This is a genomic window from Pedobacter superstes (genome assembly GCF_037622515.1).
GTDB classification, from domain to species: Bacteria; Bacteroidota; Bacteroidia; order Sphingobacteriales; family Sphingobacteriaceae; genus Paradesertivirga; species Paradesertivirga superstes.
In genome coordinates, this window is record NZ_JBBJCN010000006.1 from 115,343 (window position 1) to 155,814 (window position 40,472).

Here is a 40,472-nt window from a genome sequence, read left to right on the forward strand (position 1 = left end):
TCAGTTTTTTATCTTCATCCGACCCCAGCTTTACTTTTAAAACCCTTGCTGATTCTGCCTCCATCACCTTTTTTATAATAACCTCCTGGCTGTCTATACCAATTGTTACAGATGTTAAAGGCATTTTATCAGGATCGGAGCCAAAAAGCTTATAGCAGGGTTTATTCTCAAGCTTCCCTTCCAAATCGTGCAATGCAATATCAATAGCAGCTTTAATTGCGGGATTTCCCTGATCGACAGCATCTAAGTAATTGATCACCTCATCATAATTGAAAGGAGGCTTAAACCCATTTAAATCAACTTTGGATAAGAAGCATGAGGCAGAATCCAAGCTTTCACCCAGATATGGCACCATCGATGCTTCACCCAAACCAACGAACCCTTCAAAGCTTATACTAACAAACATAATCGGGGTAAACCTCCGTGAATATCCAGAAATGCTGAAGGGATACTTAAGATTTAGTTCAAAGGGCTTTGAGGCAAGGATCATAAATTTCAAAATAGGGAAAATCTAAAGCACAATTTATAAAGTTAAATGTATTTTATTAAAGGCTTTATTATGAAACGCCATATTCAGATGATCGGTGTTGTATGTTTAGTCTGCTTTTTAGCAGGATGCAGCATTAATAAAAACAGGCCGCCGAGACGGGTAGTTCCCATCGCCCTTATTATCGAATCAAATGAGCCTGACCTTAACATGATAAACTTTAACGTTTATGCTTATAAAGTACTGGACAGGCTGGAAGATTTTAATGACATTGACCTTAAACTTGTCGAGGATACTGATACTGCTAAAATCATTCTCAGCATATCAATAGACCGCTATTTGGTTTTTCCTCCGGAAACGAGAGTAAGCCGCAGAATATTCAGAAGAAATTTACAAACAGGTACCGATGTTAACGGCAGGCCCGTGTATCAAACCATAAGTGCTTCGGCAGATATTGTTCAATCAAGAAGAAGAACTTCTGCCTTGTTTAATACTAATCTCCGGATTAAAGGAAGTCCCGGGAAAAGCGTTAAACGAAGTTTTAGCAATAATTTAAATTTTGATCAGGTGTATGTAACAAATATTCAAGGTGATCCGAGGGCTGTTGATCCCTCAATTTACGGTGCAGCATTTCCTCCTATGGAACCCTTTGCAGAAGATATTTTAATGGCGCTGTCAAATCAGGAAATGCTCGACAGGCTATCCCGGGAAATCCGGTCTTACTACTCGAATAATTATTAAACCCGACTATTTTCCTGTAAAAACCCCCACTCTTTGTACCTTTGCGCCAATGAGTACAGCACTTTTCCGTCCGTTTGACAGATATGATTTTTCTGAGCAAGTTTGTTATTTAACCGGGCAGCCTGCTACCGAACAAACAAGCGTTTTTCCTGAATGGGTATTAAAGCAATTTGATCTGCATGAAAAACCCTTTAAAATGCTTGATGAACATATTGCTACTTACCAGGACATTACTATTCCAGTTTCTTTTGAAGCATTAACTGCCATTCGTTCTCTGGATAACGAAATTCAGGAAGCTTTTAATTCCGGGTATACCGCCGTTAAAGATCTGGAAGAAATAAAACTCTTTCAATGGATTTCTAAACAGGTTTACGGCATCATTCACTGGGAAGTAAGAGCCGGGATGCGCCAGCAAAGAGCTATTGGCGAAGAATTTTCCTTTTCTCAGGCCATTGCCCATAAATTCAGCAATCTTCATATAATGCTTCAGTCATTAGTTCAAACAGTCGAATTTGAAGGTGACTCTCCATGGAGCATACAGGTATTTCCTGTAAAAAATGATGAGGATACGTTTATCTACCGCGATGAAATAAACACACTTGTCTTCTCCTTGCGGATGAATGACTTTGGAATTATCGCAAGTTTGCAGGATAATGGAGAAAGCCTGAATTACCAGAAAGATATTTTAAAGAAAGTTGCGCATAAACAGCTTCATCCTATACAATTTGAAGAGTTATGTGCCCGGTTTTTTTATTCAGCTTACCTGTTTAACCGTCTTCCCGAATACACCATCGTAGCTACCGAAGAAGCAACCTATATAGAGGCTATGCCTCTTAGGATAAGCAGCAGGCCGGTTTATGATATCTGGCAAACAAAAACCTACGGGCAGGTTTTAGAAAACTTCTGGAAGCCCTGGGGATTCCTCCTTCTGGAAATTATTAAAAACCCCGAAATGCCAATGAGTTTTCTGGAAGACAGCAAGGGTGATTTTATACCCGAAGAGAAAATACGCCTAAACTCTTTACTTAAGTAAACCAGGTTGAAATTTCACTTATAAACACCAAAGGCACCTTGGGATAAAAAATTATAGTAATAATGATTCCTGCCAGCGCCCCAAAAAAATGGGCATCATGATTTATCGTTCCGGATTGTTTGGACGCATAGGCACTATACATTAAATACAATACACCGAAAACTACCGCAGGAATGGGAATGGGAATAAAAAAAATGTAAAAACTGGTAAGCGGATCGAAAAGAATATAGCTGAAAACTACCGCCGATACCGCACCTGAAGCACCCAGACTATTGTACCAAAAGTGATCCTTATGTTTTAGAATGGTACTTAAGTCGCTTAAAGCAAGACTGGCGATATACAAAATCGCAAATTGCCATGAGCCAATAATTCTCTCTAATGTAAAGGCAAAAAAGTAATATGAGAGCATATTCATAAACAAATGGCTGTAATCCTTATGTATTAATCCACTTGTAAAAATAGAATACACCCGCTCTCCCCTATGAACACTGTAAGGATGCAGCATAAATTTTCCGTACACCTGCTGATTTGAAAAAGCATAGAGACTGGTGACAATGGTTAACAGAAAAATAATGCTTGCAACAGGTGTTTCCAGTAAATAATATTCCATAGCTCTAATCTCAATTTTTGAAAAATAGCATTAATGAAGGGAAATAGACGAAAATATTTGAATTTACTCTGTGCATTGTTTGAAACCCGCACTCAAATTTATTTTTAATTTGTCATTTGATGTGTTTATCAATTGTAAATAATGCTACCTTTTCCTTATCACTAATAATTATATTGCGACGAGGTGCCGAATGAATTAATTCCATTCAGGATGCTTAAAAAGCAAGCGGTCTCAATATGTTATGACAGAGTTAAATATTAGACTAATATGAAACCACATGAGCCTGTCCGAAAAACAAGCGGGCTTAGCGAAGCGTTCTTATGAACACCTCAAAAAATAAATACCCGTGAAAAATAAGCTCATGCAAACTTCATAACCTATAAGAATCAATTATATTCAAATGAAAAATTTAGATAATTATCGTTTTACTGTACTGGAAAGATTTCTGAGATATGTTACCATACACACAACGTCCGATCCTCATTCCCCTACTAATCCTTCCACAGAGCGCCAGAAAGATTTGGGGAAAATTCTGGTTGAGGAATTAAAAGAAATCGGCATTACGGATGCCGAAATTGATGAATACGGATATGTGTATGCAACGATACCATCGACAACAGAGAAAGATGTGCCCGTTATCTGCTTTTGCTCTCATATGGACACCTCTCCTGATTGCAGCGGCGAGAATGTGAAGCCCATAGTTCATACCAATTATCAGGGACAGGATTTAATCCTGCCTGATGACCCTTCACAAATTATTAAAAAAACAGAGCATCCCGACCTTCAGTTTCAGATTGGGAACGATATTATTACGGCAAGCGGAACCACACTTTTGGGCTCGGATAATAAAGCCGGACTTGCAGAAATCGTAGATGCGGCAAACTTCTTTATAACTCACCCGGAAATAAAGCACGGAAAGATCCGCATTCTTTTTACCCCGGATGAAGAAGTTGGCAGGGGAGTAGAAAAAGTCGACATGACAAAATTAGGGGCTCAATTTGCTTATACTGTTGATGGCGAGGCCGCCGGAACCATTGAGAACGAAACTTTTTCGGCAGACGCGGCTATCTTAACGGTCAGAGGGGTAAGCTCTCATCCTGGTTTCGCCAAAGGCAAAATGGAAAGTGCGATTAAAATTGCATCCGAGATTGTAGCCAACCTTCCGAAAGATAGATTAAGTCCGGAAAGCACTTTTAATTACGATGGTTTTATTCATCCTGTAGCCATTAACGGAACCGTAGAGGAGGCAACTATTGAGTTTATATTAAGAGATTTTGATGAGGCCGAGTTAAAAAATTATAAAAGACTGCTGCTTGCCATAGGTGATGAAGTGCTTGAAGGTTATCCTAACTCTGATTTTACCTTAGAAATTAAAGAGCAGTACAGAAACATGAAAACTGTATTGGAAAACTATCCGCAAATTACTGAATATGCTGAAATGGCTGTTCAACGCATAGGCCTTCAGCCAACGCTTCGTAGTATTCGCGGCGGAACCGACGGCTCCCGTTTATCCTTTATGGGTTTACCCTGCCCCAACATATTTGCCGGAGAGCATGCCTTTCATAGTAAGCAGGAGTGGGTTTCGGTTCAGGATATGCAGAAGGCGGTAAAAATGATCGTAAATCTTGCAGTGATCTGGGAGGAGAAATCATGATAAAATGCTTCCGGGCGTTTGTGAGCGAAATTTTAGTCGCCAATTAAACGCCTTTGGTCTAAAATCCCCCCGCTTTGGGCTCATATTCCAATTTAAATGAGGGATGAAAGTATCTTTGTATAATGGCATTAAAGAATCTGAGCATAACTAAATATCTCACTCCTGCTTTCCACATATTATTCTGGGGATTGATTATTATCTCACCTTATTTATTTCGAAATCCAAATACCTGGGAAGGATTTAAACCATGGCATTATAAGCTGATTATTAATAATGCAACGCTCGCATTACTTTTTTACTTCAACGCATTTGTACTATATCCTAAAGTTTATAAATCTAAAGGCTTAGTAATTTACCTGCTTACCGTAATCGCCGTAATCATAGCCTTAATGGCTTTTTCACGGTTCGTTGATAGCCAGCTCTTCGCAGAAATGAGAAATTTCAATAAGGGCCGGCGCGGCGGAGGCCGTGGAGGTGATCGCTGGTTCAGATGGTATATTACGAACATCGTTACCTATGTATTTATCATGGGGATAAGCTTTAGCTACCGGGTAATAAAAGATACTAATCAGCTCGAAAAGATCCGCAAAGAGAATGAAAATGAAATGTTAAAGTCTGAACTGACATTTTTACGCTCGCAGGTTAGTCCGCACTTTATGTTTAATGTTTTAAACACACTGGTATCTCTTGCCAGAAAGAAATCTGATCTGATGGAGCCCTCTCTGATACAGCTCTCCAACTTAATGCGATATATGCTTTATGAAAGTAACGAAGACAGGATACATTTAGAACAGGAGGTAGAGTATTTAAGAAGTTACATCGATTTGCAAATGCTACGTTTTGGAGATGATGTAAAGATCGAACTAAACGTTTCAAAAGATCTTGAAGGATATGACATTGAGCCAATGCTGCTCATCGCCTTTGTCGAGAACGCTTTTAAGCATGGTATCGGGATGATTGAAGAACCCGTAATTAAGATTTTTCTATCAATGGATAAAACCAAACATTGGCTGGAATTCAGGGTTGAAAATAACATATCCCCACAAGAAGGATCAAAGGATAAAAACTCGGGAATAGGTTTGATTAATATGAAAAGACGGCTGGAGCTATTGTATAAAGACCGTTACATTTTAGAAACCCGTAAAATCGGAAATATCTTTGTATCTGATCTAAAAGTTCGTCTCAAATGATTAAATGCCTGGTAGTTGATGATGAGAGATTAGCAATTGAGCTAATGGAAGACAATATCCGTCAGGTTCCATTTTTAGAACTGGTTGGCAGCTGCAAGAATGCAATGGAAGCAATGAAATTTCTCAGCCAGCAAACAGTTGATTTGATTTTTCTTGATATCCAAATGCCCGGCTTATCCGGATTACAGTTTGTAAACAGCCTGGCTAGCCCGCCTTTAATAATTTTTGTGACGGCGTATGAAAAATACGCTGTTGAGGGATTCAATCTGGATGTACTGGATTATCTGATCAAACCCGTATCCTTTGAACGATTTTTCAAGGCCGCCAATAAGGCATTGGATCTTATTAATTTACGAAATCAGGTTTCTGCTCCATCTCAAGCCGCCGCTTCAACCGATTGCTTGTTTGTAAATGCCGACTATTCACTGGTTAAAATAAATATTAGTGAAATCCTTTACATAGAAGGCCTTAAGGATTACATAAAAATTTATTTATCTGATACCGAAAAGCCGGTAATAACTCGCTTAAGCATGAGATATATGGAAGAAAAACTTCCTTCCGAAAGGTTTATGCGTGTCCATAAATCATATATAATATCGCTTGAAAAGTTAATCTCATTTAAGAAAAACAGAGTGCTTCTGCCTTCATTTGAGGTACCCGTCAGCGACAATTACCGGGACGCATTATTAACATATATGGGACAACAACAGTAAACGGCTATATATCATTTCAATCAACTTCAATATAGCAGGTATTAAGCTGCATAATTATTAAACAATCGCTATTCAACACGTATGAAACAATTATTTTTACTGGTACTGCTGTTTATAACTGGCAACAGTATTTTCGCCCAGTCGGGGCGTGAGGTTAGTGGTGTGGTACGTGATTCTGCGGGACTAAGTGTTATAGCCGCGACGATAAAACTAAGTTCTGCTAATGATACATTATTAACACGCACGGATATCGACGGGCTGTTTAGCTTTCGAAGTGTTAAATCATCCCAATTTGTAATAACAATCAGCAGCCTGGGTTATTCCGATGTGATTAAAAGATTTTTATACGCTGAGGGAACAACTCCGCTAAAACTGGAACCCTTTGTATTAAGACCACAAAGCAATCTTTTAAAAGAAGTTGTGATTTCCGGAGCAGCACCAGTTGTCGTTAAACAAGATACTGTAGAGTACCGGGCAAGTGATTTCCCGGTAAGAGAGAATTCTGTGGCCGAGGACGTCATTAAAAAACTACCCGGCGTAGAAGTAGATAAAGACGGCAACGTAACTACTCAGGGCAAGAGCGTTACGAGAGTACGGGTAAATGGAAAAGATTATTTTGATGGCGACTTAAAAACAGCCACTCAGGGATTACCTGCAGATATTATTGAAAAAATTCAAATAGTAGATGACTATGGTGACCAGGCTAACATCACAGGTATACGGGAAGGCGAAGCCGATAAAATTATAAACATTACCATCAGACCCGACCGTATGAAGGGAAGCGTAATCAGCGGAACTGCCGGAGGCGGAGATCAGGAACGCTATATCGTATCTGGCCAGGGACAGTTTATGAACAACGATCGCCAGCTGGACCTGCGATTAAACTCTAACAATACCAACACTTCTCCCTTTAACTTTGGAGGAGGAGGAGGCCGCGGATTTGGCGGTGGTGGCGGAGGTGGCCGTGGTGGTGGCGGTACCGGTGGTGGTGGCGGCGGATTTGGCGGTGGCGGATTTGGTACACCCGGAGGGATAACCAATACGACAGCCGGCGGACTTAATTACAGAGACAATTTGGGTAAGAAGGTCGCTATAAACGGTAGTTACCGGTTTAATGTCAGAAATACGAATGCGATTTCAAACAGTTTCGGAACGTCTTATTTTAGCGCAGATTCTGTAAAGTTTAACACTTCTGCTGATTCTGAAAGCGGTAACAATAATCATAGTGCCAATTTCAATTTGGAATATGCAATAGATAGCTTAAACTACTTTCGGATAACCCCCTATTTTAGTATCGGCTCAACCGATTCTGATGGATCAACTAATCTTAGGCAGGAATATTCTACCGGGTCCCTGGAAGATCAGTTCACTGATCAGTTTAGCAATTCCAATAGTCCTTCGTTTGGCGGTAATCTTATTTATAATCACCGGTTCAGAAAATTAGGCAGGAACTTCTCTCTCGGATTAAACCTTAATGATTCTGATAACGACAACGATCAGGATGTGATTGATCGTTTTACTTATTATAACCCTAATGTTGATTCCACATCTCACAGACTTATAGAAACAAGCAATAAACGATTTAACTCTAATGCTAACGCAACTTACAGTGAGCCTCTTGGCAAGCATGGCCGTTTGGATTTCGGTTATAATTATTCAATATCCGATTATAAAAACAGTCGTATCACCAATGTCTATGACGGAGAAATCCCTGTCATAAACAATGCATTAAGCAATATATACGATTACTCATTTACGACCAACCGATTTAGCTTAAACTATAGATTTGAAAGACCAAAACTTTATAATTTTACTGTTGGCTTAACAGCTCAGCCGACATTACTAAAAGGATACTCCTTAACCAATAATGTGGCTTCTAAAAGGGAAGGCTTTAACTTTTTTCCTACAGCACGATTTGATTATAGTTTCGGCCGATCCAGATCTTTAACTATCAACTATAATGGAAGAAGTAACGAACCAAGTTTTAATCAAATTCAACCTGTGCGTGATGTTTCAAATCCATTAAGACCTATTGTAGGTAACCCAGGGCTAAACTCGGCCTTCACTCAGTCAATTAACATCAGGTACAACACAACAGATCCCTCTTCAGGCTTATTTTTCAATACCGGCATTTTCGGAAATCTGACGAATAATCAAATAACAAGGGATATTGTAAGATATGAGGAAGATATATTGGTAGAAGGACAGGCTACTAAAAGGACCATTCAGGAAACAAGGTATTTAAATACTGATGGCTATTACTCAACAAATGCCTTTTACTCATTAGGAAAACCTTTTGCAGAAAGGAAATACCGTTTATCGTTAAATGGAAATGTCAGGTATACCAATGACGTTACATTTACCGACAGCCAAAAAAATATTGGCAGAGACTGGACTCTGTCTCAAAGCCTTCGCTTACAAATAAATCCCAATCAGAATGTTGAAATATATCCAGCCATTGGTTACCGGAGAACATTTTTAAACTACACATTATCAGATAATGCTGATACTAAAGCCAGCACATGGAATTACGATCTGAACGGCCGTTTGTTCTTCCTTAAAACTTTCATTGTAGGTTTTGATATAAGTAAAAATATTAATAAAGGATATCGCTCTATACAGGCAAATCCACTTATCATTAATGCTTATCTTGAAAAACAGTTTTTTAACAAACGCGGAACATTCAGAATACAAGGGTTCGATTTGAAAAATGAAGGCACCGTTCTTGGAATATCCCAGAATGCTAATACAATAACCAGTAGCCAGACCAACCGCCTAACCAGGTATTTTATGGCGACCCTGAGCTTTAGAATTCAAAAGTTCCCGGGAGGAATGCAGCCAAACTTTGATAGTGAAAGAGGAGAAAACAGGGGCAACCGCGAGGGACAACAGCCCCGGGGAGATAGGGGAAACTTTTAAAATTAAGCAGCTTCATCGCTGCTTTTTTTAGCTTATGAAAAAACGTTTAGTCACCTTAGTATTGTTATTGCTTTCGGTTTTTACTTTTGCCCAAACCCGGGAGATAAAGGGGCTTGTGCAAGACTCTTCGGCTTTAAGCGTGATTTCTGCAACTGTAAAGCTCACCAGCAGTAAGGATACCCTGATATCAATCACTGATATCGAAGGAAAATTTTCTTTTCGAAGCGTAAAATCACCTGAATTTTCTCTTACCATAACGAACCTGGGCTTCATGCCCTATACCAAAGTATATTCATTTAGTGCAGCGACCCCTGCAATCAACCTGCCTGTGATCATTATGGCAGCCAACCCAAACCAGCTGAGTGAAGTGGTAATATCGGGCGTTGCTCCGGTTACCGTTAAAGAAGATACATTACAATTCAATGCTGCAGCTTACCCGGTAAGCGAAGGCTCTGCTGTTGAAGAGGTGCTGAAGAAGTTGCCTGGCATTGTTGTGGATAAAGATGGCAATGTAGAAGCCGAAGGAAAGAAGGTCGCCCGTATCAGGATCAACGGCAAGGATTTTTTTGGAGGCGATGTACAGACGGCCACTCAAAACTTACCTGCAGACATTATTAAAAACATCCAGATAATTGATGATTATGGGGATGAGGCAAACCTTACGGGAGTGAAAACGGGAGATCCTGAAAAAATCATTAATATTACCATACTACCGGGCAAAAACAAAGGATCATATGGTAATGCGGGTCTTGCCGGAGGCAATATAGAGCGATACTCCGGTAATTTTAATTTAACAAATTTTTTAGAGGAACGCAGGTTTGCAGTACAGGCACTGGCGAATAATCTAAATCGAAACGGTTTTAATTTTGACGGGGGTGGCCGAGGCGGAGGCGCAAGGGGCGCGAATTTTGGAGGTGGATTAACTAACGGAAACGGCTTTACTAATTCTCTTTCAGCAGGAATTGACTATCAAAATATTTACGGTAAAAAAATAAACTATGGTGGAAGTTACAGCTATGCCGGGACTAGCAACAATGCATTAAGCAATTCTTTTACCCAAAGCTTCAACAGCAACGATACAACATTAAACAAACGCGATAATAACAGTACCTCAAAAAATCTCAACCAGCGATTTACCGGAAATTTTGAGTATCGGGTAAACAAAGGTAATTACATCAAAATAAGCCCTTACTTTTCATACAACAATTCTGAAAATACCAGTGCCGGAGTATCCCGCTTAAGCCGTTCCAAATACTATACCTTTAACAACAATACTTCCGCGAACAACTCTCTTGCGCCCAACTACGGTACTGATTTGATTTACAGCTACAAATTCAAAAAGAGAGGACGAAATCTCACCTTAAATACCTCTTTAAATTTTTCCGGCAGAGAGCAGAACCGCGATTCGTATAATATCTACGACCGTATCGACTCTAATAAAACACCTGTTAGCATAACAAATACTATCCAGGATCAGTTTAATGGCTCGGACAACCAAAATATGCGCACGAATATTAAGGCGGCCTATAATGAGCCTATAGGAAAAACCTCGTTTCTGGAGTTCAGCTACGCATGGAATAAGTCCGATTCCCGTAGTGTCAGAGATGTAGTCGATACAAACCCTGTTACAGGAGAAGAAGTTTACAATTCCCTGCAAAGCAATGATTTTAAATATCAGTTCACTACTAATAGAATTGGACTGAGCTTTCGTGGAAGAAAGCCAAAATATAATTACACGGTTGGTGTTGTCGCTCAACCTTCTTTATTAACAGGACAAAACATAGGGAAGAATGTACATACTACTAAAGAAAACTTTAACATAATACCTACTGTTCGTTTTGCCTATAACTTCTCCAAAACACATTCTCTGACCTTAAATTATAATGGATCCAGCTTTGAACCTGGTTTTCAGCAATTACAACCACTGCGCGACAGTTCTAACTTAAATAATATAATAGTTGGAAACCCTGAATTGAACGCTGAAGTTACTCACCGGCTTAGTTTTAATTACCGGAAGTCTGACTCAAACACCCAGGCGGGAAAACTCTTTGTAGCTAATATTTCCTTTGACCAGGTATACGATAAAATTGTTAGCAGCTTGTACAATGCTAAAACAGGAACGGCCAGAACCACAACTTACCAAAACACAGATGGTTTTTTTGGAGTGAACGGCAATATATCCTATACCCATCCATTTGCCAGGCGCAAATACACTGTTACCGTTGCCAGTGTAGGTAATTACAACAACAGCGCCTCCTTTACAGATGATTTCAGAAATGAGGGAAACAATTGGACCATAATGCCCAGAGCAAGCTTCAGGATGGATATAAAAGACATTGTGGACGTTAATCTGGCTGCAGATTACCGGCTTAGAAAGTCGAAAATTGTGTTTGAAAACCGGACCAACCAGTCTGAAAGCAAGACTTTAAACTTATCTATGGGCGGAAGAAATTTCTTCTTTAAAAAATATACTCTGGGCTACGACTTCACCAAACAGCTTAATTATGGTTATCAGTCAATAAGCAACAATCCCAATTTGCTAAATGTGTACTTTGAACGCAGGTTATTAAAGCAAAACATGGGTACATTACGCTTGCAGGGCTATGATCTATTTAACCAGAATGTCGGGATTTCACGTGTAGTAAATGCCAATAATATAACCGATAGTCAAAGTAACAGATTAGCAAGATACTTTCTGGTTTCATTTAATCTGCAGGTAAGAAAATTTACTAAAGGAAGTAAAATGCCTCCTTCTGAATAAAACCTCGAATCTCCAATTCAGTCTTTATTCTACCTGGCCACTAACAGTTTGGGGAACCGGGAAAAACTGTATTCCTTCTCCCGTCTTAAAAATCGAATTAATCGTCACAGGCAATCGGCCGGATGCCTGCATCTGATTACTTAACACCTTTGCAGCTGCTACCTGCATTTCATCACTGTTTTGATAATTGATTAATAAAGACTTGCTCTTCTCTATTCCCGGCAGTCCCCTTAAAGTATAAGGGTTTGCGAACAAACATGTAACGGTATTTAACTTAGCTAAATCAGCGATAAAGGTTTTCAATTCGTCGTTATAATCCAATGAACTTTGAGGCCGCTTTCTGTAATCGTGAACAGCTACTATGATTTGGTCGAAGCTACGCAGATCCCTGGTAACATTTTTAATATCGGCAGCTGAGGCGATTTTGGATAATATAAAGCTTGTAGAATTATTGAACTTTTTTTGCATTTCCTTTTGGAAAAGACTTACCTCCGATACCCCCAGACTAATTATAGCAGTTTTCCGGCTTGTATTAAGATCCTTTATTAAACTGTCGCTTTTCAAAACCGTAACGGCCGCATCGGACAAGCGCTGATTAAAAGCATTCGCTTCTCCCCCATTTAAGTCTTCGAACACATTCGTTGTTGAAATCTGCGCCGGCTTGTTTAATCCTGCCCAATATTTAGCAGCAAGTATTTTCTTAACGCTGACATTAATTTGGTCCATGCTTAATCGTTTTTCGCGGACAGCTTTTCGCACGAGCTTTATGGCCCTTGGGGTGTTTTCGGATAGTTCAATCACGTCGTTGCCTGCAATTACTGCCCGTACATCAGCTTCACCTTCAGGAAAAAATTTAAGCACACCTTTCATTTCCATGGCATCAGAAAACACTAAGCCTCTAAAACCCAATTGTTGTTTTAGTAAGCCCGTAACTATCGGCTCAGACAGGGTAGATGGCAAATGAGGGGTGTTATCCAGAGACGGTATACTCATGTGGGCAACCATAACGCCGGAAGCTCCCTGCCGGATAAGTTCTTTAAACGGAAATAATTCAAGTGAATCAAGCCGCTCTTTTGTGAAGTTTAATACAGGTAAATCATTATGCGAATCTACGTTGGTATCACCATGTCCTGGAAAATGTTTTATACTTACTAAAATTCCGGCATCCTGAAGTCCGCGCATATATGCCGCGCTTTTCAATGCAACATTGAATTTATTATCGCCAAACGAACGATAGTTAATAACAGGATTATTCGGGTTATTATTCACATCCACCACGGGTGCAAAATTAATATGCATTCCCAGACGTTTAAAATCTCCCGCAATCAATTGACCCATTCTGTATATCAGGTTTGTATCCTGAATAGCTCCTAAGGTCATTTGATAAGGATAGGATATTGTGCTATCCAACCTCATTCCAAGCCCCCATTCAGCATCCATGGCAATTAGTAAAGGAACCTTCGAAAAGCTCTGGTAAGCATTTGTAAGAGCTGCCTGCCGGCCGGGACCTCCCTGAAAAAAGACTAAGCCCCCTACTTTATTTTTTTTTATAATTTCCGCAACAGACTGCTCGTACGCTTTTCCCTTATCGGTATGAGCGCGTAAAAAAAACATCTGTGCTATTTTTCCTCTGCGATTGAGCTTCTTAAAAACAGAATCAACCCAAAGCTCCTGTTCAGAATTACTTTCTGTAAAACTTTTTCTTACCTGTGCAGTGGATGCAAAAGTTGTAATGAGGGAAATTATCAGAAGAAATTTTAAACGCATAATGTGTGTTAAGAAAGAATTGTATTTAATTCAATACAGATAAAGGTAAGCACTATAAATCAAACAAATTTTATTCAAAGGTGTTTTGTGCTACAAGCCTTTTCAATTAGTAAGGCACACAATTTATAATACAAACATTAAAAACACACAATTATGAAACGAATACTTATTTTATCGTATGTGCTGATTACTGCCCTCACGGCAAATGCACAATCACTAGGAGCAAGAGTTGGAGTAAACTTTTCTAACATCATTAAAACAGGAGATAGTGATTTTGAAACCGACTTTAAGCCAGGCTTACATGCGGGAATAACTTTAGACATTCCCTTGGTAGACCGTTTATCATTTGCTCCCGAATTAATGTTTTCCCAAAAAGGATACAAAACTAATGGATCGAGTCTTTTAGGTGGAGACAACGAATACTCGGTAACAACAAATTTTATTGAGGTTCCGATTCTTCTTAAAATTAATGCGGCGAGCGGTTTTAATATCCATTTAGGTCCGCAGGTGTCTTTTTTAACCTCTACTACTGAGAGCTTTAAAACCGGATCAGATGAGTATAAAACAAAGATTAAAGAAGAGAATGACAATCTGAAGAAAAACATTCTTGGAGGAGTAATCGGAGCTGGCTTTAATGTCGGAGCAAGGACCAGCCTTGTAGCCCGTTATGCACTTGATTTTCAAAAAAACAATGAAGATGGAAGTTCAGAAACTCCTCTTTATAAAAACCAGGTAATCCAATTAGGATTAGGATTTAAATTCTAAGGTTGATCTCTAATAAAAAAGCCGTTTCATAAAAATGGAACGGCTTTTTGTTTTGGTTAAATATGAACTGCCTTTGGCGGGTATTTTTGTTATTTATCCTCTGTTACATCTTGGCAACATCTCTTGTATTTTTCACCAATCCGATTCCAGTAAAGAAAAATATTACTCCCAATACAGCAAATACTATAAGTTCACGTGCGGATTCTGAATTTTGAGCAAATCCTACTGCTGCATATATCAATCCAACTATACCTAGTATGGTTAGAATAGTCCCGAAGGTTCTTTTTAAATTCATAGTTTATGTATTTAAATGGTATAGTGCAAAGCTCCTGCCAATCGTTCAATAACCAGATTTTAATACACATTTTCTCAAAAAATTACCAGATTTTCACACGCTCATTTTCCTTTCTATACATTTTATCTCCCGGCTTAATATCAAAAGCTTTATAAAACTCTGGCATATTTGACAATGGTCCGTTCACCCGATACATCTCAGGAGAATGTGCATCTGTAGTAATACGCATCCGTAAACGCTCGTCACGATCCTTAATACGCCATACCTGGGCAAAAGAGAGAAAAAATCTCTGGTCTGGTGTCAGACCATCAATAGCGTCATTGCCCTTTCCCTGCTCAGTTAATCTGAATGCTTCATAAGCGATGGCCAATCCGCCAATATCTGCTATATTCTCACCAAGTGTTAATTGTCCGTTCACTGGAAGATTGTCCAATACTTTATAGCTATTGTACTGTTTTACCACCACATCAGTCCTTTTTTTGAACTTTTCCGCATCTTCCTTGGTCCACCAGTCTTTAAGGTTCCCATCTTTATCGTATTGCCGTCCCTGATCGTCAAAACCATGAGTCATTTCATGGCCTATTACAGCACCGATTGCTCCATAATTAATGGCATCGTCTGCCTTATAATCAAAAAAAGGAAATTGCAGTATTCCTGCCGGAAATACGATCTCATTAAAAGCGGGATTATAATACGCATTTACGGTTGGGGGGCTCATAAACCACTCTAACTTATCCACAGGCTTACCCAGCTTGTCGGCCATTTCTTTGTAGTCATGGCGTTCAATACTTTTCAGGTTCTCGTAGAAAGTATTCCGGCCAATCTCGACGTCATCGTATTTTTTCCATTTATCCGGATAGCCGATTTTCTTAACAAATGTGTTTAACTTCTCCAGGGCACGCTGTTTGGTTTCAGCGCTCATCCAGTCGAGATTTTCAATCCTGGATTTATAGACCTTTTGAAGATTATTAACGAGAGCCATCATGCGCTCCTTTGCGTCGGAAGGGAAATACCGTTCCACATAAAGCTGACCTAATAGTTCACCCAGCCCTGCGTCGGTTTTGTTAACCATTTGCTTCCACCGTTCCTGCTGTTGTTTCTGGCCATTTAATACTTTACCATAAAAATTGAAACGGGCATCCCTGAAATCTTTACTTAGAACAGAGGCCGAAGAATTTAAAGCCTCAAATTTTATTTTGTTCTTCCAAATTTCTAATGGCTGAGTTTTTAAAAGACTGGACAAAGACTTGTAATATTCAGGCTGCCCCACCAGGATAGTATCGGTCTCAAGTTCAAGCTTGCCAAGTAAATTTTTCAAATCAAGGTCCGGAACTTGCTTTTGAAATTCTGCTACGGCGAACTTATTGTAATTCTTTACAGGATCGCGTAATTCTACAGGTGTTGAGTGAGATTTTGCAATTTCAGTTTCTAGTTTCAAAATAGTTACTGCCGTTCTACGCGACGATACAGAGTCTGAGCCCACCAGCCTAAAAAGTTTGGAGATATAGTCGACATATTCTTTGCGGATATTTTGAGTAGCCGCATCTGAATTAAAATAGTAATCCCGGTTAGGCAAACCCAGGCCGGTTTGCTGGAAATTGACCGCATTCTTAGAGCTAATTCTATCGTCAGGACCGATATAAAACGATAACAAAAATTTATCGCCATTTTTAAAATTGTCAGCCGCAAATCCTAAAAGTTCTTTATACGTTTTTATATTCTCTATTTTATTAAGCAAAGGCTTAACCGGCTCATATCCCCGTTTATCTATGGCCAGGGTATCCATACCTGATATATAAAAATCGCCGACTTTTTTCTCTGCAGAGCTTCCATGATTCTCTCTGGCAGAAATCTCTTCTAAAATTCTACGCAGGTTTTTAATATTATCATCGTAGAGCGTATAAAAGGATCCCCAGCCAGTTTCCGAAGCGGGGATTTCAGTTTTTTTAAGCCAGGCGCCATTAGCATAAAGGAAAAAGTTTTCTCCGGGGCTAACGGCAGTATCCATACCTGATTTATCAAAGAAGACACTTCGCTCCGGAACATCGGAAGTTGAAACATTCTTTTGGCTGCATGCCGCAATAAATATTACAGGCACAGCCAGGAAAAAGAAACTTTTCATTTTATTCATAGGTCATTTTTATACTAAAATTAAACGCAGATTATATGACTTCTTCGCAGAAACATATTTTAAACCTAAGATCACGAATAACCCCGGGTCATTTTTGCAACTCTTTCCTCTAAAGATTCTGTTGTGAGTTTCTCACGCAAACGATCCACCATAATCGGAAAGGCAAAAGGCGTAGGCTTCCGGCATTCGGTAATAATAACTTTTAAATTTCGAATTCGTTTTAACGCTTCTCTTAAACGAAATTCCTCCAATTGAAATTGCAATGCCTCATTATATGCCTGCCTGACTAATACATTATCCGGTTCGTATTCATTAAATACATCAAACAATAAAGAAGTTGATGCCTGGAGATGCCGGTTCTTCATTGTTCTTCCCGGAAAACCAGTAAATACCAGACCAGCGATATGCGCAATATCTCTAAATCTCCGTCTGGCCATTTCATTGGCGTTTAAACTATGCTGAATATCTTCTAACAAGTTATCAGACGTAAATAAATCATTTTTTATGGCTTGCTCCAGGGGGATTTCTTCGTCACTAAGTAATTCAAACCCATAATCATTCATTGCTATTGAAAAGCTGGCGTTTCGAATCCTGGCTATCCGATAGGCAAATAATGAGGCCATTCCTTCGTGCACCAATCTTCCCTCAAAAGGATAAAAAAATAAATGATAGCCGTCTTTAGAATCAAACTTTTCGATTAAAAACTCATCTTTCATGGGCAGATGAGATAAGTCGGCCTGCATATCAAACAAAGGCCTCAGCGTTTTAATCTCGATGTCCTCTTCTACATGATGCGCCACCTCATCCAGCTTTTTGCGAAACATGGCCGACAATTGTGAGGAAAGGGGAATCCGCCCTCCCATCCAGCTTGGTATACGTCCATTTTTTTTTGGAGATTTTTTAACAAAAGCCGTCATATCTTTTACCTTCACCAATTCCAGACTTCGCCCGGCAAACCAAAAGCTGTCGCCGATTTTTAACCGGGCTATAAAGTCTTCTTCTATGGAGCCCAGATAACCGCCTGTAAGAAATTTAATCCGCATGCTAACATCCCCTACAATGGTTCCCATTGTCAAACGATGTCGAAGAGCAACCCTTCGGCTGTTTACTTTGTACAAACCATCTTCGATTTCTACTTTTAAATATTCGTCATACGCAGAAAGGGTTTTCCCTCCTTTTGTGATGAAATCAAGAATTTGTGTAAAATCTTTTCCACTCAAATCCGCAAAAGCATAGGTAGTTTTTATTTCTTTAAATACCTCTTCCGGCCGGAAACCATTGGATACTGCAAGTGTCACAAGGTATTGTGTGAGAACATCCATGGCCAGTAAAATCGGATCGCGTGACTCAAAAACCTCTTCAACGATAGCCTGCTTGATCGCTGCTCCTTCCAAAAGCTCCAGGGAATGTGTTGGAACAAACCATGCTCTGGATATTGCGCCCGGATGATGCCCGCTTCGGCCTGCACGCTGCATAAAACGAGCTACTCCTTTAGGGCTTCCGATCTGAATAACCGTATCAACAGGCCTGAAATCTACTCCCAAATCTAAGCTGGACGTGCACACAACTACTTTAAGCATTTCCGCATGCAGAGCATTTTCAACCCAATTACGTAGCTCATTATCCAGAGAACCATGGTGCATTGCCATAATACCAGCGTATTCAGGATATCTGTCGAGAATTGCCTGGTACCATATTTCCGTTTGCGAACGGGTATTGGTAAATATCAGGGTAGTTTTACTTTGCGCCACAATTTCCATTACCTGCGGAAGTAACTTGATACCTAAATGGCCGGCCCATGAAAATTCCTCAATATTTTCGGGAATAATAGATTGGATAACTATCTTTTTATCAAGCTTTGCACGGATCAGTTTTACCTTTTCTTTTCTTACATCATTCCCCAGCAAAACCTGTGCAGCCTGATCAAGATTGCCAATTGTTGCACTGATGCCCCAGATTTTCAGACTTCCGTTTCCGGGATTTAACTTCGCCGCCTGACGGCTTAAAAACTTAAGTTTTGATAATCCTAACTCTAATTGTACCCCGCGTTTTGTTCCAAGCAATTCGTGCCATTCATCTGCAACTACTACCCGCAAATTTTCAAAAACCTTCGGATAATCTTTCTGTGCCAGCATGATGTGCAAGCTCTCGGGAGTTGTGAGTAAGATCTCCGGCAGCCGTTTTTTTATTGCCGCCTTTTCTTTTGCAGAAGTATCTCCGGTTCTGGCCGCAACTGTCCATGGCAGGTTTAAATCATCTACCACGGTTTGCATAGCTTTTCGGATATCATTAGTAAGCGCCCGCAAAGGGGTTATCCAAAGCATCAGCAATCCGTTATTCTTTCTTTTTTGATAATCTTCCGGATGATTATTAATGTATTCCGCCACAAACGGCAGAAACATGGCGAAGGTTTTGCCGCTTCCGGTGGGTGCGTTCAGTAAGCCGGAATAGCCCGACAGAAAAGCACTTTCCATTTCTTTCTGAAACGTAAATTGATGCCATTCCTTTTTCTCAAACCATTCGGAAATTACAGTTTCACCTTTCATTAATCAGAGTCGCTTAACATTGCTTTAAGAGTTTCAATAGTATCTGCCTCTTCAATCTTTTTATCCTGTCGCCAGCGTAAAATTCTCGGAAATCGTAAAGCGATACCAGATTTATGACGGTTTGAACGGCTTATTCCTTCAAACCCTATTTCAAAAACCAACTTGGGTGTTACTGTTCTAACGGGACCAAATTTTTCGAGGGTATTTCTTTTTACAAACGCGTCTACCTGTTTAATTTCCTTATCGGTTAAGCCGGAATATGCTTTTGCAAACGCAACGAGCTTATCACCGTCCCAAACCGCAAAGGTGTAATCTGTATACAAATCCGCCCTTCGGCCATGCCCTTTTTGAGCGTATATCATTACCGCATCTACAGAAAGCGGATCAATCTTCCATTTCCACCAGTCGCCACGCTTACGGCCTGTCTGATAAATAGAATCAATCCTTTTTAACATGAAGCCTTCGGCGTGATTTTCCCGGGCTTGTAAACGAAGTTCGTATAAATCCTGCCAACTACTGAATTCGACAACAGGGGAAATACGAAATGTCTCTTTATAGGGATTTAACTCATGCAATTTTTCTAACATAGACCGGCGGTGCTTAAAAGGCATGGAGCGAATGTCATCGCCATCGAATTCCAGACAATCATAAGCGATAAATGCCATCGGACTTTCGGCCAGAATCTTTTTGGATAAATTCTTCCTTCCGATTCGTGTTTGAAGCACATTAAAGGGAAGCGGCTTATTCTCTGAAAGGCAGATTGCTTCACCGTCAAGAACAGTTCCGTCGGGCAGCTCAGAAATAAACGCATGCAACTCCGGAAATTTTTCGGTTGCAAGCTCCTCTCCCCTGGTCCAGATAAAGATTTTCCCTTGTCTGAAGATAACCTGCGCTCTGATGCCATCCCATTTCCATTCTGCCTGCCAGTCGTCGGTACTACCCAAATCCTGTTCAATTTCCTCAGCGGATTTCGCTTTGTCGGAAGTTTCCTGAATGGCATAAGCCAAACAAAAAGGATAAGGCCGGGAAGCATCATCAGATGCATCTTCTTCTTGTATTAAATTATGAAAGCTGAAAGTTTCAGGATCCCAGTTTCCCATAATACGATGTGTTAAGACATTTGGCGTTAAGCCAGAGATTTCTGATAATGCTTTTACAATTAAACTTTGAGACACCCCTATTCTGAAACTTCCTGTAAGAATTTTATTAAACACAAAACGCTCCTGCTGATTCATAGATAACCACGAATTCACGAGCCATCCTTTACGTTCATCTTCTGTTAAAATCCCAAGTCCGTTTATTTCCCTTATCCATTCTGACAGCGATTTATCGTGATTGCCTGTTCTTTCGGGAAGCAACAAAGCAATAGTTTCTCCCAGGTCGCCAACCACCTGGTAACTTTCCTCAAAAAGCCACTGAGGAATATTGGCAATTTCAATTGCCCAGTTTTTAACTAATGTCGAATTTATTTGGCGCTTTGGTTTTCTTCCTGTAAAGAGTGCGAGTGTATGGATTTTATCTTCATCAGAAACGCTAATAAAATAATCCTTCAGAACCTCAACCTTTGCATTGGTCTTATTGGTTTCGTCGAGAGATGCAAATAACTGAGCGAAGTCTTTCATAAATCTTCCCCTCCCTCTTTATTTGAGGCCTCAATAACCTCTCCTTCTTCATTTACAACATCTACGGGCAACACATCTTCATCGGTGGCTTCATCTCCGCCATAATTTGTATGAGCCTCATGAGCATTATATCCACGTTCAGAAAGATAACGTGCAAAGGATGCCGTATAACCATGCGTAAGCCGGACACATTCACATTCAGTAGCGTCTATAGCTCTGATTAAGCCCTCCCAATCGGCATGATCGGATAGAACAAAACCCCTGTCGGCTGCCATGCGCCTTTTAGCTCCCCGAAGGGCCATCCAGCCTGAGCAATAACCAAATCCATAGGGTTGAAAACGCCGCAGCCATGGCGAGCCAAGAGCTGAAGGCGGACAAATAATAATACCTTTTTTAATATCTTCTTTGTTTATTTCAGGAGTAATCCGGCTTGCAAAAGGAAGTTCAATACCATTCCGTTCCAATGCGTCATGTGTGTTTGCTATTGCTCCGTGAAGAAAAATTTTTCCTATCGATAAATCTAAATGCTGAATTATTCTTTGAGCTTTACCTAAAGAGTATCCGGCAATAACTGTCGCTTTCCCTTCTTCAGCATTTTGTTTCCACCAATTATTTATATCCTGATGCACCAGGGGCGGATCTTTCCACTTATAAACAGGCATTCCGAAGGTACATTCAGAGATAAATGTATGACACTTAACTGGTTCAAAAGGGGTAGAAATTCCATCGTTTTCGAGTTTATAATCTCCCGACACAACCCACACTTCTCCTTTATACTCCACACGGATTTGAGCAGAACCGATAATATGCCCTGCCGGATGAAAAGAAATGAGGACCCCGTTTTTCAAAATCCGTTCACCATAAGCCACTGTTTGAATCTGGATTCCGGCTCCCAGCCGGTACTTTAAGACCTCGCGTGACAGATCGTGAGCCAGATAGCGTTTATTCCCCCATCGGGCATGATCGGAATGAGCATGAGTAATTACGGCATCATCAACGGGTTTCCAGGGATCGATGTAGAAATTCCCGGCTTCGCAATAAATTCCGCTATCATTAAACTGAAGCAAAGGTGTAGCCATGGTTTATAAACCATTAAAAGAAGGCTATAGTTTTAAAATGAAACCTGCATGAGCCTGCCCGAAAAGCAGGCGGGCTTTGTGCTCACAAACCGAAATAACCTTAGCGAAGCGTTCTCTTGAACACAGCTCATAAATATAACTAATGAAAAAGCCCGGCTTTGGGCCAGGCTTTTAAATATCATAAATAAAGCTTAGTACTTTAAGCTATACTTTCCGGTTTCTTTTAGCTGTATAAAATCGGCCATAACCTTCAGGCTTTCGTCCTGAATAAAATCGTTATCCTGTTTAGGAGGAACCTCTCCCTTTTTCAAAGGCGGAAGTCCTTGTAGTGCGCGACGCTGATTTGTACGAGCCAGGCTTACCGACTCCTGCTGATCTCTTTCATTTTTAAGCTGCATTTCATTAAGGGTTACCGAATTTTCATCTTCACGCTTCTTAAATTGTTGAATATCTTCTATTAAGTATTTATACTCAGTTGAAGTTTTCATACGCTGTTCGTGCTGTTTTACTAGCTGAGACTTCACCGGATTCAAATTTGCAACAGCACTGAATGTAGCCTGCTTTATCATATCAAAAGGTAAAGCAGAAGGCTCGGAGCTTTCACCATACTTTTCAGCAGGAAAAATCATAGGAAACTGAATATCAGGAATAACTCCTTTATGTTGTGTACTACTTCCGTTAATGCGATAAAATTTCGCCATTGTTAAATTTATCTGCCCATATTTAGGAGCTCCGGTATTTGATGAAGTTCCTCCCGCAGAACCTGCACCTGTCGAGTTTGATGCTGACCCGTTTTTTGTTTTGAGGATAATTTCATCAACCGTACTAATAAATCTCGACATATCTATGGCAGATTGGACTGTCCCTTTACCATATGTCTGAGTACCCATAATAACTCCGCGTCCATAATCCTGAATTGCTGCTGCAAAAATTTCTGAGGCCGAAGCACTGAAACGATCGATCATCACACCTACCGGACCAGTCCATGCGATTGAAGGATCATCATCCTGATTCACTTCAGTTTTGCGCATATCTTTAACCTGAACCACCGGGCCGGTTTTAATAAATAATCCTGTTAACTCAATAGCTTCTATTAATGAACCTCCACCGTTACTGCGCAGATCAATTACAATACCATCAACATTCTGTTGTTTAAGAGTATCTAAAATCAGCCTCACATCGCGGGTAGTACTTTTATAGTTTGGATCACCCGACTGATATGCTTTAAAATCAAGGTAAAATCCAGGAACATCAATTACACCTATTTTATAGGTCTTTCCTTCCGAAACAACTGTTTTGATTGTCTTTTTTGCAGACTGCTCTTCAAGGATAACTCTATCGCGAACTATTGCAATAATCTTAGGTTCAGAGGAAAGCTCTTGCCCGGCAGGAATAATTTTTAAGCGTACGGTAGTTCCTTTTGGACCTTTTATTTTTTGTACAGTATTATCAAGTCTCCACCCGATTATATCTACAAACTCGTCTTTGCCCTGGGCCACAGCAACAATTCTATCTCCAGCGTTTAATGTTTTAGCTTTAAATGCTGGTCCTCCCGGAACAACAGATGCCACTTTAACCACTTCATTCTCTAATTGCAAAGTTGCGCCAATTCCCGTAAAACTACGTGCCATTTCCTCATTGAACTCCTGAGCTTTGGTAGGCACCAGGTAATTACTGTGTGGATCAACGGATTGTGTGAAAGCATCCATTATTATCTGAAATGCGTCCTGACTGTTTGTTTTGGAGGCCTGGGAAACAAGATTCTCATAACGCTTTTTTAACGTTTCCTGGTTTTTTGAAATATCGCTGCCGGCAAGCTTAAGGTTTAAAAGATCGTACTTAACCCGCATTGTCCATAAATCATTGGCATCACTGGCAGAACTTAACCAGGGAAGTTTTTCACGGTTATACGTATACACCTCATTCGTATTGTAGACAAATGGTTTCCCGATCTGAGCAATCGAAAATTTCATTCTCTCCTGATACCTTTTTTGAAAAGTATTAAAAATTTGAAAGAAAACACTTAAATCTCCTTCTCGTAAATAATCATCCAAATTTGTACGGTGTTTTTCGAATTCCTTTACATCGCTGGCAAGCAAATAATTACGTGAAGGATCAAGACGTTTTAAATAGCTGTCGAAAATCACCCTGGATAATGAGTCATTTACCTTAACTTTTTTATAATTGTAATTCTCCATCACTTTCACCAATTCCTTAGCTACAACTTGCTGCTGAGGCTCAGGTGAAAGATTGTTAGAACCCTCGACATCGGTATTCACACGTAAATTAGCTTTGCAGGCAAAGGTTGCCACAATAAACAAAGCCAAAAATATTTTATTCAGCATCTTTTTGAACGATTTAAAATCCATTGTTACCTAACTCTATCGAATTCTATACCAGAGTTTATATTAAATAAAAAAGAGACAGTTTTGTTACTGCCTCTTCTGTAAACAAGTATATTTCAAAAATAGTATTTATTACCAGTATAAATTATCGGATATGAAATAAAATTGCTTTTTAAAGACAGGTGGAGATTATAAATTATTAGTTTTTATCCACGTTTCTCTAAACAAGCTGTATTGATCTAAAGCCGCTCCTGCTGCAGGATAATTCCCAAGCTGGCTATACGTTTCACCCAAATTGGCATTTATTTCGACAAGCTTAACCAGGTAGTTATTTTTCAAGGCCAAATCCTCTGCGCGCTTAAAATCCAGTAATGCTCCTCCATAATCTCCTAAAGCATTTTTCACCTTCCCTAAACCCGCCAAACTGCTTATCATGGCTTCGTTATTTAATAGCTTTACAGCCATTATCTGTGATTGAATATAGAACCATTTCGCCTCAGAATAGCGTTCCTGATGGAAATATAACTCTGCGAGGCTTTGAAAACATTTCATTCTACCAAACTTATTCCCAGTTCGCTGAAACAATGGAAAAGCTTTCTTTAGAATATAATATTCGCTTTCTTTAAATTTCCCCTGCTTAAACTTCATTGACGAAATATCAAGGTATGTTTGGGCGGCCGTCGCAGTTTTCTTAAGATTCAAATTAGCGCTAACAAAATACTCAGCAAATTTTATAGCAAGGTCATACTGACCATTCATCCTGTAAAGGGCTGCCAGATTTTCTGTAATTTTTGAAATGCCCGCATTATCTTTTAATATTTCTTTCAGTTTTAAAGCCTCATTAAAATAATAAACAGCCTTATCAGAATTTCCATACCTGCCGTAATAAACGCCATAGGTACTATATATAAGTGCCTGACTTTTTATATCTCCAATTCTGATATATCCGGCAAGTGCTTCTTCAAGAGTGCCGATTAAACGGGCATCCGGATTAACGGCAGTTTCGGTTTGAAGTAACAGTGCATTTAGAAGTATAATATTCTGACGATTAACAAAATCAGCTTGTTCGGTATTCTTCTTTTTTAATCTATCGGAAATTAAACCCTTTATTAATACCGCAGAATCAACAGGAGGAGGCAAAAGTAATACGGGAGGACCGATGAACGATTTCTGTTTGACAGACACTGTATCCGCAGAAAAAACAGAGCTTGAAACTAATGCCAGGAAAACTATACTTAAAAATTTTTTTATCATAAGGTACATTTTGCAGACCAGCCGCAAAGATAGGACTTACAACGTGTTAGATGGTATTCTTATTTTAACTTCCTTAAAATTAAGAATATAAGCAGAATAAGAACAAGTCCGGCGGCAAGGATTTTCACCATCCAAAAATCCTTTTTTACAGGAGACGCGGGAATTTTCTTTTCTATTACCAGCTTTGGTAATTCTATTGGCTTTGCTGTTCTTGCAGATTCCGCCCTGGCGAAAAAATAATTCGCAAGTGAATCTCTAAGCTCTGATGAATAGTCGTTTACACTTTCCGAACGGCTTTGACTGCCTGTTTTTTTATAGAAAACAGAAAACGCTTCCTCAACATTTGCCATCAAAAACAAATTTTTCAATTCTGAGGCTAAAGATTTTGCTTCCTTTAAATCGCGTTTGGCAAGATCGAAGTCGCCAATATCAATCTTCACTTTGCCTAAATTAACTAAGGACGAGATTATGGATTCAACATCATTTACGTTCCGTGACTCTGTGTTCGCCTGTATGAAAAACCACTTAGCTTCTGAATATCGCTTTTGATTGTAATAAACTTTACCTAAAACGTCAAAGCATTTTATGCGGCCCGCACGCGATCCTGCCCTACTGAGATATGGCAAAGCATTTTTCAGTATCAGCTTTTCGGCTTTTTTGTACTGCTTTTTGCGCCTGTAAATTTCAGCGAACTTAACATACGACAAGCCAAGGCCTGCTTTATCATTTAGTTTTTCGTATTGTTTAATTGCGGTCAAAACATTTTCTGTCGCATTGCCAAGGTTGTTTTGCGACAGTGAGATCTCTGTGAGCTGAAGTGAAACCTTTGCAGAAGATTTAAAGTTTTTAACATCTGCCAAAAGTTTTTTAGCACTGTTATAATGGTTGACTGCATCATTCCACGCTGCATTCTGCTCAAAAAATTTTGCCATCAGAATTAAAACATGGGCCCTCGAAACCTTATTTCCGGTCTTATCATATATTTTCTCTGCGGTAAGTAGTTCTGAAAATGCCTGCCTGATATTCCCGGCTTTCAATAAAGCAGCCGCACTGTCAACTCTTAAATCAGCACCCCGGTTAGCCGCCAGATTTGGCGTGCTTGATTGCTGTGCTTTATTTAAGAGCGCTGATGAAGGGGCTTGATTTTTCTCTTCTTTAGCCTCTTGCTGATAATCCCACGGATCTTTCGCCTCTGTGCTGTTGATTGCCGACGCGAGGCTACTAGTATCCCGGGCATAAATCCCACCGAAAAAAGCAAACAGAAAAAGCAGAATCAGAACACGAGCCATCAATAATATAAGCTTACAAATAAAATTAACTCACGCTAATAAGGATAAGCTTTCTGAAAATTTCAGAAAATTGAAGATATGCAAATTAATGAGACTTGAATGGATTGGCCAATTCTGGAAGATGCCAGCTAATATTCGCTAAACTGGCATTCGGGTTAAGATCGAAGAAAATGCTTAAATCCCGTCAGGATTTCGCCGATTATCCTGCACCGTGAAAGAGATTGCAAAATAAAAAGCTGTATCATCCTGAAAAAGTGCCAGAAAGAAAAACAGGGAATTAACTAAATACCACCGGCTCCTTATCAAAATATGCCCAAACCATGTAAGGATGAGAGTCTGTATGATAGATTTCGCCTTTTGAAGAGATACAAATCACACCGGCAAAACCATCAAACGGTTTTAATTCGCCAATTGATTTATCGCAGGCCTCCTTTAAACTGAACCCGTCAATCATTCGTGTAGCGATTTTCGCAGCCAATGCCCCGCTTACGATATCTTCGCCCACGCCGGTACAGGAGACACCCACAAAATCATTGGCATAATTTCCGGCTACGGTAGCTGAATCGCTCACGCGGCCTGGCATTTCAAAACCCTTTCCCCCGGTAGAAGTTGCCGCAGCTAACCGGCCATCTTTATCAATTGCCACACAACCTACGGTTCCGGTACGAACAGCAGCATCGCGTTTTTTTAGATACTGCTGTTTCCTGAAACCCGTTTCAGAATTAAAATAACCAAAGCCATTTACCCTGGCAAACTTCAACGCTTCTGCACCACTTAAAACTTTATCTTCAAAACTCAGCAGTTTTTCAGCTATAAAAATAGGGTTCTTAACATCCTCTATGTTGATAACCCCTGCAAACCTTTTGCTTACACCATCCATTAAGGAGGCGCTTAATCTGATCTTCCCGTCGCTTTGAATTTGAGATCCTAAACCTGCGTTAAATAATTCACAATCCTCCAGTAAAGAAACTCCGTAGGCTACCGTTTCCAACGAAGAATGGCTCGCTAAATAAGCATGAGCTTTTTCAACAACGTCTCCGAGTGCTCTTTGCTTTGCATGCTTCACTTCTTCACTATCCAACGACTCACTAAAAAAACCTCCATGTATTATAACTTTGGCTTCCATCCTAATCCTTGTCTTTCATTTTAAGATAAACTTCCTCTTCAACCTTTATTGCTTTATTAATAATGAGTTCATGCTTATGTAAATCATATTTATCGAAAATAGACATAACATGCACCTTTAAATTATCTATTGAAACTGGCGATCCAATTTCCACATCGTAAATACTGGTCTGGCTGATATACCGACCGTCTACTAAAATGGTTAGCCCTGAACCGATAGCTTCTAAACAAACGCCATCTGTGATTAATAATCCTGCATCTTCACCCAAACCGATACCTAACATTCCGGGGTTTGTAGCAACGGCATAAAACAATCTGCCAATTCTTCCCCGCTGTACAAAATGGGTATCCACAATTACATCATCAATAAATCCGAGCCCTCCCGTAATCTGTATTTCCCCTTTTATTAAAGCCTCACTGCTGCTTCCGCGATAAATCATATTTGATGAAGCCGCTGCGGCTCCCGCCGAGGTTCCCGCTATAATGAAATCCTCTTCGATATATCTGGTTTTAAGGATTCGTAAAAGATTGGTGCCACCAAATATGGCGGTCAGGCGCAGTTGATCACCACCAGAAAACATCACAACATCAGCATTTCTTACTCGCTCAAGTACTTCAGGATCGTTGGCCTGCTCCCGTGTCCGTATATCCAGAACATGAACATTATTTACCTGAAGCTGATTAAACGATTTAATATATTCCGCTCCTACCAGGTCCGGAATTTTTGATGCGGTAGTGATTACCTCAACTACAGACTCTGTTCCTTTTACAGATTCCGTTATAATGCGTCGCAAAATCCCCTTCTCGAAAAATTTTATATAATGGGGGTGGCTTATATTGTCGTTATAACTTAATGAGCTTCCTAAATCAACTGCACCACCGATAATTATGAGTTTTCCTTTTGGCACCATTTTTTTCACCTAGTTCTTTAAATATATCAAATATGTGCCCAATAAGTTTTTATTGTTGATGTAAAACTCTTTGTAATTTCTTATGGTTATCTATTTTATAAAGAGAAGCTCCACATTATTTTATGAAGATCCAAAGCATTCAAGCATTAAGAGGTCCCAATATCTGGTCGATAAGACGTCATAAACTAATACAAATGCGATTAGACCTTGAAGAGATGGAGCATAGGCCAACAAATGAAATTCCGGGCTTTCGCGATCGGCTTCAAAAACTTATCCCAAGCTTATATACGCATCACTGTTCTCCGGGCCACGAAGGTGGCTTTTTTGAGCGGGTAGATAAAGGAACCTGGTTAGGTCATGTGGTTGAACACATCGCCCTTGAAATTCAAACACTCGCGGGAATGGACACCGGCTTTGGAAGAACCCGGGGCACAAAAACGAAAGGCGTATACAATGTAGTATTTGAGTATATTGAGGAAAACGTTGGCAAATTCGCAGCAGAAAAAGCTGTTGCAATAGCTCAGTCGTTAATCAATGGCGATGACTATAATTTAGAAGCAGATATCGATGAACTGCGTAAAATACGTGATTCGGAAAGGCTTGGGCCCAGTACCGGAGCTATTATCGATGAAGCAAGCGCTCGGGGAATTCCATATATCAGGTTAAACTCCCAATCACTGGTACAATTAGGTTACGGGAAAAACCAGGTACGCTTTCGTGCAACTATAACTGATAAAACCAGCAGTATTGCAGTGGATATTGCGGGCAATAAAGAAGATACCAAGAAAATACTGCGCGAACAGGCGATACCAGTGCCTGATGGAGTGTCTATATCACGGGAAGAAGAGTTAAAAAATGCCCTCCGGGACATCGGCTTCCCCCTGGTCTTTAAACCCCTTAATGGAAATCATGGAAACGGGGCATCCATAAATGTTCAAACAGAACAGGATGCTTACGAAGCTTTTCGGTATGCACAAAAATATTCGCGCAAAGTTATTGTCGAACGATTTATTACCGGCTACGATTTCAGAGTTCTTGTAATAGATAATAAAATGGTAGCGGCAGCGAAAAGAGTACCGGCCCATATTACAGGTGATGGAAAAAGTTCAATTCAAACCCTTATTGATCTGGAAAACAGGGATCCGCGCAGAGGTTATGGCCATGAAAATGTACTTACACATATCACTATCGACAGGGATACTCTTGAATTATTTAAAAAGTACAAATACACCTTAGAAAGTATACCCCCAAAAGATGAAATCGTCTACCTGAAATCAACAGCCAATCTCAGCACAGGAGGCACCTCTATTGATGTTACTGACATGGTTCATCCTCATAATATATTTATGTGTGAGCGAATAGCGAAGGTTATAGGTCTTAATATTTGCGGAATAGATATTATGGCCGACAGCCTTTCGGAGCCTCTGGAAGAAACAGGTGGGGTTGTATTAGAAGTAAATGCAGCACCCGGCTTTAGAATGCATCTGGCGCCAAGTGAAGGGCAACCAAGGAATGTGGCTGCGCCAGTACTTGACATGATGTATCCGCCGGGCAAGTCTTCAAAGATTCCCATTATTGCCATAACCGGCACAAATGGAAAAACAACAACGACCCGCCTGATAGCTCATATTATTAAAAACAGCGGATACCACGTAGGATTCACCACCACTGATGGCATTTACATCCAAAACTCCTTAATGATCAAAGGAGATACAACAGGCCCGGTTAGTGCGGAATTTGTTTTGAAAGACCCCACCGTTGAATTTGCCGTGTTGGAAACCGCACGCGGGGGAATTCTTCGTGCCGGCCTGGGCTTCAATGAATGCGACATTGCAGTGATTACCAATATTCAGGAAGATCATTTGGGGATATCCGACATCCATACATTAGACGACCTGGCGCGGGTTAAATCGGTAGTGGTAGAATCGGTAAAAAACGACGGATGGGCAATTTTAAATGCTGATAACAAATATTGCGTAAAGGTGGGCGCAGAAACCAAACATTGCAATGTTGCCTATTTTTGCATGAGTGAATTAAATCCGGTTGTTGAGGAGCATTGCAAAGCCGGTGGTGTTGCCGCCTTTTGCGATAATGGATATTTTACAATCAAAAAAGGGGACTGGAAAATAAGAATCACAAAAACGAACCATATCCCTATCACGTTTAACGGTACCGTAGATTTTATGATCCAGAATGCCCTTGCCGCAACACTTGCAGTATTTTTATGGGGATTTAAAACAGAAGATATCAGAACTGCCCTGGAAACATTCTCGCCCTCTCATGCCCAAACTCCCGGCAGAATGAATCTGTTTGAATTTAAAGACTTCAAAATATTGGTTGATTATGCACATAATCCCGATGGACTAAAAGGCATTCAAGGGTTTTTAAATACCGCAAACGCATCATTTTATACAGGTGTAATTGCTGGTACGGGAGACAGAAGGGATGATGACATTCGGGAAATGGGAAGACAGGCCGCCAAAATGTTTGATGAGATTGTGGTATGTCAGGAAAATTACCTTAGGGGAAGAACCCGGGAAGAAATCGCTTCACTGATAATTGAAGGCGCCCTGGAGATAAACGCAAATATCCCTCACAAAATAATGGAGAACAGCACACAAGCCTGGGAATATGTTACTAATAAAATCAGACCGGGAGAATTGCTGACAATAACAAGCAGTTCCATCCATGATGCATATCAAAAAGTAAAGCATCTTCAGGATCTGAATCTGTATGAAAAGATCTAAAAAAGTTAAGGCAAGTAAAACAAATCGTAATACACTGCGTTATCTATATAAACCAAGTAAAATTGGTTTAATTGTGATAAGGTTTAGGTTGAAGCGTCCCGGCTAGTTTGGGACGCTTTATTTTTATAGCTACTTTCTTTTCCCTTTAACAATCACATTAACAAAGAATCCTGCTGCCAGTAAGCCAAACAGAGCTCCTGCAAATATCCAAACTAACGACCCTGTAACAACCCATGCTGTTGCAACTCCGCATATCACTGCCAAAAGAAAATATATGCCGTAATCCTGATTATCCTTTTCTTGTGCTTCCATTTTTAATTTTTTTCCAAAAGTAGCAATAGTTAAGAATATGTTCTTAAAGAATTCACCGGCAGAGATTAAAAAAAAACCGTCGTATAAATAATTTATACGACGGCATCCCTAAAATTACAATTAAAAACCCGTTATTTTAAAGCTTCAATCTCAGGCAAGGCCTGGATAGATAAGGGAAATTTGTTAATGCTTTAAAACGGCTAACCTTGCCACTAAGGTACAAAAATGTTTAAACATTAAAAAATAACTTTACCTGTAGCTGTTATTAATGAAGCGATTCTTACCGCATCAAAAATACGCTCCTCTGTAGTCCCCAGTTTGATTAAAGAATCTTCATGTGCATTCACGCACATTTCACAACCGTTAACCGCCGATACTGCCAGGCTTAATAATTCAAAAAACTCTTTGCCTGTTACAGGCTTTGCCATAATCTGCATACGTATTCTCGCAGGTATCTGGCCATATTTTTCTTTTTGTGTAAAATGCCTGAATCTGTAAAAAATATTGTTGGAAGATAATAAAGATGCACAAGCGGTGGCCTCTGCAATTTCTTCTGAAGTCGCGCCATTGCTGTCCGCAAAGTTGGTATAAAAGTCTGTAAGGATTTTATTACAGTTATTAACGGCAATAGAAATCCCTATCAACCCAATCTCTTTAGCTGATAAATGTTCAGAACTTAATGTACTGTTAAAATTAACTTTCAGGTCTCTCACATAACGCGATTCGCCTTTTTCAAGCAAGCTTAAACTTACAGTACGGTAATCACCGTCCACATTAAAACTTTCTAAAAACTCCTTTATAACTTCTGTAGTCTCACTCATAATTTAAAAATTAGTATTAAAAAAAATCCCCGTTAAACGGGGATTTCCTTATGACTTTTTATTGTTACGATTGTAATGTTTCCTGACCTTTTTCCCAGTTACAAGGACAAAGCTCGTCAGTTTGTAAGCCGTCAAGTACACGTAACACTTCTTTAACATTACGTCCAACGCTTAGATCGTTTACACAAACCCAACGTACAATTCCAGTCGGATCAACAATAAATGTTGCCCGGTAAGCAATTTTTTCAACAGGTTCTAAAATGCCTAAATCCTCAGCTAATGATTTAGAAGTATCTGCCAGCATTGGAAATTTAAGATCGCGTAAATCATCGTGGTCTCTTCTCCATGCTGCATGTACAAATTCTGAATCAGTTGAAGCGCCAATCAGACGTGAATCCCTGTCGCGGAATTCTCCAAATGCTTTATTAAATTCAGCAATTTCGGTAGGGCAAACAAAAGTGAAATCTTTTGGCCACCAAAACATTACTGTCCACACATTATCCTCATTAGATAAATAATCTGAAGTTAATGTTTCAAACTCTTTACCTTTTTCAATACTAACGCAAGCTTTCTTTTCAAATGAAGGGAATTTTTGACCTATAGTTATCATATTTTTTCGTTTTTGGGTTCCGGCAAAGATACTCACTAAAATTGCCTGAGAAAATCAAATTATAGATTTATAGATACTTTTTATCAATGAGATTATAGATAAAATCTATACTAATACTTTTTTAACAGGTTATTTATGATGGCTTTGTCATTTACACTTAGCTGAGGTGATAAATCTGTTTGAATGAAATGACGCTTGAATGCAATAATAGCAGCTGTGGAATCCTTCACATCATAACCAATCATTCTTAATGCCTGTAAATGGTTGAACCCTGAAGGCACAGTATCTAATACGATATCATACCAGTTCCCGAAACCGTTATCCGCTAATTTCTTCCACGGAAATTTTGCATTCGGGTCCTGTTTCCTGGCAGGCGCAATATCAGCATGTCCTATAAAATTTGAACCCGGGATATTATAGTTCTTTTTCAAACCGGCCAGTAATGTAATTAAGCTGTTAAGCTGGCTCTCCGGAAACTCCTCAACTCCATTATTATCCAACTCTATTCCCAATGAAACTGAATTAATATCGGTAATGGTTCCCCATTTTGCTATTCCCCCATGCCATGCCCTGAAATAGTCGTTAAGCATATGATGCACAGTGCCATCTTTGCAAATCACATAATGAGCACTAACCTCAGTTTTGGGCATAGTAAACGTTTTAAGTGTTAATTCGCAAGAGTTTTGGGCGGTGTGATGTATAATAACATAATTAGGCTTACGCAAATTGAAGTTTGTAGTAGCAACCTCGTAAGGGGCAGGATTATTTGCTGATAAGGCGGGGAGTTCCTGCAAAGAACTAACAAGCTCCTTTGCTTGCTTTTTATACGTTTTGTTGGTAGACCCGAATGGCTTGGTTACAGTACAAGCCAAAATTAAAACTGAAAAGAAAGAAATTAATATTAAGAATCTGTTCATAATTGTCTGCAAGATAAAAGCAATTTAATATCTTGGAAACGAAAATAGTTTAATGCTGTTTGCATTCATAATCATTAATCATGGTAATTTTAGAAAACGAAAACTTAAAAGCTTCCATTCATCCTATGGGGGCTGAACTTCATAGCCTTTATCATAAAGACCCGGGACTTGAATATATCTGGAATGGCGATGCCAAGATTTGGCCAAGGCATTCACCTGTTCTGTTTCCTATTGTAGGCGGATTATTACAAGATTCATTTTTGTACAAAGGCCAAAAATACACATTGGCTAAGCACGGTTTTGCCCGTGATTCTGAATTTGAATTAGAAAACAGTTCTATTGATAGCGTCTCATTTATTTTAAAAAGTTCGGATGAAACACTTCGTACTTATCCCTTCGATTTTATTTTAAGAATTCGATATACTCTCGGAGAGAATAGCATCACGGTGACATACGAAGTTGAGAACCCCTCAAATGAAACCATGTATTTCTCTATTGGTACACATCCTGCTTTCAATGTTCCTTTAACCCAAGACAGCTCTTATGAGGATTATTTCCTTGAATTTGAAAAAGAAGAAAATTCTGTGAGACATACTCTGGATGGTAATATATTAAATGGGACGGTTCCTTATTTAAATAATCAAACAAAGCTTCCTCTACAGTCGAGCCTGTTTTACGATGATGCTGTAATATTCAAAGATTTAAAATCTACTACTATTTCTATCAAAAACAATATAAACGAACATGGTATTCATTTCAACTTCGCCGGCTTTCCATACATGGGGATTTGGGCGGCCAAAGATGCTCCATTTGTTTGTATAGAGCCCTGGTGCGGAATTCCTGATTCTGAAAATCACACTCAAAACATCGAAGAAAAAGAGGGAATTATAGCCCTGGTAGGTGGGGCCAAGTGGCAGAAAAACTGGAGTATAGACTGTTTTTAACAGTCCTTGACATTTGTTTATATAAATCAGGGTTTAGCAAATTTAAACCCTGATTTATAGATCTCGTTACTAAGACCTTTACTTCTTTATTCTCATCTGTAAATCCAGATTTAAATTCCTGATTTCTGCTAAAACCAATTGAGCCATTAATCTGGCGCCGAGTTCATTAAAATGCGTATCATCAATCTTACCCTGCGGATAATTGGGATGCTCGCCAGCCTTAAGATGATTAAATAAAAACGCAGATTTATCAGGTCCGAGCTCCTGTAACAGCCTTTGACTTTTTAAATCCATATCAATGAGTGGAGTCTTCGTCTCTTTAGCAACATCCCGAACAATTTGGGCATAAACATCATGCGTGCCTACTACCTTTCCATTCTCATCAAACTTTCTTCTGGCTACTGAAGTAAGCAATACTGGTTTACCTTGTTTCGACCGTGTATCCTTCACATACTTAATCAGATAGTTTTTAAACTGAGCTTCTGTAGTTGCGCTCTTTTTTGTCGGCACTTCATCATTATGTCCGAATTGAATAAAAACATAATCGCCAGGATTTAAAGCATTTACTACCGGAGTCCATCGGTTTTCCTCAATAAAGGTTCTGCTGCTGCGACCATTTTGCGCCCTGTTATCCACAACCACTGTTGAATCGAAGAAATGAACAAAGGGCATTCCCCAGCCAGTTTCAGGATATGTATTAACCTGTTTGATTGCCATAGTGGAATCGCCAATTAAATAAACTTTTAACGGTTCGTCTTTAATTAAGGTAAAAGACACTAGAGACAGAAGGCTTATTGTCAGCAGATTTTTAAACATATACACTAAACGATACAATACGATAATGATTTTATCAGGTGCAAAGTATATCTTTAAGAACCAATTTATCCCATAAAAATGAAAAAACATTTCAGCCTGGCCCTGATAATGCTATTTGGATTTACTACAAAAGCTAATGTGACTTTACCCGCATTAATTTCCGACAACATGGTAATACAGCAAAACTCGCCTGTACATATTTGGGGCAAGGCATTGCCCGGAGAAAAAGTGACTATAACTATTTCTAATCAGAATCTTATAACTACCCCCGATTCTAAAGGGAAATGGCAGACATGGCTTATGCCAATGAAAGCAGCGGGCCCGGTGACCATGACCGTAAGAGGCTTAAATACGATTATAGTAAAAAATATTTTAATCGGAGAGGTATGGGTGGCATCGGGCCAATCAAACATGGAATGGAACGTAGGCAGAGCACTAAATCCGGAAGAAGAGATTAAGAAATCCGGGTATCCTAATATCAGACTTTTCGAAGTAAAAAAAGGGATTTCAGATACGATCAAAACTGAAGTTGAAGGGAAATGGGAAATTTGTTCGCCACAAAATATCGCTGAATTTTCTGCTGTAGCTTATTTTTTTGGAAGAGGTTTACATAAAAATTTGAATGTACCGGTTGGCCTTATAGAATCGGACTGGAGCGCTACAGCATGCCAGCCATGGACCCCTATGTCAACTCTAGAAACAGATTCAAGGCTTAAATACATTTTGGATGACTGGCAAAAAGTTGCTGACAGATTCCCTGAAAGAAAGAAGACTTACGAGGCAGAGCTGGAAAGGTGGAAAACAGAATCAGAGCAACAAAAAGCACAGGGTAAAACATCTGCTCCGGCACCACGCGAACCGAACATTTTACCTAAAGAAAAACCCGGAGTCTTATATAATGCTATGATAGCGCCCTTGACAGCCTATACAATTCGTGGCGTCATCTGGTACCAGGGTGAGGCTAATGCGTACGAAAGGGTTTCTTTCCCTTACCGATATCTCTTCCCGGCGATGATTCAATCGTGGAGAGACGCGTGGAAACAGGGAGATTTCCCCTTCCTCTTTGTTCAGTTATCAACATTGTATAAACATCCGTATTGGCCGGTACTAAGAGAATCGCAGACAGAAACTCTTAAATTAAAAAATACAGGAATGGCAGTAAGTATAGATGTTGGAGATTCTACAGATGCTCATTATCATAATAAACAAGCTGTGGGCCACAGGCTTGAATTAATTGCACGAAATTTAGTTTATAATCAAGCAATTGAATTTTACGGGCCAGTATTTCGACAAATAACCATTGAGAACAATAAAATCCGAGTGTGGTTCGATCATGCTAAGGGACTCAAATCTTCCGATGGCAAAGGGTTAACAGGATTTGTAATTGCCGGCAAGGATGGTAAACCTTATTCAGCGGAAGCAAAAATTGAAGGCCAAACAGTTTTATTATATAGTCCAAATGTTGATCGGCCACAAATCGCTAAATATGCCTTTAAGGATGCTCCCGTAGTTAACCTCGTAAATGGGGCAAATCTACCGGCTGTTCCTTTCCGAACAGATATAAAAAATGGACTTTAGAAATGTCTTTAGAAAACATAACCTATCGGTTAACACACTGGGAAACCTGGGATTGGAGAATAAAATACATTCCTCTGGTTCCATTGTGGGTATGGCATTGTATCCGGTCGGGGTCATTTTGGTTCTTCACGCCCTCTAACCCCACTTTATTATTTGGAGGGTTCGAAGGAGAAACGAAAAGATCAATCTACAAACACCTGCCTCCTGAGAGCTATCCAAAAAGTATTTATATCTCTCCTAAACAATCTTTTTCTGACATTGAACAATTAATAACTACAAAATTTAATTACCCCTTCGCCGTAAAACCGGATGTAGGCCGGATGGGATTCATGTTCAGAATTATTAAAACGTCAGCAGACCTTAAACTTTACCATGAAAAAATGCCTGTTGATTACATCGTTCAGGAACTCATTACATATCCACTTGAAGTAAGTGTTTTTTATTACCGTTTTCCGGACAATGAAAAAGGAACGATAACAGGTTTTATAAGGAAAGAATTTCTCGAAGTTACTGGTGATGGAAAATCTACTTTACTTCTTTTAATGAAGAACTATCCCCGGATTAGATTCCGGCTGGACGAGATGAAATCCAAACATAGAGACCACCTTGACTTAATTATTCCAAAGGGCGATAAATTCTGTTTGAGCTACGCTTTAAATCTAAGCAGAGGCGGCAAACTGGTAAGTTTGGAGCATGAAAAAGATGAACGTCTTTTAAAGATCTTTGACGATCTTAGTCATTATTCCGGCAAATTATATTTTGGCCGGTACGATATTAAATGTACATCTATAGACGATCTGAAAGAAGGGAAAAACTTCTCAATTCTTGAGTTTAATGGAAGCGGTGCAGAACCTCACCATGTTTATGGTAACGGATTTACCCTACTAAAAGCTTGTAGAATTCTAGCATACCACTGGAAAATCCTGTATAAAATCTCGAAACTGAACCACAAAAGAGGGGTAGCTTATTGGGATTTTAAACGAGGCTTGAAATTAATGTTGAAATGCCGGCGCTATTTTTCTCTGCTAAAAAAAATTGACACGGAATTCCCGGCATCTTGACATTAGATTTTCAAACAAATGCCTTTTATTTAAGTTTAGAAAGAAGGTGCTGAATTCCATGTTCAATGTTCAAGGCCAATGATCCAAAGACCAACTGAAGCCAGTATTATTCAAGAGTACCTTGCTTTCCTGAAAGCTGATACCTTTCCCTGCATTGCAGCTAAAGCAGCTTTGGCCAAACAGCAGATTAAATGCATGGTCGCCGATAACATGGCATGCCCTAAAGACGATAAACAAGTTTTGGATTTTATATACGCGTTTGTAGATACATACCGGCAGTCAAAAGACCTTTATCACAGTGTCGCAATAATTTTTAGAGGACCGGAAATTCTTGATGAGGATCGATTTGATACATTGATGTGGACACGTTTACAATCTTTAAAAAATATCGACTCAGAGAATTACTCTTATGATCAGAGGGTAGATGAAGATCCTCTTTCTGCCAAATTTAGTTTCAGTTTAAAACAGGAAGCATTTTTTATAATCGGATTGCATCCCGTGAACAGCAGATTAACCCGCCGGTTTAATTTCCCTGTTTTAACTTTTAATCCTCATGCACAATTTGAACAGCTAAGAGATCTGAACAAATTTGAAAGTATGCAAAAAGCTGTCAGAAACAAAGATCTGAAATATTCAGGTTCTGTGAACCCGATGCTGGAAGATTACGGAGTTGCTTCTGAAGTATTTCAATACAGCGGCAAAAATTATGATAAACACTGGAAATGTCCCTTAACCATATCAAATGCAGAATCTGACCATAATTCCTCCCCGTAGCGGAACATCATTCATATTAAAAAAGGGACAACGGCTTAAAGTTATCGATATACAGGGTGAACAGGTTTCAGATTTGGTTTGCTTTAACCTGCATCATAAAGCCGAATATCTTTCATCTGGAAGAACGATAGACTACGCAGAAACCATTTTTCTGACAACCGGCCACCCGTTTTACTCAAACCGCAGCAATATCATGTTCGAGATCGTGGAAGACACTGTGGGAAGACATGATTTTTTGCTTACGCCCTGCAGTGCTGATACCTTCAGAATTATTTACGGCCACACTTCGCCGCATCGCGGCTGTTTCGGTAACCTATGTGCTGCTCTAAAAGAGTACGGCATTGAACCGGATAACATTCCAGTGAGCTTCAATATATTTATGCATGTTACGGTTGATGAGAATAGCGGAAAGGTTTCAGTTCTTCCCCCAAAAAGCAAAGCGGGTAATTACATTATTATTGAAGCAAAAATGGATCTGATAGTGGGCCTAACAGCGTGTTCTGCCGAGATGTCAAACAATTATTCGTTTAAGCCTATTGGGTATGAGATAACATAGATCTTTATTTTAGACGAAAATTAAAGTAAAAACGCAGCCTGTTAGCTGCGTTTGTGGTCCCGACGAGAATCGAACTCATATCTAAAGTTTAGGAAACTT

The 40,472-nt window shown here is 39.6% G+C and carries 32 protein-coding genes (1 of these 32 cut by a window edge); 14 read left to right on the plus strand and 18 right to left on the minus strand.

Going from position 1 to position 40,472, the window contains the following annotated elements; all coding sequences use genetic code 11:
- Window positions 1-490, minus strand: the 5' portion of a protein-coding gene (locus WG906_RS16230) for a dipeptide epimerase (RefSeq protein WP_339993895.1). Its footprint begins 527 nt before the window's first position; 490 of the gene's 1,017 nt are visible here — the first part of the coding sequence; its start codon is at window positions 488-490; the stop codon falls past the left edge of the window.
- Window positions 491-559: 69 nt separating this feature from the next.
- Here WG906_RS16230 and WG906_RS16235 point away from each other — a divergent pair, with 69 nt between their 5' ends.
- Window positions 560-1,228 carry a hypothetical protein gene (locus tag WG906_RS16235; protein ID WP_339993896.1) on the plus strand — a complete coding sequence of 223 codons (669 nt, stop codon included), beginning with the start codon at window positions 560-562 and terminating at the stop codon, window positions 1,226-1,228.
- Window positions 1,229-1,277: 49 nt separating this feature from the next.
- Window positions 1,278-2,261, plus strand: coding sequence for a hypothetical protein (locus tag WG906_RS16240; protein WP_339993897.1), 984 nt, complete (start codon window positions 1,278-1,280; stop codon window positions 2,259-2,261).
- Here the strand turns inward: WG906_RS16240 and WG906_RS16245 are convergent.
- Window positions 2,254-2,871, minus strand: a complete 618-nt coding sequence (locus WG906_RS16245) for a rhomboid family intramembrane serine protease (protein WP_339993898.1) — start codon at window positions 2,869-2,871, stop codon at window positions 2,254-2,256. The genes WG906_RS16240 and WG906_RS16245 overlap by 8 nt on opposite strands.
- A gap of 400 nt (window positions 2,872-3,271) precedes the next feature.
- On the opposite strand from WG906_RS16245, the gene pepT reads away from it, so the two are divergent.
- The 5 genes from pepT to WG906_RS16270 all read left to right on the plus strand — a co-directional run bounded on the left by pepT (window position 3,272) and on the right by WG906_RS16270 (window position 12,108).
- Window positions 3,272-4,525 (plus strand): peptidase T, encoded by a 1,254-nt coding sequence (pepT, locus tag WG906_RS16250; RefSeq protein ID WP_339993899.1) that lies wholly within the window; start codon window positions 3,272-3,274, stop codon window positions 4,523-4,525.
- Window positions 4,526-4,647: 122 nt separating this feature from the next.
- Window positions 4,648-5,715, plus strand: a complete 1,068-nt coding sequence (locus tag WG906_RS16255) for a sensor histidine kinase (protein WP_339993900.1) — start codon at window positions 4,648-4,650, stop codon at window positions 5,713-5,715.
- Complete coding sequence (locus WG906_RS16260; protein ID WP_339993901.1) at window positions 5,712-6,428, plus strand: LytR/AlgR family response regulator transcription factor; 717 nt, start codon at window positions 5,712-5,714, stop codon at window positions 6,426-6,428. Before WG906_RS16255 ends, WG906_RS16260 begins: the two co-directional genes overlap by 4 nt.
- Window positions 6,429-6,509: 81 nt before the next feature.
- Entirely contained in the window at window positions 6,510-9,347 is a 2,838-nt protein-coding gene (locus tag WG906_RS16265) for an outer membrane beta-barrel protein (protein ID WP_339993902.1), read from the plus strand.
- A 34-nt stretch (window positions 9,348-9,381) separates the two neighbouring features.
- A complete protein-coding gene (locus tag WG906_RS16270) occupies window positions 9,382-12,108 on the plus strand; it encodes an outer membrane beta-barrel protein (protein ID WP_339993903.1) in 2,727 nt (908 codons plus the stop codon).
- A gap of 24 nt (window positions 12,109-12,132) precedes the next feature.
- On the opposite strand, the gene WG906_RS16275 is transcribed toward WG906_RS16270, so the two are convergent.
- A complete protein-coding gene (locus WG906_RS16275) occupies window positions 12,133-13,875 on the minus strand; it encodes a glycoside hydrolase family 3 protein (RefSeq protein ID WP_339993904.1) in 1,743 nt (580 codons plus the stop codon).
- Between the two features lie 153 nt (window positions 13,876-14,028).
- Here WG906_RS16275 and WG906_RS16280 point away from each other — a divergent pair, with 153 nt between their 5' ends.
- Complete coding sequence (locus WG906_RS16280; protein ID WP_339993905.1) at window positions 14,029-14,640, plus strand: porin family protein; 612 nt, start codon at window positions 14,029-14,031, stop codon at window positions 14,638-14,640.
- A gap of 103 nt (window positions 14,641-14,743) precedes the next feature.
- Here WG906_RS16280 and WG906_RS16285 read toward each other — a convergent pair whose 3' ends face one another.
- The 10 genes from WG906_RS16285 to WG906_RS16330 form a co-directional block, all read right to left on the minus strand.
- Window positions 14,744-14,935: a hypothetical protein gene (locus WG906_RS16285; RefSeq protein ID WP_339993906.1), complete on the minus strand. Its 192-nt coding sequence runs from the start codon at window positions 14,933-14,935 to the stop codon at window positions 14,744-14,746.
- An 82-nt stretch (window positions 14,936-15,017) separates the two neighbouring features.
- Window positions 15,018-17,057, minus strand: a complete 2,040-nt coding sequence (locus tag WG906_RS16290) for a M13 family metallopeptidase (protein WP_339993907.1) — start codon at window positions 17,055-17,057, stop codon at window positions 15,018-15,020.
- Between the two features lie 80 nt (window positions 17,058-17,137).
- On the minus strand, window positions 17,138-19,612 hold the full coding sequence (locus WG906_RS16295; RefSeq protein ID WP_339993908.1) for a ligase-associated DNA damage response DEXH box helicase: 2,475 nt from the start codon (window positions 19,610-19,612) through the stop codon (window positions 17,138-17,140).
- A complete protein-coding gene (locus WG906_RS16300; RefSeq protein WP_339993909.1) occupies window positions 19,612-21,234 on the minus strand; it encodes an ATP-dependent DNA ligase in 1,623 nt (540 codons plus the stop codon). Before WG906_RS16300 ends, WG906_RS16295 begins: the two co-directional genes overlap by 1 nt.
- Entirely contained in the window at window positions 21,231-22,313 is a 1,083-nt protein-coding gene (locus WG906_RS16305; protein ID WP_339993910.1) for a ligase-associated DNA damage response exonuclease, read from the minus strand. Before WG906_RS16305 ends, WG906_RS16300 begins: the two co-directional genes overlap by 4 nt.
- Before the next feature lie 191 nt (window positions 22,314-22,504).
- Window positions 22,505-24,658, minus strand: coding sequence for a carboxy terminal-processing peptidase (locus WG906_RS16310; protein WP_339993911.1), 2,154 nt, complete (start codon window positions 24,656-24,658; stop codon window positions 22,505-22,507).
- 189 nt (window positions 24,659-24,847) lie between these two features.
- Complete coding sequence (locus tag WG906_RS16315) at window positions 24,848-25,912, minus strand: tetratricopeptide repeat protein (RefSeq protein ID WP_339993912.1); 1,065 nt, start codon at window positions 25,910-25,912, stop codon at window positions 24,848-24,850.
- A 59-nt stretch (window positions 25,913-25,971) separates the two neighbouring features.
- Window positions 25,972-27,201 carry a tetratricopeptide repeat protein gene (locus tag WG906_RS16320; RefSeq protein ID WP_339993913.1) on the minus strand — a complete coding sequence of 410 codons (1,230 nt, stop codon included), beginning with the start codon at window positions 27,199-27,201 and terminating at the stop codon, window positions 25,972-25,974.
- 277 nt (window positions 27,202-27,478) lie between these two features.
- The gene (locus WG906_RS16325) at window positions 27,479-28,327 is read right to left on the minus strand and encodes an isoaspartyl peptidase/L-asparaginase (protein WP_339993914.1); all 849 of its coding nucleotides are present in this window, start codon (window positions 28,325-28,327) and stop codon (window positions 27,479-27,481) included.
- 1 nt (window position 28,328) lies between these two features.
- The gene (locus WG906_RS16330; RefSeq protein ID WP_339993926.1) at window positions 28,329-29,237 is read right to left on the minus strand and encodes a cyanophycinase; all 909 of its coding nucleotides are present in this window, start codon (window positions 29,235-29,237) and stop codon (window positions 28,329-28,331) included.
- Between the two features lie 122 nt (window positions 29,238-29,359).
- On the opposite strand from WG906_RS16330, the gene cphA reads away from it, so the two are divergent.
- A complete protein-coding gene (gene cphA, locus WG906_RS16335) occupies window positions 29,360-31,984 on the plus strand; it encodes a cyanophycin synthetase (RefSeq protein ID WP_339993915.1) in 2,625 nt (874 codons plus the stop codon).
- A 129-nt stretch (window positions 31,985-32,113) separates the two neighbouring features.
- Here cphA and WG906_RS16340 read toward each other — a convergent pair whose 3' ends face one another.
- From WG906_RS16340 to WG906_RS16355, 4 genes are all read right to left on the minus strand, one after another.
- The gene (locus WG906_RS16340) at window positions 32,114-32,296 is read right to left on the minus strand and encodes a hypothetical protein (RefSeq protein ID WP_339993916.1); all 183 of its coding nucleotides are present in this window, start codon (window positions 32,294-32,296) and stop codon (window positions 32,114-32,116) included.
- A 236-nt stretch (window positions 32,297-32,532) separates the two neighbouring features.
- The gene (locus WG906_RS16345) at window positions 32,533-33,117 is read right to left on the minus strand and encodes a carboxymuconolactone decarboxylase family protein (RefSeq protein ID WP_339993917.1); all 585 of its coding nucleotides are present in this window, start codon (window positions 33,115-33,117) and stop codon (window positions 32,533-32,535) included.
- 64 nt (window positions 33,118-33,181) lie between these two features.
- On the minus strand, window positions 33,182-33,727 hold the full coding sequence (locus tag WG906_RS16350) for a peroxiredoxin (RefSeq protein ID WP_339993918.1): 546 nt from the start codon (window positions 33,725-33,727) through the stop codon (window positions 33,182-33,184).
- Between the two features lie 110 nt (window positions 33,728-33,837).
- Complete coding sequence (locus tag WG906_RS16355) at window positions 33,838-34,644, minus strand: N-acetylmuramoyl-L-alanine amidase (RefSeq protein WP_339993919.1); 807 nt, start codon at window positions 34,642-34,644, stop codon at window positions 33,838-33,840.
- A gap of 80 nt (window positions 34,645-34,724) precedes the next feature.
- Here WG906_RS16355 and WG906_RS16360 point away from each other — a divergent pair, with 80 nt between their 5' ends.
- Window positions 34,725-35,588, plus strand: coding sequence for an aldose 1-epimerase family protein (locus WG906_RS16360; RefSeq protein WP_339993920.1), 864 nt, complete (start codon window positions 34,725-34,727; stop codon window positions 35,586-35,588).
- A 78-nt stretch (window positions 35,589-35,666) separates the two neighbouring features.
- Here the strand turns inward: WG906_RS16360 and WG906_RS16365 are convergent, their stop codons facing one another.
- Complete coding sequence (locus tag WG906_RS16365) at window positions 35,667-36,404, minus strand: rhamnogalacturonan acetylesterase (protein ID WP_339993921.1); 738 nt, start codon at window positions 36,402-36,404, stop codon at window positions 35,667-35,669.
- A gap of 78 nt (window positions 36,405-36,482) precedes the next feature.
- On the opposite strand from WG906_RS16365, the gene WG906_RS16370 reads away from it, so the two are divergent.
- From WG906_RS16370 to WG906_RS16385, 4 genes are all read left to right on the plus strand, one after another.
- Window positions 36,483-37,982 carry a sialate O-acetylesterase gene (locus WG906_RS16370; protein WP_339993922.1) on the plus strand — a complete coding sequence of 500 codons (1,500 nt, stop codon included), beginning with the start codon at window positions 36,483-36,485 and terminating at the stop codon, window positions 37,980-37,982.
- A 2-nt stretch (window positions 37,983-37,984) separates the two neighbouring features.
- Complete coding sequence (locus WG906_RS16375; RefSeq protein WP_339993923.1) at window positions 37,985-39,043, plus strand: ATP-grasp domain-containing protein; 1,059 nt, start codon at window positions 37,985-37,987, stop codon at window positions 39,041-39,043.
- 78 nt (window positions 39,044-39,121) lie between these two features.
- On the plus strand, window positions 39,122-39,817 hold the full coding sequence (gntA, locus tag WG906_RS16380) for a guanitoxin biosynthesis heme-dependent pre-guanitoxin N-hydroxylase GntA (protein WP_339993924.1): 696 nt from the start codon (window positions 39,122-39,124) through the stop codon (window positions 39,815-39,817).
- Window positions 39,786-40,373 carry a DUF1989 domain-containing protein gene (locus tag WG906_RS16385; RefSeq protein WP_339993925.1) on the plus strand — a complete coding sequence of 196 codons (588 nt, stop codon included), beginning with the start codon at window positions 39,786-39,788 and terminating at the stop codon, window positions 40,371-40,373. The genes gntA and WG906_RS16385 overlap by 32 nt, the downstream gene beginning before the upstream one ends.
- Window positions 40,374-40,472: the final 99 nt, after the last annotated feature.

Excerpts from the sequence above, each read along its gene's own strand:
- WG906_RS16235 (WP_339993896.1), top strand. The coding sequence starts at position 560 with ATGAAACGCCATATTCAGATGATCGGTGTTGTATGTTTAGTCTGCTTT.
- WG906_RS16240 (WP_339993897.1), top strand. The coding sequence starts at position 1,278 with ATGAGTACAGCACTTTTCCGTCCGTTTGACAGATATGATTTTTCTGAG.
- WG906_RS16245 (WP_339993898.1), bottom strand. The coding sequence starts at position 2,871 with ATGGAATATTATTTACTGGAAACACCTGTTGCAAGCATTATTTTTCTG.
- pepT (WP_339993899.1), top strand. The coding sequence starts at position 3,272 with ATGAAAAATTTAGATAATTATCGTTTTACTGTACTGGAAAGATTTCTG.
- WG906_RS16255 (WP_339993900.1), top strand. The coding sequence starts at position 4,648 with ATGGCATTAAAGAATCTGAGCATAACTAAATATCTCACTCCTGCTTTC.
- WG906_RS16260 (WP_339993901.1), top strand. The coding sequence starts at position 5,712 with ATGATTAAATGCCTGGTAGTTGATGATGAGAGATTAGCAATTGAGCTA.
- WG906_RS16265 (WP_339993902.1), top strand. The coding sequence starts at position 6,510 with ATGAAACAATTATTTTTACTGGTACTGCTGTTTATAACTGGCAACAGT.
- WG906_RS16270 (WP_339993903.1), top strand. The coding sequence starts at position 9,382 with ATGAAAAAACGTTTAGTCACCTTAGTATTGTTATTGCTTTCGGTTTTT.
- WG906_RS16275 (WP_339993904.1), bottom strand. The coding sequence starts at position 13,875 with ATGCGTTTAAAATTTCTTCTGATAATTTCCCTCATTACAACTTTTGCA.
- WG906_RS16280 (WP_339993905.1), top strand. The coding sequence starts at position 14,029 with ATGAAACGAATACTTATTTTATCGTATGTGCTGATTACTGCCCTCACG.
- WG906_RS16285 (WP_339993906.1), bottom strand. The coding sequence starts at position 14,935 with ATGAATTTAAAAAGAACCTTCGGGACTATTCTAACCATACTAGGTATA.
- WG906_RS16290 (WP_339993907.1), bottom strand. The coding sequence starts at position 17,057 with ATGAAAAGTTTCTTTTTCCTGGCTGTGCCTGTAATATTTATTGCGGCA.
- WG906_RS16295 (WP_339993908.1), bottom strand. The coding sequence starts at position 19,612 with ATGAAAGGTGAAACTGTAATTTCCGAATGGTTTGAGAAAAAGGAATGG.
- WG906_RS16300 (WP_339993909.1), bottom strand. The coding sequence starts at position 21,234 with ATGAAAGACTTCGCTCAGTTATTTGCATCTCTCGACGAAACCAATAAG.
- WG906_RS16305 (WP_339993910.1), bottom strand. The coding sequence starts at position 22,313 with ATGGCTACACCTTTGCTTCAGTTTAATGATAGCGGAATTTATTGCGAA.
- WG906_RS16310 (WP_339993911.1), bottom strand. The coding sequence starts at position 24,658 with ATGCTGAATAAAATATTTTTGGCTTTGTTTATTGTGGCAACCTTTGCC.
- WG906_RS16315 (WP_339993912.1), bottom strand. The coding sequence starts at position 25,912 with ATGATAAAAAAATTTTTAAGTATAGTTTTCCTGGCATTAGTTTCAAGC.
- WG906_RS16320 (WP_339993913.1), bottom strand. The coding sequence starts at position 27,201 with ATGGCTCGTGTTCTGATTCTGCTTTTTCTGTTTGCTTTTTTCGGTGGG.
- WG906_RS16325 (WP_339993914.1), bottom strand. The coding sequence starts at position 28,327 with ATGGAAGCCAAAGTTATAATACATGGAGGTTTTTTTAGTGAGTCGTTG.
- WG906_RS16330 (WP_339993926.1), bottom strand. The coding sequence starts at position 29,237 with ATGGTGCCAAAAGGAAAACTCATAATTATCGGTGGTGCAGTTGATTTA.
- cphA (WP_339993915.1), top strand. The coding sequence starts at position 29,360 with ATGAAGATCCAAAGCATTCAAGCATTAAGAGGTCCCAATATCTGGTCG.
- WG906_RS16340 (WP_339993916.1), bottom strand. The coding sequence starts at position 32,296 with ATGGAAGCACAAGAAAAGGATAATCAGGATTACGGCATATATTTTCTT.
- WG906_RS16345 (WP_339993917.1), bottom strand. The coding sequence starts at position 33,117 with ATGAGTGAGACTACAGAAGTTATAAAGGAGTTTTTAGAAAGTTTTAAT.
- WG906_RS16350 (WP_339993918.1), bottom strand. The coding sequence starts at position 33,727 with ATGATAACTATAGGTCAAAAATTCCCTTCATTTGAAAAGAAAGCTTGC.
- WG906_RS16355 (WP_339993919.1), bottom strand. The coding sequence starts at position 34,644 with ATGAACAGATTCTTAATATTAATTTCTTTCTTTTCAGTTTTAATTTTG.
- WG906_RS16360 (WP_339993920.1), top strand. The coding sequence starts at position 34,725 with ATGGTAATTTTAGAAAACGAAAACTTAAAAGCTTCCATTCATCCTATG.
- WG906_RS16365 (WP_339993921.1), bottom strand. The coding sequence starts at position 36,404 with ATGTTTAAAAATCTGCTGACAATAAGCCTTCTGTCTCTAGTGTCTTTT.
- WG906_RS16370 (WP_339993922.1), top strand. The coding sequence starts at position 36,483 with ATGAAAAAACATTTCAGCCTGGCCCTGATAATGCTATTTGGATTTACT.
- WG906_RS16375 (WP_339993923.1), top strand. The coding sequence starts at position 37,985 with ATGTCTTTAGAAAACATAACCTATCGGTTAACACACTGGGAAACCTGG.
- gntA (WP_339993924.1), top strand. The coding sequence starts at position 39,122 with ATGATCCAAAGACCAACTGAAGCCAGTATTATTCAAGAGTACCTTGCT.
- WG906_RS16385 (WP_339993925.1), top strand. The coding sequence starts at position 39,786 with ATGCAGAATCTGACCATAATTCCTCCCCGTAGCGGAACATCATTCATA.